The sequence below is a fragment of the Mesorhizobium sp. M7A.F.Ca.US.006.01.1.1 genome (assembly GCF_003997935.1).
Taxonomy (GTDB): domain Bacteria; phylum Pseudomonadota; class Alphaproteobacteria; order Rhizobiales; family Rhizobiaceae; genus Mesorhizobium.
Genome location: NZ_RZQL01000004.1, coordinates 1 through 57671, shown reverse-complemented (window position 1 = coordinate 57671; position 57671 = coordinate 1). Strand labels below are relative to the sequence as shown.

Here is a 57671-nt window from a genome sequence, read left to right as displayed (position 1 = left end):
GAGCCCCTGCGCCCTTGCCGGCGGTGCTCCACTTGTCCCACTGCGCGCTGAGGTCGTAACCGAGCTTGCGATTGGCGGTGCGGCTCCTGTCGTTCTGGTTCTTGAAGTTGGCCCGATCGTTGATCTTGATCTTGACCGTCAGGATGTCGCCCTGGGACAGCGCCCGCGGGTCGGTGAACAGCCGGCTCTGGCGGTCGTCCCACAACGAGAATTTCTTGACCGGCGCGGGCGGCGTTTGCGGATAGCGATAGAGGGAGCCGGTACTGCCGCCATCGATGCCGGAGCCGACCGGGGATAGAGCCGGCTCCCTGCCGACCTCCTTGAGGTTGGTTCCGCAACCCGACAGCACGGTGACCGCGCACAGGACAAGCATTTTCCGGATCATGACGGATCTACCCTTCGGGCTGCGCTGGCCATAATGCCGGTGAGCGTTGCCGCCGCCTTCTGGTCCATTTCGTTGAGGATGACGCTCGCCTTGCGTGAATCGAGCTTCATCAATATGGCCGCAGCCAGATCGGCGTTGACGATGGCCAAACGCTCGGCGGCGGCGTCCGGTTTCATGCCGGCGTAGATCTGGACGACGCCGTCCTCGGCCCGGGCCAAGAAAACCTCGCGCCGCTTCAGCCAGGTCTCGTACTCGGCTTTCTTTGCATCGAGAGCTTTCATGCGCTCGGCAATGCCGGCCTGGAGCTGCTTCAGTTCCTCGGCCTGCAGAACATAGCGGCGATCGCGGGCGGCGTCGGCGATGTTTGAGCAGAAGCGCTCGATCTCGCTTTGGTCCGGCGCCTTTTCCCGTGTCAATTGCTGCGGCACCGCTGCCACCGGTGCTCCCGGCAGGACCTGGCGGACCGTCTCCTCGCCGCGTGCGGTGTCGCCGGCAAAGGGCAGAACCGCGAGAATAGCGGTCGCCAGCAGGATTGCGGCTGGGCGGCGTCTTTCATGGCGTGAGAAGGGGCGTATCATCGGCATCGCCTATTGCAGAACCAGGTCGGCCTGCAGGGCGCCGGCCGACTTGATGCCCTGCAGAATGGCAATGATGCCGTCCGGCTTGACGCCAAGGCGGTTGAGGCCGGAAACGAGGGTCTGGAGATCGGGTCCGTCCAGCACGGCAACGCGGGCGTCGGGCCGGCTGGCGTCGATGGCGGTGAACGGTTCGATGGCGGTCTCGCCCTTGGAGAAGGGCTCGGGCTGGACGACGCGCGGCGCTTCGGTGATGCGTACGGTGAGCGTGCCGTGGCTGATGGCGACCCGCGAGATCTTGACGTCGTTGCCGATGACGATGGTGCCGGTGCGCTCGTCGATGACGACACGGGCCGGCGTGTCGGATTCGACCACCAAATTCTCGATCTCGGCATAGAAGCGGGCGGCTGAAACCCCCTTCGGCCTTCTGATCTGCACGGTGCGCGAATCGCGCTCGGCCGCCACCCGCATGCCGAAGCGCTGGCCGGTGTAGTCGTTGATGGCGTCCGCGATGCGGATAGCGGTCGAGAAATCGGGATTGCGCAGTTGCAGCGTCAGGATCGCCTGATCGTCGAATTCGGCCTGGACGGCACGCTCGACGATGGCGCCGTTCGGTACGCGGCCGGAGGTCGGCACGCCTTGTGTTAGCTGCTCGGCCTGTCCCTGGGCGGTAAAGCCGGACACGATGACCGAGCCCTGGCCGACGGCATAGATCTCGCCGTCCGCCGCCTTCAGCGGCGTCATGATCAGCGTGCCGCCGGAAAGCGAGGTCGCGTCGCCCATCGAGGAGACGTCGATGTCGATGCGGGCGCCCGACTGCACGTATGGCGGCATGTTGGCGGTGACGATGACGGCGGCGACATTCTTGGCGCGCGCGCTGCCGCCTTCGGTGGCGATGCCGAGGTTTTCGAGCATCGCGCGGATCGACTGTTCGGTGAATGGCGAGTTGCGCAGGCTGTCGCCCGATCCGGCAAGGCCGATGACCAGGCCGTAGCCGACGAGCTGATTGTCGCGCGAACTCTGCAACTGGGCGATGTCCTTGATACGCGAGGCGACCTGGCCCGGCGGCAGCGAACTCGGCCCGGTCGAAACCCGGAACATGCGGCTGGTGGTTGCCGGATCATATTCGGGATCATTGTAGACGCCGCCATTCTTGGCGGCGAGCTCACGCTTGGCCTTCGGCGTCAGGCCGTCGGCCAGCGCCGGCTGCAGGCCAAGCACGGCTGCCAGTATCAGGGTAAGCCCGCGCATCATGAAGCGCTGACCTGGACGGTCCCATCCGCCATCACGGTGCCGGACAGGACTTTGCCGCTGTCGATGTTGCGAACCTTGACGAGGTCGCCCGCGGCTCCTGGCTGCAGCGTCACGGCGGTGGCCGAGATCGTCAGCCCGCCGGCGATGAAGAAGATCTGCACGGAAGCACCCTGTTCGACCAGCCAGGCCTCGCGGATGGCGGTGGAGGGAATGTAGCGGCCGGGCAGCAACGTGCGCTTGGCGACCTTGCCATCCAGTTCCTCGGCCCGTGTGGCGACCGCCTCCGGCTTGTGCTTGCCGACGATAAGGGTGACCTGTTTCAGGGCAGCCAGATTGATGGTCTCGCCGGGATAGATAACCCGGCTCGGAATAAGCACCACCTCGCCGCCAGCTTGATTGCTGGCGATCCGGGTGGCCGACTGGTTGGCCGATTCCTGGGCAAAAGCCGGCAGGCCGCCGGTCACCAGCGCAAGGACGAGCGCGGTGCGGCGGAATGCGGACAGGAGGCCGGGCGTCGACATCATGCGTTACCTGATGTTCTTGGAGACCACGGAGGCCATGTCGTCGGCGGCCTGGATGACCTTGGAGTTCATCTCATAAGCGCGCTGCGCCGAGATCAGCTCGGTGATTTCCTTGACCGGGTCGACGTTGGAGGCTTCGAGATAGCCCTGCTGGATGGTGGCAAAGCCGGGATCGCCAGGCACGCCGACATTGGCCGGCCCCGAAGCCGTGGTTTCCTGGAACAGATTGTCGCCGAGCGGCGCCAGGCCGGCCTCGTTGGCGAAATTGGCGATCTGAAGCTGACCGAGGTTCTGCAGGTCGGTCTGGCCGTCGATGCGGGCGAAGACCTGGCCGGTCTTGTTGACGATGACCTCGACGGCATCCACGGGGACATTGATTGCCGGAATGACGGCAGCGCCGTCGACCGTCACCAACTGGCCGGTGGCGTTGGTGTTGAGAGCTCCGGCGCGGCTGTAGAGCGTGCCGCCGTCGGCACCCTCGATCTGAAACCAGCCCCTGCCGGTTAGCGCCAGGTCGAAACTGTTGCCGGTGCTGGTCAGTTCGCCCTGTGTGTGCACGTTGCGCACGGCCGTCGTCTTGACGCCGAGGCCGATCGAGACGCCCTCCGGCACCAGCGAGGCGTTGGAGCGGTTGGGCACGCCCTGCGTGCGGTCGACCTGATAGAGCAGGTCGGAGAATTCGGCACGGGCGCGCTTGTAGCCGGTGGTGTTGATGTTGGCGATGTTGTTGGCGATGACTTCCAGATTTGTCTGCTGGGCATTCATGCCGGTGGCGGCGATGGCGAGTGCTTTCATGGCGGAATTCCTCAGATGCCCATTCGACTGACTTCGAGATACGCGGAAACCACCTTGTCGCGGATGGCGACGGCGGTCTGAAGCGCCTGCTGCGCGCTCATCACGGCGTCGACCACCTGACGGGTGTCGGCGTCGCCCTTGAGCGCCTGCATCGATACCTGCTCGGCATTCTGCATCGTGTCGACGGTCTTGGAGGCTGCCTGGCTCAGCGCCTCAGCAAAGGAGGTGCCGACATTGCCGCCGGCCGAGGGTGTCGCGCCGCCCTGGAGCAGGCTTGTCGCCGTGTCATCGCCGCCGATCGACGGCTTGAACTGAAGGGCTCCGATACCGCTGATCATTACTGGTTCCTCATCAGGTCGATGGTCATGGAGATCAGGTCGCGGGCCTGCTTGACGACCTGAAGGTTGGCCTCGTAGGAGCGGTTGGCCTCGGTCATGTCGGCCATTTCGATCAGCACGTTGACGTTGGGCATCTTGACGTAGCCCTTCTCGTCGGCTGCCTCGTTGCCGGGCTGGAACTCGACTGGAAAGTCGCTGGGGTCTCGATCGATCGAATTCACCGCAACCGTTGAGCTGCCGGAGGCCCGGTCAAGCTCGGAGACGAAGCTGATGGTCTTGCGGCGATAAGGATCGGAGCCGGGCGCGGTGCCGGTCGACTGGGCGTTGGCCAGGTTTTCGGAAACCACGCGCAGGCGCTCCGACTGGGCGCCGAGGCCGGATGCTGCGACTTTGAGGGCTGCGGTCAGTGCGTCCATGGTCAGCTCTTCACCGCCATCATCATCATCGTATGAAACGCCTTGACGATCGCCGTGTTGAGTTCAAAGGAGCGGCGCACCTCGCCGGCTTTCAGCAACTGGTCTTCCAGCACGACGGAGTTCTTGGACGGCATGACGACGCCGTCATCCTCTTGCGGCTTGATGGTGAAGCCGGCATTGGTCGCTGCATTGCCGAGATGGCCGGCCTGAGTGGCCTGCAGCGATACGGCGGCGCGGTCGAGCACCTTTTCGAATGGCTCGACGTCGTTTGCCGTATAGCCTGGCGTGTTGGCATTGGCGATGTTGCCGGCGACTGCCGACTGGCGCACGGCCAGCCATTGCGCTTGCTTGGCGGCGAGGTCGAAAAGGGAAACGGGCTCCATGGGAATCTCCAAGCAGGTACCCAGAGACTAGGCCGCCAGTCTTGCGCGGGCCTTGCGGATGGCCGGAAGCCTGAGATCGTTTATTTGGAGAGTTCGATCACCTGGTCGGCACTGGTGACCATGACCCATTTGCCGTTGCGCTGCTCGATGGAGGATACCTGGCTGGAGTCAGGCAGTATCGAGCCGCGCTGGACGATCCAGAGGCCAGCGTCGTCCTGGATCATGGCACGGCCGTTGGCGACATGAACCATGCGGAATTTCGCCGCGTCGGCCGGAAACGGTTGCTCTTCGGATGCGGCTGCGGGATTGGCATCATCCCGCACCGTCCCCGTGGCAAGAAGATCGAGATTGGCCGCGGGAACGTCCTTTGCCGTCAGCGGCGCGCTGCGTTGCGCGACCACGCCGCCGCCCGCTCGCCCGGAATTGGAGCCTGTGCCGCCGAACTTCATCGCCTGGACGCCAAACTGGTCCTGGTTGAAGAAGATGTACCAGGGAAACAGGGCGCAGATCAGGCCGAGCGTGATGCCGAGCGCGGCAATGACGAAATCGCTGCGTCGGTCAGACTTCTTCTTCAGCCGGGGAAACGGTGCCTTTGGTGGCTGCGGCCATTCGGTGCGCGGGAACAGCCCGTCGATCAGCGAGTCGCGGCTGGCCTGCGTCATCTCGGCAGCCACCACCTGGGGAGCCCTCGGCAGAGCGGGTTCGACGGGCTTGGCCAGATCAGGATCGGCTCTGCCAGCCCGTGGCAGGATTGGCTTGACGGCTCTGGCCAGAACGGCCTCCGCTTTGGCTGCGATGGCACGGGCGGCCTGTGCCTTGGCAGTTCTCGCTTCGTCCGCCTCGGCTTGCTCCGCGGCATTAGCCTCGGCGATCATGTCGCGCAGGATGCGCTCGGTATATTCGCGTTCAGTCTCCGGCATCGGCGTTCAGCTTGCTCTTGAGGTGGCGGGCGAGATCGGAGAAAGGGTCGGCCGACGGGCGATCCTTCGGCGCTTGCGTCAGCGCCTCATAGATCAGCGGCACCTGGCGCACGGCGATGTCGAGTTCGGCATCGACGCCGCCCTGATAGGCCCCGAGCAACCGGATGTCGCGCGTGTCCTCGAAGCGCGAGATCATCGACTTCAGCCTTGTCACCAGCGCGCGCTGTTCGACGCTCCAGGCCTTTCCGGCCAACCGCGATATGGACGACAGCGGGTTGACGGGGGGATAGCGACCCTGTTCGGCGATCGCGCGGTCGAGCACGACATGGCCGTCGAGGATGCCGCGCACGGAATCGGCGACCGGGTCGTTGTGGTCGTCACCGTCGACCAGCACCGAAATGATGGCGGTGATCGATCCCCTACCTTCAACTCCGGGGCCTTCCGTACCCGGCCCGGCGCGTTCGAGCAGCTTCGGCAGTTCGGTGAACACCGAGGCCGGGTAGCCGCGGGCGACCGGCGGCTCGCCGGTACCCGTCGCCACCTCACGCAGGGCGTGAGCGAAGCGGGTGATCGAATCCAGGACCAGCAAAACCCGATGCCCCTGGTCGCGAAAATGCTCGGCGACGCGCATGGCGGTGTCCGGCGCACGCCGACGCATCATGGCGCTTTCGTCGCTGGTGGCGACGACGGCGACGGTCTTGGCCATGCTGTCGCCGATCGTGTCCTCGAGGAATTCACGCACTTCGCGGCCGCGTTCGCCGATGAGCGCCACCACGACGGTATCGAATGCGTCGGCGCCAGCAAGCATGGCAAGCAGCGTCGACTTGCCGACGCCGGAGCCGGCGAAGATACCGAGGCGCTGGCCGAAGCAGAGCGGCGTGAAGATGTCGATGACCTTGACGCCGGTCATGAAGGCAGTGCCGACGCGTTGCCGCGCCATGGCTCCCGGCGTCGTCTGGACGCCGCGCGTCGTGTCGTCTCCCCGGGTGAGCGGCGGGCCGCCATCGATCGCCCTGGTGAGTGCGTCGATGGTGCGGCCGCGCCACGAGGCATGCGGCGCCACCACGAGCGGACCGCGGCGGAATACGGCATCCCCGATGCCGGAATCGGCGCTGCGTTCGAAGGGCGCCACGACGGCCTCGTCGCGGCCGATCTTGACGATCTCGCCGCGGCGCGCACCGGCATGGCCCGGCTGCTCGACGATATCGCCCAGCCTGGCGAAGCCGGAAAGGCCGTGCACCTTGTAGTGGGTGGGCGTGACCTCGATGACGCGGCCGCCGCGCTTGAGCAGCGCCTCGGCGTCGGCGAAACGCCGCCAGACCCGTTCCAGCGCGGCAAGCCGGTCTTCCGGTGCCGGCTGGAGTTGTCTTTCGAGTGCGCGCAGAGATGGCTGGTCGAGCGACATGGATTATTTCGAGCCGAGCGTCTTGATCGCCTCGTCGGTGGACGAGTCGGTCTGCCGCATCAGGGCGGCGGTGTTCTCGAAGGCGCGCTGGACCATGATCAGCCGGGTGATCTCCAGCACCGGATTGACATTGGACTCTTCGAGAAAACCCTGGGCAACGCCGATATCCGAGCGGTCGGTGACAGGCTCCGGGGTGCGTGCCGGAACGATGCCGGAATTGCCGTAGCGGACGAAGTTCGGGCCTGGATCGAAATTGTAGAGACCGATCGAGCCGACAAGCTGATCGTTCTGGCGCAACGAACCATCGGCCCCGGCCTTGGGCGGACCGTTGCGGGGGTCAAGCTGAATCGGCGAGCCGCCCGCATCGAGCACCGGGTGGCCCTCGAGCGACATCAGCTCGCCGTTCTCGTTCATCGAAAAGCGTCCGTCGCGGGTCATGACGGTGCCGACCGGCGTCTCTATGGCGAACCAGGCATCGCCCTGGACGGCGAAATCGAAGGGATTGCCGGTCTCGCTCAAGGCACCGTGGGCGCCGGAAAGGTAGGTCTTGCCCGGAGAGGCGAAGGATACCGATTTCTGCCCGGTGCCGGAGACGACGTCCTCGAACTTCACACCGGTGGCGCGAAAGCCGATCGTCGAGGCGTTGGCGACGTTGTCGGCGATGGTGTCGAGGCGCCGCTCGAGCGCGATCTGCGACGAAAGGGCGACGTACAGGCTGTCCCGCATGATGGTCTCAGAACCTCAATTTCTGCATGGCCATCATCAGGTCGGTGGAGATGCCGACGGTGAGTGGCTGGGCAAACAGCACGCTGACCGAGGTGAGGGCCGATGAAGTCGGGTGGTTGATCTCGTACATGCTGGTGAAGCGCGTCAGGAACTTGCCGAGTTTCTCGGGGTCGGAGAAATCCGAGATGTCGAGTTTTTGCTCGAACAGCTGCGCCTGCTTGTCGACATCGGCGGTGGCGAAGGAATCAGGCAGGCCGAGCACGGTGCGCACGACACTGGCAAGCGCGGTGTCGGCCAGCACGTCGTACCAGCTGGTGATGGTTGGGGCCTTGCGATCGAAATAAAGCGCCAGCCGCACACCCTGGTTGGTCTGACCGGCATCCTCTTCGAGGGTCTGGCGCATGTATTTGTCGACGGTCGGCTGCTGCGCCGGATTGATGGTGGTGGTGTTTTCGCCATAGGCTTCGAAGTTGAAGGCGGAGGCAAGCGCGGCATAGGTCTTGTCCGTCATCTTGTTGGCGACGCTGTCGGGGTCGCGGACGCCGCCCTGCAGCACCCGCTTGATGAGGTCCTTGTCCTCCGTCGCCGAATCGAGGCCGAATGATGCCAGCGCGTATGTGTAAAGCCGGTTGTTCGACATCAGATCGTCGATCGACTTCACCTTGGTGATGTTGGCGAGATAGTATGTCGTCTCGCCCTTCACATAGGCCGAATCCGGATCGAGGCCGGCGATTTTCGCCTGCGTGGCGTAGTTCTTGGTCACCATCTGCTGCGTCTTGTTATAGATGGTCGCATCGGCGCCATTGGCGGCGAAGTTGAAGGCGCTGACGAATTCGGGGTAGCGCTTGTCGGTCAGCTTGTTGGCGAAGCTGTCGGGATCGGAGACGCCTTCCTTGAGTGCCTTGACCATGAACGCCTTGGCATAGTCCATGTCCTCCAGCCCGTAGGCCTTCATGGCATACTTGAACAAACGGTCGTTTTTGACGAAATCGTCGATCGATTTCACCTTGGTGATGTTGGCGAGATAATATTTGGTGTCGCGATCAACCACGGGCTGCTGCTCGATCCTGTCGATCGATTTTGAAATGTCCTTGGTGATGAGCTGGTAGCTGGTAAAGGTATTGAGCAAAGACGTGCCTCCGGCCGAAGCTATGCCGGCACAATACCCCTACTTCCTTGCGCGAAACTGAATCGCTTCCACGTCCTCGATTCAAGCCTCACACAAGGCACGGGGACTATCCCTAGCTCCTGATGTGAAATGCGGAAGGACCTGTCGTGGGCATTCTGATTGGACTGGTGGTAACGCTCGGCTGCGTCCTTGGCGGCTTCATGGCCATGGGCGGCCATCTTCACGTGCTGATCCAGCCGTGGGAGGCCGTGATCATCTGTGGTGCGGCTTTTGGCACCTTCCTCGTTGCCAATCCGATGAAGACGGTCAAGGACACCGGCAAGGGCATTCTCGAAGCCTTCAAGCAGGCAGTGCCGAAGGAACAGGACTATCTCGAAACGCTCGGCGTGCTGCACTCTCTGATGCGCGAGCTGCGCTCGAAATCCCGCAGCGAAGTCGAGGCGCATATCGACAATCCGGAAGAGTCAGCGATTTTCCAGGCGTTCCCAACCGTGCTGCATAACCACGACCTGACGCATTTCATCTGCGATTACTGCCGTATCATCATCATCGGCAATGCCCGCTCGCACGAGATCGAGGCGCTGATGGACGAAGAAATCCAGACCATCAGGTCCGACAAGATGAAGGCCTATCACGCGCTGGTGGCGGTGGGTGACGGCTTGCCGGCGCTAGGCATCGTCGCCGCCGTGCTGGGCGTAGTCAAGGCGATGGGCGCGCTCGACCAGTCGCCGGAAATCCTCGGCGGTTTGATTGGTGCCGCACTTGTCGGAACGTTCCTCGGCATCTTCCTGTCCTATTCGGTGGTCGGGCCGGTCGCCACCAAGATCAAGACAGTGCGCGAGAAGAAGAACCGCCTTTATATCATCGTCAAGCAGACGCTGTTGGCCTACATGAACGGCGCGCTGCCGCAGGTGGCGATCGAGTTCGGCCGCAAGACCATCTCGTCCTATGAACGGCCGACGATCGACGCGGTCGAGCAGAGCACGATGAATACCGGCATTGTCGAAAAGAAGGCCGCCTGAACGATGCGCGACAGATCGGTCCCGGCACTGTCATGACCAGCCTGGGCAGTCCAGCGGAAGCGCGCTCGCTGATCATCGAGCGTCTGGTCGGCGACAGCGGCGAGGCCACGCAGGTCATCGACGCAGGCCGCGCCATGGCCGAACGCGCCGTACCGCTGTTGCAGAAAAGCCTGACCAGCGAGCTTGGCGTTCCGGTCGTCGTCGATCTCAAAGCGATCGAGGTCAGCCGCGTTCCCGAGGCGCGTTCGCGTGCCGGCGACACGTTTGCCATGACCGTGATCGGCTCGTCCGCGTCCTCCGATGCGATGACCCTGGTGATCGATGCTCCGGCGATCGCGATCATGGTCTGCACGCTGTTCGGCGGCGATCCGGATCTGCCGGTCTCGCCGATCGAGCGCGATCTGTCGCAGATCGAAATTGATGTCTCGACCATGGTTTTCCAGCAGGTCGCGCAGGCCCTCAACGGATCGGGAAAGCGTTCGCTCGACCTGCGCCTGCCCGCGCCGCGAGCAATGTCTGGCACCGAGGCGAAGCGGTATGTGCTGCGCGATGGCGCGGCAATCCGCATCGTGCTTGGCATTTCGACGCTGGCCGACAGTGGCACCGTCACGGTGACGATGCCACAGCGCGTCGTGCTGGCCAGCCGCGACGGAGCCGTGCCTGTCGCCGACGACGATCACGGCCCCAGCTGGCGCGCCCGCTTTTCGGAAGAGGTGATGCGTTCCACCGTGGCGCTCGAGGCCACGATGCCGCTGGCGCGGTTGACGCTCGGCGACCTCGCCGGTTTCGAAATCGGCGACGTCATCGAATTCGAGGAAACGGCCCAATCCCAGGCGCGTCTCAGCGCACGGGGCAAGACGCTGTTCGTATGCGAGTTCGGCAAACTGGGACAGAATTACACCGTCCGGATCAGGCATCCTTACGACGCCGGGCAGGACTTTATCGACGGGCTGATGCCGGCTGCCGCCGGACGCGCCTGAGCATTTGGAGACGATCATGGCCAAAACCAAGGCGGAAGCCGACCTCGACCAGCCGGACGAGCAGCTCGACCGTGCCATCGAAGAGTTGCGCGGTGTCCTGCATGAAGAGGAGCAACGCCCCGATGCGGCGTTCAGGGCGGCCTCATCAGCCAATTCGAGCGTGATCATGAACATCCCCGTCGATGTCCAGATCATCCTCGGCAGCACCGAGATGCCGGTCTCCGATCTGATGGCGCTGCAGAAAGGGTCGACCGTGGCGCTCAATCGCCGCATCGGGGAACCTGTCGACGTCGTGGTCAACGGCCGCAAGATCGCGCGTGGCGAGATCACCGTGCTGGAAAGCGATCCGTCGCGTTTCGGCATCAGGCTGACCGAAATCATCGCCGGCACGAAGGGCGCCTAGACATGGTTTGCGGGGCTTGCCGGTGGCAGCGGAGGCGAGTGGCATGACGACGCCGGTGACCTTGACCCGCGCGCAGAAGGCGGCCGCCATACTTGTGGCGATGGGCAAGCCGTCGGCCAGCCGCCTGCTGAAATTCTTCAAGCAGGAAGAACTGAAGGCCCTGGTCGAGGGCGCCCGCCTGCTGCGGACGATTCCGCAAAGCGATCTCGAACGTATCGTTGCCGAGTTCGAGGCCGAGTTCACGGAAGGGGCGGGATTGCTTGATTCCGCCGACAGGATGGACACCATCCTCAACGAATCGCTCTCGCCCGAAGAGATGAGCGCGATCATGGGCGACAAGAAATTCGAGGTCGCACCGGAGGGCCCGCCGCCGATCTGGCCCGAACTCGAAAAGCTCGAACCGGCGCGGCTTGGTGCCTTCCTGGCCGGTGAGCATCCGCAGACGGCGGCCATGGTGTTGTCGAAGCTGGCGCCGCAGGTGGCGGCCAACGTGCTGCTGACACTGACCAAGCCGATGCGTGGAGAAATCATCAAGCGCATGGTGACGATGGCCAATGTTCCCGACGCTGCCGCCAGGATCGTCGAAAACCGGCTGCGCACCAGCGTGCTGGCGGAAACCTCGACCAAGGACACCTCGGCCGGGCAGGCGCGTGTCGCCAGCGTTCTCAACGAACTCGACAAGCCGCTGCTCGAGGAGGTCATGCAGGATCTGGAAGCCGCCGGCACGCCTGATCTCGACGGCGTGAGGGCGCGGCTGTTTGCTTTCGACGACTTGCCGCTGCTCACCCAGAAAGCGCGAGTGCTGCTGTTTGACGGACTGTCGACCGAATTGGTCACGCTGGCCCTGCGCGGCACTTCGGCCGCACTCGCGGAATCGGTGCTGTCGGCCATCGGCGCCCGCTCGCGGCGCATGATTGAAGCCGAACTCGGGCAGGGCTCGGACGGGGTCCCTCTCGCCGACATTACGGCGGCCCGCAAGACGATCGTGACGACAACGATCCGGCTGTCGCGCGAAGGCGCCTTCGAACTACCCTCGACCCAAGACGCCGCCTAAGACCGCGCCATGGCTGACGCGGTCGACAAGGATTCGAAAACCGAAGAGGCGACGGAAAAGAAGATCCGCGACACCATCGAACAGGGCAAACTGCCCCATTCGCGGGAGACAGCGCTCCTTGCCTCGTTCGTTGCCATACTGGTGTTCACCGTCTTCTACGCCAAGGATGCGATCATCGATCTCGGCATGTTCCTGTCGATGTTCCTGGAGAAGCCGGAAGCCTGGCCGATGGACACCGAGACCGACGTCATCGCGCTCTACAAGATCGTCCTCCTCGAGGTTGGCCGCGCCGTCCTGAGCCTGATGGTGCTGCTGACCGTCGCCGGCATCGGCGCCTCGGTGTTCCAGAACATGCCGCAATTCGTAGGCGAGCGGATCCGGCCGCAACTCTCGCGCATCTCGATCGCCAAGGGGTGGAACAGGCTGTTCGGCATCCAGGGTTGGGTCGAGTTCCTGAAGTCACTCGGCAAGGTCGGGTTTGCCATCGTCGTGCTGAGCTTCACGCTATCGGAAGACCACCGAAAGCTGCTCGCCGGGATGATCACCAATCCGGTCGCCTTCGGTCTCGTCATCCGCGGCATCGCCGTCGACATACTGGTGGCGATCGTCTTCGTCATGGGGCTGATCGCGGCAATCGACATCGTCTGGTCGCGCTTCCACTGGAAGCAGGATCTGCGCATGAGCAAGCAGGAGGTCAAGGACGAGTTCAAACAGTCCGAGGGCGACCCGATCGTCAAGTCGCGGCTGCGCTCGCTGGCGCGCGACCGGGCGCGCAAGCGGATGATGACGGCGGTGCCGCGCGCGACGCTGATCATCGCCAACCCAACGCACTTCTCGATCGCGCTGAAATATGTGCGAGACGAGGACTCGGCACCCATGGTGCTGGCCAAGGGCCAGGATCTGGTGGCGCTGAAAATCCGCGAGATCGCGCGGGAACACAACATCCCGGTCTTCGAGGACGTGGCGCTCGCCCGCTCCATGTACAAGCAAGTTTCGGTCGATAGTGTGATCCCGTCACAATTCTACCAGGCCGTCGCCGAACTGGTGCGGATCGTCTACTCGAAAAAGGCTGAGCGCAGACAGATTTCATGAACCGGCAACCGCACGCAAAATCTCGCGAGATCATCGTCGCCAGCGCCATCGAGCAGGTGGTGGGGGAACTCAGGCTGATCGATGTCGCCGACTACATCGCCTTTATCCGGCTGGAGCATTTCGCGTGCCTGTCGGACCTGGTCGATTCAGCGGTCGAGTTGTTCTTCATGCCGGGCACTCTGCGGCTCGGCCATGGTGGTGAGGCGCATGTCGACTGGAGCGGCAGCCCGCGCATCGTGCTCGATCTGGAACTGAGACCGCCCGGCGTCACCGTGTATTTTCAGCTGACGCTGAGCGAGCTCGGCGCTTCGGTGGCGGTCAACTACGTGTCGTTCGAGAAGCCGGGCGAAGACCCGGAGCACAATACGGCGCTGCTCGAGGCGGTGATCGAAGAGGCGCGTATCCGCAAGGTCGAGCCGCTCGCCTATCGCTGACCATCGGTCGCTTTCGAAGCGCTGCCGAATTCCCCTATTCGATCAAGCCCAGCCGCAGCGCCTTGGCAACGGCCTGGTTGCGATTGACGGCGTTGAGCTTCTGGGTCGACTGGGTCAGATACTGGTTGGCGGTGTGCACCGACAGTTTCAGGAGTCGCGCGATCTCCTCGCTGGTGTTGCCGTTGGCGGTCAGCTTCAGGCATTCGAGTTCGCGTTTGGAGATTGCGCGCATGCGGCCGGCATCGCCCGGACGGATGCGGGCGACGGCGGCGAACAGCGAAAAGCAGCGGGCGTGTATTTCGTAGAGCGCATCCTGCTGCAAGGTCATCTCCGAGCCCAGGAACACGACAAGGCCGCATTGGCCGCGGTCGGCGTGCACGGGAAAAGCGATGCCGCTGGTTCCGGGCGCCAGCGCCGCCATCCGCTCGGTCCAGGCGAGATTGCCAAACAGCTCCGCCATGGCGGCGACGCCGTCATCCGTCCACCAGCGCGGTTCGGTCGAGAGGCGGGTGTGGCGCACGATCTCCTCGCCGTTGGCGCCTGAGATGAACTTGGTCGCCACGGCAATGCTGGGATAGTCGGAATCAAAGCATGGCACGAGCCGCGCCCGCTCGGGCGAAGGGCTTACGAAGAAGAGGCCGAAGGCCGAGGCATTCATGTCAACGGCGATCCAGCGGCAGCGGCGCACGGCATCGGGAATGGTGACCGCGTGATGGGTTTCGGAGCCAAGGGTGAAGGCCCCGAACGGGTTGCGTTGCTCGTTGAAAAGGGCTTCGGCCGTTTCCTTGATATCGGCGTGTTTCAAATGATGCCGCTCCTGATCGCCGTGGCGATGGCCATCGCGCGGTTGCTGGCCGCGAATTTCTGGATGGCGTGGGTGATGTAGCTGTTGACGGTGTTGGAGGAGACGCCAAGGATGACGGCGACCTCGTCGGTGGTCTTGCCTTCGGAAACCCAGAACAGGCATTCGCGCTCGCGATCCGACAACGGATCCTGCATGGCGGCGGCGGCAATCAGTTGCGGGATGTGCGAGAGCGCGTAACAGCATTTCAGTTGCGCCCGCATTAACGCCGGCTGGTCGATGCTGCCGGCGGTCGCCGCAGAGAATAGGGCGAACAGGCGCTGGCGACCGACATTAAGGCGCAGCGAATAGATCTCGGCATGGCCGAGCACGTCGAGAAGTCGGGCCTCCTCGCCGGTGACCAATCCGTCTGCTTCTGGTGCCTGAGATGCCACCAGCGGCTGTGGGCGGATGCCTGGCGCGACGGTGAGCGCGCCTTGCGCAAGCCCGGCGATCAGCCGCTTGCCGATCAGTTCGATGGCATCGAAAATCCAGTTGGAGGAGACGATGCGCGCATCGTTGCGGTCCTGGTCGTGGACGATGGCGACCAACATGTAGCTGTCGGCGCCGATCTCGGCGGTCAGTTGCATGAAAAAGCTGGTGAGATCGCCGCGCGACGTCAGGCGCGAGCCCAATGTGTCGGATTGAAGAAGTGCGGCGGGACTGCTCATTCTTGTTGCTTTTGGCCGGAATCGTTTCTGCTGTCCGGATGCTGGAAGCCAGCCGCCGAACCCGAATACGCATTACTTTGACGAAGACACACGCGTGGCGCAGGGCTGCGCCGAACCAAATCCCGAATCCATTCAGGGAACGCGAAGCCGTCCGCGTCTGGTGCCGGAAAAGCTCCGGAACAAGAGACTTTGGGTGGTCGCCGCGCCCCCCAAGGACCGGCTGATTCGGGTCTAATCTACCCGCAGTTGAATCTGACATCAAACGCGATTTGACAAAATCGAATCCGGTGGACTCAGGTGCGACTCAGAGGTCGGTTTTCGCACCCTGGACAGACGACCGGGACGCGAAAGTCTTCGCCGGCCATCTCGGTGGCTGGTCGATTTCGCCAGGCTCGGGAAGCATTGAACAGACGGGCGCGCCGGTTGCTGTGCCGAAGGCTGGTGCCTTGCCCGATAGTGGGAGCCGGGCGATGTTGCCGCCCGGTTACGGTGGTCCTTTGCTTATGCCTATCGTTGTCCCAAAACCGCTGGATGCTCCTGGACGACAGGCATTTACCGATCCTCGAACCCGGTCAGCACGCCGACCGCGTTGATGCCGATCTCCTCGACGGCATAGCCGCCTTCCATGACGAACAGCGTCGGCAGGCCGAGCCTGGCGATGCGGCGGCCGATCTTGGGATAATCAGATCTCTTCAGCTTGAACTGGCTGATCGGGTCCTTTTCGAACGTATCGACACCCAGCGAGACGATGACGACATCCGGTGCATAAGCGGTAAGCCTGGCGCAGGCATCCTCGAGCGAGGCGTTCCATGCATCCCAGTCGGTGCCGAAGGGCATCGGATAGTTGATGTTGAAGCCTTCGCCTTCGCCGGCGCCGCGTTCGTCGGCATGGCCGAGGAAGAACGGGTACTCGACCATCGGATCGCCATGCAGATTGACCACCTGGACGTCGGCACGGTCATAGAAGATCTCCTGCGTGCCGTTGCCGTGGTGATAGTCGACATCGAGGATCGAGATGCGTTTGGCGCCCTGGTCGCGGAACCATTGCGCGGCGACGGCGGCGTTGTTGATGTAGCAATAGCCGCCCATGAAGCCAGCCCCGGCATGGTGGCCGGGCGGACGGCAGAGCGCGAAGGCGGAAGCCGCGCCATCCTTGACCAGGCCGGCGGCGGTCAGCGCCACGTCGTAGGAAGACTTGATCGCCGCCCAGGTACCTTCGACGAAGGTGGCGCCGGCATCGAAGGAATAGTAGCCGAGCAGCGCGTCTATGCGTTTTGGCGGCACGTCGCCGCGCAGGCCGCGCGTCGGCCAGGTGAAGGGCATCGCCGTGCCCGTGAGGCCTGCTTCCAGCCATTGCGGCCAGACCGTCGGGAGAAAGTCGATATAGTCCGATTTGTGGATGCGCTTGGCGGCGGCGAGGTCATGTCCGTGCGGCGCGATGATGGGACCCAGTTTCTCGCTTTCGACCCGTGCCTTGATGAATTCGGCCCTCGAGGGCTTTTCGAAACCCGGCACGATGGCTGATGTGACCAGTTCCATTTGGCCGGCATGGCCGGCGTGCAGGGGGGAGAAAACAGTCTTCATAAATTCCTCTCGAAGTGTGAAATCAGTCAAGATTCAAGATTAAGATAAGGGCTCACCAGAGCGAGCCACATTCTTTCCACATCGTCCTCGATGAGGTCGTATGTCTTGCGGTCCCTTTTCAGCCCCACAAGCCGGCAGGCGTGCCCGACGTCCATCATCAGCACGCCGAGCCGGCTGGCGATCTTGTCTTCAAGCGCCGGGTTCACATGCTGCAGCCATGCGGCGTAGAGGGCGATGATCTGCTCGTCATATTCGTTCTGGATCGGCCTGAGGTCGGCGTTGCCTGAAATGGCCTCGATCACCGGCATCAGGCTGGCGTTTTCGAGGTAGAGTCTGGACGTGTCGATGAAGAGCTTGCGCACTTCGCGCCGAAACTCTTCACGGTTGGTGGGCGGGGCGACCTTGATACGCTTGGCGATCACCTCGGGAAAGGAGGACAGCCAGCGCCGGGCGAGGTCCAGAAGAATGGCTTCCTTGTTGGGGAAGTATTGGTAGATCGAACCAACCGACAAGCCTGCGCGCTGCGCAATGGCGAGCGTCGTCGGCGTCTTGGTTCCTTGCTCGCGCGTCAAGACCAGCGCTGCGTCGAGAATCCGGTCGACCACCTTGCTGGAGCGTTGTTGCCGCGGCTGCTTGCGCGGTTCGAGCGCTATCCTGGTTTTGCGGTCGAGACTGCGCTTCACTGTCCGATGTCCTCGTTCCCCGCCCGGTCTCAACATGGTGGGAGCTTGCTGTCCACAATACGTTCCAGATTCGGCATGTTGACAAACGCGAATAATCAGTCGCATTCTTTATCCACGCTGCCTCTTGGGATGACAAGGGGAATTTCCAAGACAGCGCGCTGGCATTCTTTTTCGTCCCGTGGCGCCGCTCCGGTGGAGTGGCAGGTCGTTGGACAAGAGGTTGTCGGTCTCAGTCAGTCGTCAAAAGCGCGGAGTCGCGATGTCTGTCACAGGTGCGGGTCACAATGCGGATCTGATCGTCATCAATGGTCGTGTACTGACCATCGACGACGACAATCCCACCGCCGAGGCCGTCGCCGTCAAGGACGGCGCAATCATCGCCATCGGCAGCCGCGCCTCCATCGAAGAGTTCAAGGGACCGGCCACCAAGGTAATCGACGCCAAGGGCGGCTCCGTCCTGCCGGGTTTCATCGAAGCCCACATGCATCTGTTTTCGGGCGGGGCTGAGCTTGCCCACCTTCAACTCACCGGTATCCATGGCTTCGAGGCGCTGCAGAAGGCGATCCGCGACTATGCGCCGAGCCGGCCCGACGCCAAGATGCTGGTCGGCCAGGGCGTCGACTACACCGTGCTCGGCAGCGAGCGCGTGACGCGCCACCACCTCGACGCCATTTTGCCCGATCGCCCGTTCTGCATGGCAGCGCCCGACCATCACACCATGTGGGCCAACACCAAGGCGCTGGAAATGGCCGGCATCCTGCAGGGGCGCACGCTTGGACCGGGCAATGAGATCGTCATGGGTGACGACGGACTGGCCGCGGGTGAATTGCGCGAGGGTGAGGCCTTTGGCCCGGTGCTCGACCTTGCCGGCGAAGGCCGGGTGCGGCTGGGGCTGTCGACCGGCGGCGAGCCGGACCCGATGCCGACCTCGGCCGAGCGGGACGCCGACCGCGACATCATGCGGCGCGGGCTCGCCTGGTGCGCCCGCCACGGTATCACCTCGATCCAGAACATGGACGGCAACCTCTATCAGCTTGAGCTGCTGGCCGAGATCGAAGCCGAGGAAGGCTTGCCCTGCCGCGTCAAGATCCCGTTCCACTACAAGAATTTCATGACGCTCGACATGCTCGACAAGGCGTCTGATATGGCCGAACGCTACAACAGCGAATGGCTGTCGTCGGGCATGGTCAAGGTGTTCTACGACGGCGTTCTCGATTCCTGGACAGCTGTCATGGTCGAGCCATACGCCGACCGGCCCGATTGGGTGGGCGAGCCTCTGTTCACGCCGCAACAATTCATCGATTTGGCCGTCGCGGCCGACAGGCGCGGGCTGCAGATCGCCGTGCATTCGATCGGCGACGGCGCCGTGCGCGCGGTGCTCGACGGTTATGAGGCGGCGCAGAAGGCGAACGGCAAGCGCGACAGCCGTCACCGGGTCGAGCACATCGAGGTCACCACCGCTTCGGACGTGCCGCGTTTCGCCGAACTCGGCGTCATTGCCTCCATGCAACCGCCGCATCCGCCCGGCGCCATGGATTTTCCGCTGGAGCCGACGGTGTCGCGCATCGGGCCGGCGCGCTGGCCGCTGAGCTATGCCTGGCGGACCTTGAAGGATGCCGGCGCGCATGTCGTCTTCGCATCCGATTGGCCGGTGTCGCCGATCGATCCGATCCTGGGCATTCAGGCGGCAGTGTTGCGCAAACCGTGGGCAGAAAGCGACCCTGACCAGAGTTTCTCACTGCATGAAGCGATCGCGGGTTACACGATCGAGGGCGCCTACGCCGAGTTCGCCGAGCACCGCAAGGGCACGCTGAAATCAGGCTACATGGCCGATCTGGTGGTTTTATCGATGGATATCGAGAACACCGCCCCGGCCGATCTGCACAAGGTGCGGCCGGTGACGACGATTTGCGGCGGCAAGGTCACCTATCAGGCCTGACTATGGCATGGGGCTTGCAGGCCTCAATGACTGACTGAACTGTGACCCAATGCCGGGCTTGCCAACCCACCGGCCATGTGGTCACATCGAACAGGGGAAGAGCTCCGCCAGCAAGAGCGGGGTCAACAGTGAGGCGTAATCGTGCCGGACAAACCGGATCGGAATGCGATTGAAGTAGTTAACGTCAGCAAAATTTTCGGATCAGGTGAGGGGCAGGTAGCTGCCCTCGACGCGGTCTCTGTATCTATCCGCGAGAACGAATTCTTCACGTTGCTGGGGCCATCCGGCTGCGGCAAGACGACGTTGCTCAGGCTGATCGCCGGCTTCGACTTTCCAACCGCTGGTGAAATCCTGCTCTACGGCCAGGACATTGCGCCGCTCCCACCCTTCAAGCGGCCGGTCAATACCGTTTTCCAGTCCTATGCGCTGTTCCCGCACATGACGGTCGCCGACAATATCGGCTTTGGCCTGGAGATGCTGGGTAAGCCGAAGGCCGAGATCAAGGCGCGCGTCGCCGAGATGCTGAAGCTGGTCAAGATGGAGGCACTCGCTGGTCGTCGCACCAGCCAGATCTCCGGCGGCCAGCAGCAGCGCGTGGCCTTGGCCCGCGCCTTGGCACCGCAGCCGAAGGTGCTTTTGCTCGACGAGCCACTGTCCGCACTCGACTACAAGCTGCGCAAGGAGATGCAGATCGAGTTGAAGCGGCTGCAGCACGAGACCGGTATCACCTTCATCTTCGTCACTCACGACCAGGAAGAAGCGCTGACCATGTCCGACCGCATCGCTGTCATGTCATCGGGCAAGATCCTCCAGGTCGGTTCGCCCTGGGATATCTACGACAAGCCGGCCGAACGCTTCGTCGCCGACTTCATCGGTGAAACCAACTTCCTGACGGCCGCCATCAGCGAGATGGCCAACGGCAAGGCGCGCGCTACGCTCAAGTCCGGTGCGACCATCGAGGCGACCGTGGCCCAGGGTTTCCAGCCCAAACCCAATGCCACGGTCGTGGTTCGGCCTGAACACGCCAAGCTGACTAAGGCCAAGGGCGAACTGTCGGGGAGGGTCGAAAACATCGTCTATTTCGGCACCGATACCCACATCCACGTTCATCTCGACAGTGGCGAACTCTTCACCGTACGCCAGCAGAACACGCGCAGCGCGGGCTGCGGTTTCGAGAAGGGCGACGCGGTCGGCATCCTCATCGGCAGCGATGCCGCCCAGGTCCTGAAGGACTGACGATGGCGACCGCAGAAGAAGTCGCCAAGGCAGCGGAGCGGCGCGATGTCCGTGACCGCTGGCTTTTGTCAGCGCCAGCGCTGCTGGTCATTTTCCTCGCCGCGACCGGTCCCTTGCTGATCGTGCTCGTCTACTCGTTCCTGACGCCAGGCTCCTATGGCGACGTGAAGTGGCAGTTCTCGCCGGAAGCCTGGATAGCGGTGTTTCTGGAACGCGATATCTTCGACGACACGCTTTCGATCGCCGCCGCCCACGTCACCATCTTCCTGCGCTCGATCAAGCTTTCCGTGGTGACGACGATCGCCACCTTGGTGCTTGGTTTCCCGACTGCTTATTTCATGGCGACGCGCAGCGAAAAGACCCGCGATCTCTGGCTGTTCCTGATCACCATTCCGTTCTGGACCAACCTCCTGATCCGCACCTTCGCGGTGCTGCAGATCATCCGCAACGAAGGCATCATCAACACGATGCTGCTCAAGCTCGGCATCATCTCGGCGCCGATCCAGATCCTCTACACCGACACGGCGATCCTGATCGGCATGGCCTATGTCTACCTGCCGCTGATGGTGCTGCCGATCTATGCCAGCATGGAAAAGCTCGATTTCCGGTTGGTCGAGGCGGGATACGACCTTTACGCGTCGCGTTTCCAGGTGCTGCGGCGGATCATCTTTCCGCTCGTCAAGCCGGGCGTCATTGCCGGCTCCATACTGGTCTTCATTCCAGCGCTTGGCGCCTATGTGACGCCGAGCGTTCTTGGCGGCGGCAAGAACATGATGCTGTCCAACCTGATCGAATTGCAGTTCGGGCAGGGCCGCAACTGGCCACTTGGCTCGGCGCTGTCGATCGCCGTCATGATCATCGTCATGGTGGCGCTGCTTGCATATGTGCGCAATGCCGGCAGATCGGGGGTACGTCATGGCTAAGAACTTTTCCATCAAGCACCAGCCAGGATTCACCGCGATCGCCGCGACCTGCTTTATCGTGCTGTATCTGCCGATCATCGTGCTGGTCATCTATGCCTTCAACGCGGCGAGCTCGACCTCCGAATGGGGCGGCTTTTCGCTGAAATGGTTCCAGTCGGCATGGCAGAACACGCAGGTCGTCGATGCCACGCTGCGTTCCTTCCAGATCGGCTCCATCGCGGCGGTGCTCTCCACGATCTTTGCCACCATGGCGGCGCTCGCCACCACCCGCACCGCGCCCTATCCCGGCCTCACCTTCAAATATGCGGCGATCAACCAGCCGCTGATGGTGCCCGAGATCGTCACCGGCGTGGCGCTGCTGATCTTCTTCTCGCGCATCAAGATCTTCACCGGCTATTCCGGCATCGGCTATCTGGTCGCCGCGCACACGGCGTTCTGCATTCCCTTTGCCTATTTGCCGATCCGGGCGCGGCTTGAGAATATGGACCTGACGCTGGAGCGTGCCGCAGCCGACCTCTACGCGACGCCCTGGAAGACCTTCCGGCGCATCACGCTGCCGCTCCTGTGGCCCGGCATCCTGGCCGGGCTGATGCTGGCCTTCGTCATCTCGCTCGACGACGTCGTCATCACCGAGTTCGTCAAATCGGGCGGCCAGGACACGCTGCCCACCTACATGCTCGGCCAGATCCGCCGCGGCATCACACCCGAGATCAACGCGATATCGACCGCCTTCCTGCTGCTTTCGGTCGCGATCGTCACGTTGTTTTTCTTCGTCAGCAGGAAACGAGACTGAACCGAAAAATGGGAGTTAAACCCATGAACTGGAAGACAACAGAAACCGCCATGGGGTTGGCGTTGCTCGCCTCGACGGGCCTCGCCCGCGCGGACGGCGTGCTCAACATCTACAATTGGGGCAACTACACCAGCCCCGACGTGATCAAGAAGTTCGAGGCCAAATACAACGTCAAGGTGACCATCACCGATTACGATTCCAACGACACCGCGCTGGCCAAGGTTCGCCAGGGCGGCACCGGCTTCGACATCGCGGTGCCGTCGCAGACCTACGTGCCGATCTGGATCAAGGAAGGTCTCCTGCTCGAGACCGATCCGGGCAAGATGGAGAATTTCAAGAACGTCGCGCCGGAATGGGCAAATCCCGAATTCGATCCGGGCCGCAAATATTCGGTGCCGTGGGCCTGGGGCACGATCGGCGTCGTCGTCAACACCGATGCCTACAAGGGTCCGGCCGATACGTGGGGCATCGTCTTCAACACGCCAGACGAGTTGAAGGGCAAGGTCAACGTCGTTCCGGAGATGGGAGACGTCATCTTCGCGGCGATCAAATATGTCGGCGGCCAGCAGTGCACCGACGACAAGGCGGTGCTGAAGAAGGTGCGCGACCTGCTGGTGACGGCCAAGCCGAACTGGATCGCGATGGAATACAACACCATCGAGAAGATGGGCGCCGGCGATTTCAAGGCGACCAGCGACTGGAACGGCTCGGCACTGCGCCAGCGGCTGGCCAATCCGGCTATCCACTACAACTATCCGAAAGAAGGCTTCGGCCTGTGGAGCGACAACGTCGTCGTTCTGAAGGAAGCCAAGAACGTCGACAATGCCAAGCTGTTCCAGAACTTCATCATGGATCCGGAAAACGCGGCGGGCCTCTCGGCCTTCCACCGCTATGCCAACGCCATCACCGGCTCGGACAAATACATGCCGGCGGACATGAAGGATGCGCCGGAAGTCGTCATTCCGGCCGATGCCAAGCCGAAAGGCGAATTCCAGAAGATGTGCCCGCCGGAAACGCAGGAACTCTACACCAAGATCTGGACCGAACTGCAGAAGTAACCGCTGCATGACAGACCCGGCGGCACATGTCGCCGGGTCTTTTCTTTTCCGGGAATGGCTTTCATGGACTCCTATCGCAACAGCGATCCGCGGCCGCCGATCATGCAGGGCTCGCCGCCCGCCATGGTGCCGCCGAAGCTCGACTGGGACCGGCCGCCGTGGAACCGCTGGGCGTTCCAGCACATCCGTGAAATTCTGCCGACCGCCGAAGTCTGGCGCGGCAATGGCCATCGCCGCCGTCTCGAACGCGCCGAGGTCGATTTAGACGGGCTGCAGGTCGAGGGCAGCGCGGGCATGCCGACAACGCTCGCCGGGCTGCTCGACGAGACCTATACGGACGGCTTCCTGGTGCTCAAGGACGGCAAGGTTGCCTATGAGCGCTACTTCAACGGCATGGATGAACGCACGCTGCACCTGTCGCAGTCGATGGCGAAGTCCCTTACCGGTTCGGTGTTCGGCATACTGGTTGGGCGCGGCCTGATCGATCCGGCCAGACCGGTAACCGACTACCTACCGGAACTCGGCATTACCGGCTGGGCCGGCGCCAGTGTGCAGCATGTGCTGGACATGACCAGCGGCGTCCGTTTCTCCGAGGAATATACCGACCGCTATTCCGACATCGGTCAGGTCGATGTCGCCACTGGCTGGAAGCCGGTGCCGCCGGACAGCGATCCGGCCTTTCGTTGGCCCTCGCACATGTTCGAGCTGATCCTGGGCCTGAAGGACACGATCCGCCCGCACGGGGCTCAATTCGAATACCGCTCGATCGAAACCGACGTACTCGCCTTCATCATGGAGCGGGTGACAGGCAAAAGGCTGCCGCAACTGGTTTCAGAAGAGCTCTGGCAAAAGCTCGGCGCTGATGAAAGCGCCTGCTTCACCGTCGACAGCGCCGGCTATGCGGTGGCCGATGGCGGCTTCAACGCGACGCTGCGCGACTATGGCCGTTTCGGCCAGATGATCCTCGACAATGGCGGCGGCATCGTACCGGCCGACTGGATCGAGGCGACGCGCAACGGCAGGCACGGCCCGGATTTCTCCGACAGCCTGCCGGAAGGCAGCTATCGCAACCAGTTCTGGATCGAGGATCCACGCTCGCGCGCGCTGATGTGCCGGGGCGTGTTCGGGCAGCTGATCCATATCGACTGGAACACCGGAATGGTCGTGGTGAAGCTTTCGACCTGGCCTGATTTCGCCAATGGTGCCTATTCCATAGCGACGCTGAAAGCCGTGCACGCTATCGCAACGGCACTTCGCTGAGCCCACAAGAAGAAACGACCCGGAAGGAACCGCCATGACCGGCAAGACCGCGTTCGAGACCCGCTATGGCTTTCGCCGCAATGAAGTGCTGCTCGCCAACTGGCGCGAGAATCCATTCAACCGGTGGTCGTTCCAGAATCTCGGCGAACTGGTGCCGACCGCCCGTGTGCCGGCAGCGTCGGGCGTGGTCGAAGCCCCCGTGCGGGACATGGGCGGCTTGCTCGGCGAAAAGATTTCGGTCGGCAGTACGCCGGAGACGGTGGCTGAATTTCTCGCACGTTCGAGCACCGACGCACTGACGGTGATGAAAGGCGGCAAGATCGTCGGCGACTGGTTCGCCCCGCATATGGAATTCGGCGCCCGCCACATCATCTTTTCGATCAGCAAGTCGCTGACCGCCATCATTGCCGGCATACTGGAAGGCGAGGGGGTGTTCGACCCGGAGGCACCAGTGACGGCCTACATCCCTGAAGCAGTCGGCTCGGCCTACGGCGATGCGAGCGTGCGGCACGTGCTCGACATGAGCGTCAGCCTCGATTTCGAGGAAGCCTATCTCGATCCGGAAAGCGCTTTCGCCCGCTACCGCCGCGCCACGCTATGGAATCCGGGCGGCGGCACGGAGAGCCTGCGCGAATTCATCCTGACCTTGCAACGCCTTGCCGAGCCGCATGGCCAGACCTTCCGCTACCGCTCGCCCAATTCCGATCTGCTTGGCCTGCTACTCGAGCGCGCGTCGGGCCAGCGCTTTTCCGACCTGATGCGCGAGAAGCTGTGGCGGCCGCTCGGCGCCGTCAGCGAAGCCTCGATCGGCGTCGACATGGAAGGCACGGCGCGCACGGCCGGCGGTATTTCGGTGACGCCGCGCGACCTGGCGCGTGTCGGCGAGATGATGCGGCAAGGCGGGGTGGCCAATGGCCGCCGCATCGTGCCGGAAGCCTGGGTGCGCGACACGACCAGCACTGGCGGCAGTGCGGACGCCTGGCAGCGCGGCGCGATGCTGCCACTGTTTCCCAAAGGTCGTTACCGGAACAAATGGTACCAGACTGGGCACGAGAACGGCGCCTATTGTGGCATCGGCATTCATGGCCAGTGGCTGTATGTCGATCCCAGGACCGAAGTGGTGATCGCCAAGATGTCGTCGCAGCCCGAGCCGGTCGACGATCCGCTCGATGTCGAGATCGCCGCGTTCTTCGAGGCGCTGAGCCGCATGATCTAAGGTATGCTGATATTCAGGTGATGCCGGCCTGCAAACGGCGGCTTTCTGCGCTTCCCCGTTCTACTGCGTCGCAGTAGAACTGAGCTCACGGACCCGAATGTCCGCTGCGCTCCGATTCTCGGAAGCCACCATTCTCGGCTCGGCCTGACCTGAATCTCAACACACCTTAAGGCCGCGCCGCGATCGCCACATTAGCGCACGGTTTCCTGTGGACCCGCCGGGCTGATCGAAGCGCGGCGGTTGGCGGGCCGGACGTCTGCGCCTATGGTCGCCGCTCTTTTCGATCAGAGTGGGAACGACATGGCATCCGACATCAAGCGCATCGCAGCCATCATCGCGGCCGAGATTAAGGCGCGGCCCGAACAGGCGGCCGCGGCGATCGAACTGCTCGATGAAGGCGCAACAGTGCCGTTTGTGGCGCGCTACCGCAAGGAAGTCACCGGCGGGCTGGACGACACGCAATTGCGCGACCTTGCCGAACGGCTTGCCTATCTGCGCGAGCTCGATGCGCGCCGCGACACCATCCTCGGTTCCATCCGCGAACAGGGCAAGCTGACCGAGGAGCTTGCAGGCAAGATCGTCGCCGCCAGCACCAAGGCGGAACTTGAGGACATCTACCTGCCCTACAAGCCCAAGCGCCGGACCAAGGCCGAGATCGCCAGGGAGCGCGGGCTGGGGCCGCTGGCCGAAGCCATCTTGGCGAACCGCTCATTGGTGCCTGCCGAACTGGCGCTGGCCTATGTCAGCGAAGAGGTGACGGATACCAAGGCGGCGCTCGAAGGGGCGCGCGACATCCTGTCGGAACAGTTCGCCGAGAACGCCGATCTGGTCGGCAAATTGCGCAGCTACATGAAGGAGCGCGCCTTCATGCGCGCCAGGGTGGTCGACGGCAAGCAGGAGGCCGGCGCGAAGTTCTCCGATTATTTCGACCATGTCGAGCGCTGGACAAATGTGCCGAGCCACCGCGCGCTGGCGATGCTGCGCGGCCGCAACGAGGAAGTGCTGTCGCTCGACATCGAGGTCGATGCCGATGACACCTCGCCGGTGAAACCGGTCGAGCGGATGATCGCCAATGCCTATGCCATCGGCGGCAGCCTGCCGGGCGACAGATGGCTGATGGAGGTGGCGGGCTGGACCTGGCGCATAAAACTGTCGCTGCACCTGACACTCGATTTGATGCGCGATTTGCGCGAGCGGGCGGAAGAGGAAGCGATCCACGTCTTTGCCCGCAACCTAAAGGATTTGCTGCTGGCAGCCCCCGCCGGCTCGCGCGCGACGATGGGGCTCGACCCCGGCATCCGCACCGGCGTCAAGGTGGCGGTGGTTGACGGCACCGGCAAGGTGCTGACAACAACGACGGTCTATCCATTTCCGCCCAGGAACGATGTGCGTGGCACGCAGGCGGAACTCGCCAAGCTCATCCGCCTGCACAAGGTCGAGCTGATCTCGGTCGGCAATGGCACCGGCAGCCGCGAGACTGAGAAGCTGGTGGCGGACATGCTGTCCGACATGCCTTGGGATGGCGGGCCGAAGCCCTTGAAAGTGATCGTCAGCGAGGCCGGCGCCTCTGTCTATTCGGCATCGGCAACAGCGGCGGCGGAATTCCCCAACCTCGATGTGTCGTTGCGCGGCGCCGTCTCGATCGCCCGGCGGCTGCAGGATCCGCTGGCCGAACTGGTCAAGATCGAACCCAAATCGATCGGCGTCGGCCAGTACCAGCACGATGTCGACCAGTACCGTCTCGGCCGCTCGCTGGAAGCGGTGGTCGAGGACGCGGTCAACGCCGTCGGCGTCGACCTCAACACCGCCTCGGCGCCGCTTTTGGCGCGCGTTTCGGGTCTGGGTGCGTCGCTGGCCGACGCGATCGTTGCGCATCGCGATGCGACCGGGCCCTTCGCCAGCCGGAAGGATCTGCTCAAGGTGCCGCGGCTCGGACCTCGGGCCTTCGAACAATCCGCCGGCTTCCTGCGCATTGCCAATGGCAGCGAGCCGCTCGATGCCTCGTCGGTGCATCCGGAAGCCTATGGCGTGGCGAAGAAGATCGTCGCCGCCTGCGGGCGCGATGTGCGTTCGCTGATGGGTGACAGTGCCGCGCTGAAGGCGCTCGATCCCCGCGTCTTCGTCGACGAGCGTTTCGGCTTGCCTACGGTGCGTGACATCCTGGCGGAATTGGAAAAGCCCGGCCGCGACCCGCGCCCCGGCTTCAAGACGGCGACCTTCGCCGACGGCATTGACGACATCAAGGATCTGAAGCCCGGCATGCTGCTGGAAGGCACCGTCACCAACGTGGCCGCCTTCGGCGCCTTCGTCGATATCGGAGTGCATCAGGACGGGCTGGTGCATGTCTCGCAACTGGCCGACCGGTTCATCAAGGACGCGCACGAGGTGGTCAAGGCCGGCGACGTGGTCAAGGTGCGCGTCGTCGATGTGGATATCAAGCGCAAGCGCATCGCGCTTTCGATGCGCAAGGATGGCGGCGAGGGTGGCGCACCGCGTGGCGGGCCGCGCGACAATGGTGGCGGCAGGCCGGCACCACGTTCGCCGGCGCCGCAGCAACGCCAGCCGGAGCGGCCGGCGCAGCAAGGGGCGTTCGGCGCGGCATTGGCCGATGCGCTGAAGCGGAAGTAGCTATTCTGCGACTGGCCCTATGAGTGTTCCAGCCCAACGAGACAGGCGGGCGTGGAGTTCAACGGTCATTGAGTGGCTGTCCTCCCTCAAGAACAATTTTTGATAAACTGGCCAAGTCAAATCTGCCGAGTGACCTGGCCCAGCAGCCAGTCGCGAAAACTGGCGACTGGCGGATGGCCGCGCTTGTCGTGTGGGACGACGAGATAGTAGGCGCTGCGGCTTTGCATGGGTTGGCCTGGCGCCGGCACCAGCTGGCCGCGCTGCAATTCGCCTGCAATGAGGATTAGCGGCAGCAGCGCCACGCCGAGCCCCGCCATGCAGGCCTGGGCGGCGGTGCCGAACTGCTCGAACTGCATGCCGGGCCCGGTCGGCGCGCTCAGGCCCTGATGCTCGAACCATTCTGTCCAGGCGCCAGGACGCGTCGCCATGTGCAGCAGCGGCAGACGGCTGATATCGGCCGGTGAGGCGATGGCGCGGCCGGCGAGGAATTCGGGCGACACGACCGGTGCCACGGTTTCGCGCACCAACAGTGTCGAGTCGGCCTCAGGCCAGTCCGGCAGGCCATAGTGGATGGCGGCATCCAGCCTCTCCCTGGCGAAGTCGAAGCGGCCGACGCGGGTGACGAAATTGATGGTGATATCGGGATTGTTTTCGACGAAATCGGGGATCATCGGCATCAGCCAGCGCGTGCCGAAGGTCGGCAAAATGGCAAGGTTCAGGATGCCACTATGCCGATTGCTCATCAATCCAAGGGCTGCGTCACGCAACTGGCCAAGTGCTGAACGCACCGCCTCGGCGTAGATTTCGCCCGATGTCGACAGCCTGACATTGCGGCTGTCGCGTTCGAACAGCCGGCGGCCGAACTGATCTTCCAGAAGCTTGATCTGCCGGCTGACCGCGCCCTGGGTCAGATCGAGCTCCTGGGCGGCGGCGGTGAAACTGCCGAGCCGGGCCACAGCCTCGAAGGCGGCAAGGGCGCTGATGTTGGGCAACAGGCGGCGTTGGACACTCATGATCCATTCCTAACGATCATTGATCGGTGAATCAATTTCGTTTGATTTTTTCGAGGCGCAGACCGATAGAACGGGCCAAGATTTTGCTTCATGCATGTCGTCATTTTGAGCGACACGCATCGGTTCGGGAGAAACGCGATGGCCGCCGACAAGAACGCATTCGTCTGGGAAGATCCGTTCCTGATCGAGGGCCAGCTTTCGGAAGACGAGCGCATGGTGCGCGACGGCGCGGCCGCCTTCGCCGCCGACAGACTGGCGCCGCGGATCGAGGACGCCTACCTCAACGAGACCTTCGACACCGCGATCTTCCGCGAAATGGGCGAGGCTGGCCTGCTCGGCATCAACATCCCCGAGGAATTCGGCGGGCTTGGCGCGAACTATGTGACCTACGGGCTGGTCGCGCGGGAAGTCGAACGTGTTGACTCGGGTTATCGCTCGATGATGTCAGTGCAGTCGTCGCTGGTGATGTATCCGATCTACGCCTATGGCTCGGACGAGCAGCGCAAGAAGTACCTGCCCAAGCTTGCCAGCGGCGAGTGGATCGGCTGTTTCGGCCTGACCGAGCCGGATGCGGGCTCCGACCCGGGCGGCATGAAGACGCGCGCCGAGAAGACCGCCAACGGCTACAAGCTGTCCGGCTCGAAGATGTGGATTTCCAATTCGCCGGTCGCTGATGTGTTCGTCGTCTGGGCGAAGCTGAAGGGCGAGAACGGCAAGGACGAGATCCGTGGCTTCGTGCTGGAAAAGGGCATGAAGGGGCTTTCGGCGCCGAAGATCGGCGGCAAGCTGTCGCTGCGGGCGTCGATCACCGGCGAAGTGGTGATGGAAGGCGTCGAGGTCGGCGAGGACGCGCTGCTGCCCAACGCAAAGGGCCTTGGCGGACCGTTCGGATGCCTCAACCGGGCTCGCTTCGGCATTTCCTGGGGCTCGATGGGCGCCGCGGAAGATTGCTGGCACCGCGCCCGCCAATACGGTCTTGATCGCAAGCAGTTCGGCAAGCCGCTGGCCGGCACGCAACTCTACCAGAAGAAGCTTGCCGACATGCAGACCGAAATTGCGTTGGGATTGCAGGCATCCTTGCGTGTCGGGCGGTTGCTGGATGAAGGCAAGATGGCGCCGGAAATGATCTCGATCTTAAAGCGGAACAATTGCGGCAAGGCGCTCGACATCGCCCGCCAGGCCCGCGACATGCATGGTGGCAACGGCATCCAGATCGGCTACCACGTCATGCGCCACGCGCAGAACCTGGAGACGGTCAACACCTATGAAGGCACGCATGACGTGCATGCGCTGATCCTGGGAAGGGCGCAGACGGGGATACAGGCGTTTTTCTGAGCCGGCAACCGTTGCTTAAATTAGGTGCACCGCAACATCTCTGCTTGGAGAATGGTCGCCAGATGTGTCAGGGTTCAGCGAAATCGTTTGAAACGCTGAATTCCGGGGCCCCATGGCAATTCTGGCAGCCGTCTACCACCTGACCCACTACAAATATGATCGGCCGGTGGTTCTCGGCCCCCAGATCATCAGGCTGCAGCCGGCGCCGCATTCCCGCACCAAGGTGCTGAGTCATTCGCTCAAGGTCGAGCCGGCGAACCATTTCGTCAATCTGCAGCAGGACCCCTATGGCAACTTCCTAGCCCGCTTCGTCTTTCCCGAACCGGTGATGGAACTGAAGATCGAAGTCGACCTCGTCGCCGACATGACGGTCTACAACCCGTTTGATTTCTTCGTCGAGCCGTCGGCCGAGGCGTTTCCGTTCGAGTATCCGGAAGAAATACGCGACGATCTCGCCATCTATCGCACCCCGGAACCGGCGGGACCGCTGCTGTCGGCGCTGCTGAAGACCATCGATCGCAGCGCTGCCAACACCGTCAATTTCCTGGTCGACCTCAATGCGCGGTTGCAGCGCGAGATCGCCTATATCGTGCGCATGGAAACCGGGGTGTTCTCGCCGGAAGAGACCTTGGCCGCGAAAAAGGGATCGTGCCGGGATTCGAGCTGGCTGCTGGTGCAGATCCTGCGCAATCTCGGTATCGCCACACGCTTCGTTTCCGGCTATCTGGTCCAGTTGAAGCCCGATCTGATCGCGCTGGACGGTCCAGCCGGAACCGCCGTCGACTTCACGGATCTGCATGCGTGGTGCGAGGTCTATCTTCCCGGCGCCGGCTGGATCGGCTTCGATCCGACCTCGGGCCTGCTCACCGGCGAGAGCCATGTGCCGCTGGCCGCCACGCCGCATTTCCGCAACGCGGCCCCGATTTCCGGGATGGCGAGCTTCGCCAATGTCGAATTCGGCTTCGAGATGCGGGTCGACCGCATCGCCGAACATCCGCGCATCACCAAGCCATTTTCGGACGAAAGCTGGCAGGCGCTCGACGTTCTGGGCAACAAGGTCGATGCAGCGCTTGCTGCCGGCGACGTGCGGCTGACGATGGGCGGCGAGCCGACTTTCGTGTCGATCGACGATTTCGAGTCGGCCGAGTGGAACACCGCCGCCGTCGGTCCCACCAAGCGCGAAAAGGCGGACGAACTGATCCGTAAACTGCGCGAGCGCTTCGCGCCCGGCGGCTTTCTCCATTACGGCCAGGGCAAATGGTATCCGGGCGAAAGCCTGCCGCGCTGGACTTTTTCGCTCTACTGGCGTGCCGACGGCCAACCGGTGTGGAGCGATCCGTCGCTGATCGCACGCGAAAAGAGCGAGGCCAATATCGGGCCGAAGCAGGCCGAAAGCCTGCTCACCGCGATTGCTGGTGAACTCGGCATCGACAAGGCCATGGTCAGCGAAGCCTATGAGGATCCGGCCGAATGGCTGCTCAAGGAAGGCAAGCTGCCCGACAATGTCGATCCGTCCAACTCCAGGCTGGAGGATCCGGAAGAACGCAGCCGCATGGCGAAAGTGTTCGAACGCGGGCTGACCAAACCGTCCGGCTATGTGCTCCCCGTCCAGCGTTGGAACAGCCAGGCATCGGATCCGCGCTGGCGCTCGGAAAAATGGAAGACGCGGCGTGGCCGGCTGTTCCTGGTGCCAGGCGATTCACCGGTCGGCTACCGGCTGCCGCTCGGCACGTTGCCCTACGTGCCGCCGGAGCAATTCCCCTATATCGTGCCGGTCGATCCGTCACTGCCGCGTGGACCGCTGCCCGCGCGTGAAGCCATACTGGCCGGACCGGCTCCAGCCGAACTGGAAGGCGCTGACGAGATGGCGCGCCGCCAGCAAGCGGCATCGTTCACCGCTGCGACCGGCCAGCAGGAGCGGGTCGAGCAGGAGATCACCGAGATCGGCGGCGCGGTGCGCACCGCACTTTCGGTCGAGCCGCGCGACGGGCGGCTGTGCGTGTTCATGCCGCCGGTCGAGGCACTGGAAGACTATCTCGAACTGGTCGCGGCGGCCGAGAACGCGGCAAAGACGATCGGCCTTCCCGTGCATATCGAAGGCTATGGCCCACCGCACGATCCGCGCCTCAACGTCATCCGCGTCGCGCCTGACCCGGGCGTCATAGAGGTCAACATTCATCCGGCCTCCAACTGGCAGGATTGCGTGGCGACGACGACGGCGATCTATGAGGAAGCGCGGCAGACACGGCTTGGCGCCGACAAGTTCATGATTGACGGCCGCCACACCGGCACCGGCGGCGGCAACCATGTCGTGGTCGGCGGTGCGACACCCAATGACAGCCCGTTCCTGCGAAGGCCGGACCTGCTGAAGAGCCTGGTGCTGCAATGGCAGCGCCGCCCCTCGCTGTCCTATCTGTTCTCCGGTCTGTTCATCGGGCCGACCAGCCAGGCCCCGCGCTTCGACGAAGCGCGCCACGATTCGCTCTACGAGCTTGAGATCGCGATGGCGCAGGTGCCGCATCCGGACCAGGGCGCGGCGCCCTTGCCGTGGCTGGTCGACCGGCTGTTCCGCAATTTGTTGACCGACGTCACCGGCAATACACATCGTTCGGAAATCTGCATCGACAAGCTGTTCTCGCCCGACGGACCGACCGGCCGGCTGGGACTGGTCGAGTTCCGCGGCTTCGAGATGCCGCCCAATGCGCGCATGTCGCTGGCGCAGCAACTTTTGGTGCGCGCCATCATCGCACGTGCGTGGAAGAACCCGCTCGATGGCCGCTTCGTGCGATGGGGCACGTCGCTGCATGACCGCTTCATGCTGCCGCACTATGTCTGGGCCGATTTTCTCGACGTGCTCGACGACCTAAAGCTCAACGGTTTCGAATTCAGGCCCGAATGGTTCGACGCCCAGCTCGAATTCCGGTTCCCGTTCTGCGGCGAGGTTCAGCATGCCGGCATAAAGCTCGAACTGCGGCAGGCGCTCGAACCCTGGCATGTCATGGGCGAACAGGGCGCGATCGGTGGCACTGTGCGCTTCGTCGATTCCTCGGTCGAACGGCTACAGGTCAAGACCGAAGGGCTGAACCCGGAGCGTCACGCAGTTGTCTGCAACGGCCGCATCGTGCCAATGAAGGTCACTGACAATCGCGAAGTGGCGGTGGCGGGCGTCCGCTTCAAGGCCTGGCAGCCGGCATCGGGCCTGCATCCGGCGCTGCCGGTCAACACGCCGCTGGTCTTCGACATCTATGACCGCTGGTCGGGCCGTGCGGTCGGCGGCTGCGTCTACCACGTCGCCCATCCCGGCGGGCGCAATTACGACACCTTTCCGGTCAATGGCAACGAGGCGGAAGCTCGGCGGCTCGCCCGCTTCGAACCGCGCGGCCATACGCCATCCGCCTATGTGATCCGTGAAGAACAACCGGCGGAAGATTTCCCGATGACCCTTGACCTTCGGCGGCCGGCAAGACTCTGATCAGCGATGGCAAAGGGGAATCACAAGAGGGGACGCGGCAAGCCGCAGGCCCACAGCCTGCTGGAGCACTACCAGCCGATCGACGGCGTCGTCGACGAGATGGTCGATGCATCGGGCAATCCTCGCCCGGCCTGGAAGCATTTTGTCGAGGCGCTCGAGGAACTCGGTGCTGAAAAGCTCGGCCAGCGCTTTGCCCGCGCCGACCAGTATCTGCGCGATGCCGGCGTCTATTACCGCGTCTACGACAAGGCCGGTGCCAATGAGCGCGAATGGCCGCTGGCGCATGTCCCGGTTCTCATCGAGGAGAGCGAGTGGGCGGCGATCAGCGCCGGCCTCGTGCAGCGTGCCGAACTGTTCGAGGAAACCATCGCCGATATCTACGGGCCGAACCGGCTGGTCGAAAAAGGCATCCTGCCGGCGGGATTGATCGCCGCCAGCCCCGAATATTTGCGGCCTGTCGTCGGCACCAGGCCGGCCGGCGGCCACTTCCTGCATTTCTGCGCCTTCGAGCTCGGCCGTGGACCTGACGGCCAGTGGTGGGTGCTGGGCGATCGCACCCAGGCGCCGTCCGGCGCCGGTTTCGCACTGGAAAACCGAGTCGCCACCACGCGCGCGCTCTCCGACATCTACGGCGAGATGCATGTGCACCGCCTTGCCGGCTTTTTCCGCCGTTTTCGCGACGCGCTGATCGGCATGGCCAAGGAGACCGACGGCCGCGTCGCCATCCTGACGCCGGGGCCGCTTAACGAAACCTACTACGAACACGCCTATATCGCCCGCTACCTCGGCATCATGCTGCTCGAAGGCGAGGATTTGACCGTCTCCGGCGGCCGGCTGATGGTGCGCACGGTTTCCGGCCTGATGCCGATCAGCGTGTTGTGGCGGCGGCTCGATGCCGCCTTCGCTGATCCGCTCGAACTGCGCCCGGATTCGCAAATCGGCACGCCGGGCCTGGTCGAGGCGATCCGCCAGGGCGCGGTTGCTACCGTCAATGCGCTTGGCTCCGGCCTGATGGAGACACGTGCGCTGCTCGCCTTCCTGCCCAAGATTTCACGGGCCTTGCGGGGCGAGGAATTGCTGCTGCCAAGCGTCGCGACATGGTGGTGCGGGCAAGCAACCGAACGCGCGCATGTGCTGGCCAACATCGATCGCATGGTGATCGGGCCGGCGCTGTCGACGAGACTTGCCTTCGAGGATGACGATTCAACGAAACTCGGCTCGGCCCTGTCGGCCGGAGAGCGGGCGGAGCTGGTGGCGCGCATCGAACGCGATGGCGGCGATTTCGTCGGCCAGGAAGCGGTGACGCTTTCGACGACGCCCGTTTATGTCGGCGGCTGGCTGGAGCCGCGGCCAGCGAGCCTGCGCGTCTACCTGGCGCGAACGCCGGAGGGCTGGACGGTGATGCCGGGCGGTTTTGCCCGCATCGGCCTGTCGCTCGACCCGACGGCGATCGCCATGCAGCGTGGCGGCCAGGCAGCGGATGTCTGGGTTGTCAGCGACAAACCGGTGGAGCGCGAGACGCTGCTGCCGCAGGAAGGCGACAGTTTCAGCCGCACCAGGCCTGGCAGCCTGCCCAGTCGCGCGGCGGAGAATCTGACCTGGCTCGGCCGCTATATCGAGCGCTCGGAAGACACGGTGCGCATCCTGCGCGCCTATCATGTGCGGCTCGCCGAAACTTCCGACCCGGATATGCCGCTGCTCGCCGACATCAGGGATTATCTCGAACCTTTCGGCATCGATGTGGAGACGGCGATCCCGTCAGGGCTGATCGGCACGCTGGATAGCGCGGTCTACAGCGCCGGGCAGATCCGCGACCGCTTCTCGCCCGATGGCTGGCTGGCGCTGAAGGACCTGTCGAAAACCATCCATCAGTTCGCAACGACGGTCGCGCCCGGCGACGACGCGACCCGGGCGATGACAGTCATCCTGCGTAAGCTCGCCGGCTTTTCCGGCCTGCTGCACGAGAACATGTACCGCTTCGCCGGTTGGCGCTTCCTTGAGATCGGCCGCCGGCTGGAGCGCGGCATCCAGATCTCCCGCACGCTGTCGCGGTTGACCAGCGCCAAGGCGCCGGACGGCGCGCTCGACATGATGCTGGAGATCGGCGACAGCGTGATGACCCATCGCCGCCAATATCCGGTGCAGGCCGGTCGGCGCACGGTGATCGACCTGCTGGCGCTCGATCCGCTTAACCCGCGCTCCATCCTGTTCCAACTCGAAAGGCTGAAGGCCGAAATTGGCCTGTTGCCGTCGCTCGGCGGGGAGGGGCAAATGTCGCCGGCGGCGAAGGAAATCCTGCAGCTCAACACCCAGATCGCCATCAAGGAGCCTTCGGATATGACGGCAAAGGCGCTGGACGAGCTCGCCTACGAAATCGGCGGCCTCTACAACAGCCTCGCCAAAGCCTATTTCGGCTAAGCAGGTTCCGCAAAAGTGTCGCACGGTTTTGCGACAAGAACCTGCGCAAAGACAGAAAAATAGATCATGCTCTACGATATCAGGCTTCATCTCCACTATGATTACGCTTCCGCTGCCGGCGGCGGTCGTCATCAGGTGCGCGTACTGCCGTCGACGATATCAGGCGTGCAGCGCGTCATCGCCGCATCACTGTCCTTTGCGCCGGCGCCCAACGAGCGTTCCGACTTTTCCGATTTCTTCGGCAACAACGTCACCTCGATCGCCTTTCGCGACGCGCATGATGCGCTCGATATCAGGATGAGCGCCCGCGTGTCGGTGTCTCGGCCCGAGCCCGGGCTCGACGTGTCGCCCGATATCGCCAGGCTCAGGCAGGAGCTCGCCGCGGTGAGGTCTCTGACACCTGATGCACCTCACCATTTCCTGACGGCCAGCACTCATGCCGGCATCGACGATGCGATCACCGCCTACGCACGAGACAGCATCGCCGGTTCCGCCGCCAGCACGGCCATGAACCTGTGCCATCGCATTCATCGTGATTTCACCTATGACGGCGAGGCAACCACGGTGCGAACCCGGGCCAGTGATGCTTTCAGGCTGAAGCGCGGTGTCTGCCAGGACTTTTCGCATATCATGATCGCCGGCCTGCGCGGACTCGGCATTCCCGCTGGCTATGTCAGCGGCTTTCTGCGCACCATCCCGCCGAAGGGCAAGCCCCGGCTGGAAGGCGCCGATGCCATGCATGCCTGGGTCAAGGTCTGGTGCGGGCGCGACGCAGGCTGGCAGGAATTCGACCCGACCAACGGCATGCGGGCCAGCAACGACCATATCACCGTCGGCTACGGCCGCGACTATTCGGACGTGGCGCCGATCGTCGGCGTGCTCAAGATCACGGGGGGACAGGTCGGCGAGCAAGCTGTCGACGTCATTCCGGTCGTGCTCGAAAGAGCCTGAAAGCAGGTCCTGCGCGCAGCGGTATTTCGGCTGCAATTCCGGATGGACAAGACTGCTTCTCAAATACCGATGTGGCCGCTAGTCTATATCCGTTTCGGGGTGACGGTAATTGTATCCTCAAGCGCATGGCGCGAGGTTTGTAATTGAGAGCAATCAGCGTCGTCATTCCTGCCTGTAACGCGGCGGTGACCATTGCTGCAACGCTGGCGTCGCTACGCAGCGAGGTCGAGATCATCGGCGAGATCTTGCTGGTCGACGATGCGTCGACCGACGGCACGGCAACCATCGCGCGGGAGGCCGCGGCGCAACTGTCGTTGCCGCTGCGCGTGCTGCCGGCCAATTGCCGCGATGCCGGCTGTGCCCGCAACGTGGCGCTGGCCGAAGCGGTCCATCCCTGGGTCTACCTGATCGATGCCGACGACCTGCATCTGCGGGGTGGATTGCGCGCATTGCTCGGGAAGACCCAGGAGCAGCCCGAGGCCGACATGATCGTGGGTGCATACCGGCGACGGGTGAACGGCCAGGATCGGCAGATCAAGGTGCCGAACGGCTACCGGGCCGCGTGCCTGGCAAATGCCTCGGCCTATGTGAAAGGCGACATACGTTCGGTCGCCGTGGGCAGCGTCCTGGCATCCCGAGCCCTGATCGGCGAGACGAGGTTCCCGGTCGGATTGGCCTATGATGAGGACACGCTGTTCTGGGCGCGGCTGATGAGCAAGGCATCGCTCGCGATGGTTTCGCAACCCGTCATGGTCTATGAGGTTTCGCCGGTGCGTTCCGATGACCGCTATGCGATCAACTCTGTACGGCGCTTCCTGGATTGGCGCCGGGAACTGCGCACACTCACTGACTGCAACATTCCGATGTCGGCGCTCAAGGCCAGGGAAGGGCTTGTCGCCCTCAAGATCGCCCGGGTCCACTATGCGCGCGGCGATCTGGATACTGCAGCACGCTTCCTGGCGGTGGCCGCGGCAGCCCCCAAGCGACGCTCGGAAGCCTGGCGCTGTCTGCGCTACAAGTTCAAGCTCGCGGCCCGGCGGCGTTTGTCCGCGTCGTCGATCGAGCTGCAAGACGCTTTGTAGACGCCAGCCAACACGATATCGGCGCCAAGAGCTTTTCGGACGGCGCGTGGAACCAGCGGTCGGCCAGTGGCTTATCTACGGAATTCGCGTGGAGCCGACATGTTGCAGAAACCCGGATTGTCGCCCGGCCGACCGGCTGGCGAGGACGCTGTATCGCCAGATGGTGTGCCCAAAAACGGCGCAGAGAGCTCGGCCGACCACGCGTCGCTTAGCTATGTGAGCGATGCCGAGCCCGGTATCCGGCGGCTGAAAACAGGCAAGGGGTTTTCCTACAAGGGACCGGACGGCCGGACAGTTTCAGACGCCACCAAAGCGCGCATCGAGGCAATCGTCATTCCGCCGGCCTGGACGGATGTGTGGATTTCGCCGGACGCGGACGGCCATATCCAGGCAACCGGCAGGGATCAGCGCGGACGCAAGCAATATCGCTATCATCCGCAATGGGCCGAAGAGCGCGATGGTGCCAAATATTCGAGCCTTGTCGCTTTCGCCGAGAGCCTGCCGGACCTGCGGCACAGGATCGACAGCGATCTGCGCCGTCGTGGCTTGCCGTTCGAGCGTGTCGTCGCCGCGGTTGTCTGGCTGCTCGACAACACGATGATCCGCGTCGGCAATGCCGCCTACGCCCGCGACAACAAGAGTTTCGGGTTGACCACGTTGCGCGACCGGCATGTGGATATTGTCGGTTCAAGCCTGCGCTTTGCCTTCAAGGGCAAGTCGGGCAAGGAGTGGAGGCTGAAGCTGGTCGACCGCCGCATCGCCAGGATTGTGCGTGGCGCGCAGGACCTGCCAGGCCAGAAGCTGTTCCAGTATCTCGATGAGGACGGCAACAGGCGGCCGGTCCGCTCCGAGGACGTCAACAGCTATATCCGTGAGGCGGTCGGTAACGCCTTCAGTTCGAAGCATTTCCGCACCTGGGGCGGCACCATTCACGCCGCGTCGCTGTTCGCGCAAACGGAACTGCCGCAAAGCCAGGCGCAGCGAAACAGGGCGATGAACAGCGTCATCGACAAGGTTGCCGAGCGACTGGGCAATACGCGTGCCGTCTGCCGCAAATGCTATATCCATCCGCTGGTCTTCGAAGCGTGGTCGCAGGGGCGGTTGCTGGATGAAATGGCGCAAGCCAACAAACGCAAGCGCTCCATCGATGGTCTCGATGACGAGGAAGCTCTCGTGCTCCGATGGCTGAAACTGCGCGAAAGCTGACCGGCGCGGCCGGCCGTGCCCAAATCCGTGACATCTGGATTTTTTTATCGACGTCATGTCGGGATCGGTCTTACTGTTTCGTCCTTTGACAGAGAAAAGGACCAGCCATGCTCTACGCAATCCTCTGCTATGCCTCCGAAGATGTCGTCTGCTCCTGGAGCAAGGCACAGGACGACGAGGTCATGGCCAATCTCCTCGACGTTCAAGACAAGTACGCCAAGGCTGGTCGGCTCGGCCCGGTGGCACGGCTTCTGCCGACGACCGCCGCGACGACCCTGAGAAAGGTCAAGGGCGAATCGGTCGTCATCGACGGGCCGTTCGCCGAGACCAAGGAACAGTTTCTCGGCTTCTACACGCTCGAATGCGCCGATCTCGACGAGGCCGTGGAGTTCGCTCGCGAGCTTTCCGAAGTCAACCCGAGCGGCGGCTCCTATGAGATCCGGCCGGTCTCGATCTTCAATCCCGCCAAGGTTTCCGCATGACCGAAATGGCCTGGATCAGCTCGGCGATCAGCGCCGCCCGCCCGCAGGCGATGGGTGCCCTGCTGCGTTATTTCCGCGATCTCGATACGGCGGAGGAAGCTTTCCAGGATGCGTGCCTCAGGGCCATCAAGAACTGGCCGCAGAACGGGCCGCCGCGCGACCCGGCGGCCTGGCTGATCTTCGTCGGCCGCAACAGCGGCATCGATGCGGTGCGCAAGCGCGCCAAGCAGGCGCCGATGCCGGAGGAAGACCAGGTTTCCGATCTGGAGGACGCCGAGAGCGATATCGCCGAGCGGCTGGACGGGGCGCACTACCGCGACGACATATTGCGGCTGCTGTTCATCTGCTGCCATCCCGACCTGCCGGCAACACAGCAGATCGCGGTGGCGCTGCGCATCGTCTCCGGTCTCACGGTGAAGCAGATCGCGCGCGCCTTCCTGGTTGGCGAAAGCGCCATGGAGCAGCGCATTACTCGTGCCAAGGCGCGCATTGCGGACGCCGGGGTGCCGTTCGAGACGCCGGGCGCGGTCGAGCGGTCGGAACGGCTCGCCGCCGTCGCCGCCATGGTCTACCTGGTCTTCAACGAGGGCTATTCGACCAACAGCGGCGAGGCGCCGGCCCGCGCGCCGCTGTGCGAGGAGGCGATCCGGCTGGCACGGCTGTTGCTGCGGCTGTTCCAGACCGAGCCGGAGATCATGGGGCTGACGGCGCTGCTGCTTCTGCAGCATGCGCGCGCACCGGCTCGTTTCGACGAAGACGGCGAGATCGTGCTGCTCGAAGACCAGGATCGCAGCCTGTGGAGCCGCAAGATGATCGATGAGGGGCTGGCACTGGTCGACAAGGCGCTGCGCCATCGCAAGCCCGGCCCTTACCAGGTGCAAGCGGCGATTGCCGCGCTGCATGCGCGGGCCGAAAAGGCCGAGGATACCGACTGGAACGAGATCGACCTGCTCTATCGCTTGCTGGAGCAGATGCAGCCGTCGCCGGTGGTCACGCTCAACCGGGCCGTCGCGGTCTCGAAGGTGCGTGGACCGGCAGAGGCGCTGGCCATGATCGAGCCGCTGGAAGAACGGCTTTCCGGCTATTTCCATTTTTTCGGCCTCAAGGGCGGCCTCTTGATGCAGCTCGACCGGGGCGACGATGCGCGTGTCGCGTTCGACCGCGCCATAGCGCTTGCGAACACGGCGGCGGAAGCTGCCCATATCCGCATGCATATCGACCGGCTGATCAAGGACGGTGCGGTGCGCCCACCGGCCAAGAAGGCAAACTGAGCACCATCTGCCCGATCTGGCTCAATCGTGCAGTTTGGGCTTAGACCATGCCGGGGTGGTGATTTTCCCTTGAAACGAGTAATGCCACGCGATGATCGTGCCTGAGGTGCCTTTGTGCACGCGGGCAGCATGGCGCCAGGCTTTGACCGGCGTTGCCTTTTTGTGCATGTCGTTGTCCCAAAAACCGCTGGGCACTTTTGGGCGACATGCATTATGAGCGACGGATCTGAAAGGGACAAGAATGACGATAGGCAAGGAAACGACCGAACTGCTGGCGAAACTGGGTGTGGCCAAGGAGGCGCTCGTCGGCGGCGACCTGATCGTGCGCAGCCCGGTGACGGGCGAGCAGATCGCGGCGCTGAAGACGATCTCACCGGCTGACGCGGTCAAGGTGATCGATGCCGCGCACAAGGCCTTCCAGGCCTGGCGCATGGTGCCGGGCCCGCGGCGTGGCGAACTGGTGCGGCTGCTCGGCGAGGAGCTGCGCGCGCACAAGGCCGAGCTTGGCCGGCTGGTTTCGATCGAGGTCGGCAAGATCCCGTCCGAGGGGCTCGGCGAAGTGCAGGAGATGATCGACATCTGCGATTTCGCCGTAGGCCTCTCCCGGCAATTGTACGGCCTGACCATCGCCACCGAGCGCCCGGGCCATCGGATGATGGAAACCTGGCATCCGCTCGGCGTCGTCGGCGTCATTTCCGCCTTCAATTTCCCGGTGGCTGTGTGGTCGTGGAATGCCGCCCTGGCGCTGGTCTGCGGCGACGCGGTGGTGTGGAAGCCGTCGGAAAAGACGCCGCTGACCGCACTTGCCTGCGAGGCCATCTTCAAGCGTGCGGTCAAGCGCTTCGGCGCGGACGCACCTGATGGCCTGGCGCCGGTGCTGATCGGCGACCGCGCCGTCGGCGAGATCCTGGTCGATCATCCCAAAGTGCCGCTGGTTTCGGCGACGGGCTCGACCCGCATGGGCCGCGACGTCGGCCCGCGGCTGGCCAAGCGCTTTGCACGCGCGGTGCTGGAGCTCGGCGGCAACAATGCCGGCATCGTCTGCCCGAGCGCCGATCTTGACATGGCGCTGCGCGCGATTGCCTTTGGAGCGATGGGCACGGCCGGCCAGCGCTGCACGACGCTGCGGCGCCTGTTCGTGCATGACAGCGTCTACGACGCCTTGGTTCCACGCCTCAAGAAGGCCTACGAGAGTGTGTCTGTCGGCAATCCGCTGGAGACCTCCTCGCTGGTCGGGCCACTGATCGACAAGGCGGCCTTCGACGCCATGCAAAAGGCGCTGAAAGAAGCCGCCGCCCATGGCGGCAAGGTGACCGGCGGCACGCGGGTCGAGAACGGCCATCCGGATGCGTACTACGTGCACCCGGCGCTGGTCGAAATGCCAAGCCAGGTTTCCCCGGTGACGGAAGAGACCTTCGCACCGATCCTCTATGTGATGAAATATTCGGATTTCGACGCCGTGCTCGACGAGCACAATGCCGTGGGCGCGGGCCTGTCGTCGTCCATCTTCACCCGAGACCTGCAGGAATCCGAGCGTTTCCTGGGTGTCGACGGATCGGATTGCGGCATTGCCAATGTCAACATCGGAACCTCGGGCGCCGAGATCGGCGGTGCCTTTGGCGGCGAAAAGGAAACCGGCGGCGGCCGCGAGAGCGGCTCCGACGCATGGAAGGCCTATATGCGGCGCGCCACCAACACGGTGAACTATTCCAAGGCGCTGCCGCTCGCCCAGGGCGTGTCGTTCGACATCGACTGAAGGGCTCGCCGGCTTGGGCGTCCCCGCAGTGGGATGCCCACCGGTCAGCTGCCTGCTGGCGAGTCAAAGGCCTCGACGAAGGCTGCATCGATGATAGCCAGCTTGACGGCCTGGGCGGTCATGTACTCCCGGTAGAAATCACCCGACACCCACATCACCGAATTGCCGCGCTGGCCAAGCCAGCCAACGCTGCCGAGGTCTTCTGCATCCCGCAGTTTGCGTGCCAGGTGGGTTCGCGACAGCTTGAGCCATTTGGCGAAATCGCCGATCGAGACGACGCCGGTCGGTATTGCAGCGAGGCCGGCATGGTCGGGATCGACGCCCGATATCAGCCAGTCCATGACGACGCCGCCATTGTTGAGCCAGGTGAACAGCGAAAAGGTCTGCTTGGGCTCGCGCACGGGACTGGAGGAGATCAGGCCGTCAGCCACCAGCGGTTGCATCCTGGCGAGCGCATCAGGCTGCTCCAGAAACGTCGCCAGACGGTTCGCGCCGTCGAGACTGTCCAGTGTGTGCAGATGAGCCATCATCCAGCCGGCGAGCGTGTCCAGCGTGTTCACTGTGGGCTGTATAGGGCGGATGCGGCCATCCTGAGCTGCCGAGAGATGCTCGATGAAATTGTAGTGCAGCATCTCCTTGAGGAAGGCGTCGGCGGTGTTGCGGCTGGCGACGGAATTCTCCCGGATGACGTCGATGAAACGCGCCGCCGTCAACTGCTTGCGGTAGTCATCGGGCTCCCGTCTGAAATGCAGGGCAAGGCCGATATGCGCCATCAGCCAACGCTGCTGGGTGGCAAATATCGAGGCAAGCCTCGGGTTCGTCTCGTAGGTCTGGATAAGCGCCTGCGCCTGGGCACGGACACAGCGATGCAATGCCGGGTGACCGGCAATATGGTCCAAGGTCAGCGCCATTCTCCCCCCGTGCGTCAAGCCCCCCAACGCGAAGACGCAGATCACATTTTCAGCCTTCACGGCCCGTGTCCAGACGCGCCCCGTCTATAACAGGTTATGATCGCCAGTAGACAATCTTCACGGCCCGGGCAGATATCGATCGCGCCGATCCTTCAGCGGTCTTCCGGGGCTGGAAAACAGGCGTCGAAGGCCGCATCGACAATGGCCAGTTTGGCGGCCTGGACGGTCATGTACTCCTGGTAGAAGGTGTTCGATACCCACATCACCGAATGGCCGCGCTGGCCGAGCCAGCCGATGCTGCCGAGATTCTCGGCAGCGCGCAGCTTGCGGGCAAGGTGGGTCCGCGAGAGCTTGAGCCACTTGGCGAAATCTCCGATCGACACCACGCTGGTCGGAATCCGGTCCAGGCCGGCATGATCGGGATCGATGCCCGACATCAGCCAGTCCATGACGATGCCGCCATTGTTGAGCCAGATGAACAGGGAAAAGGTCTGGTTGGGCTCGCGCACCGGCTTGGAGGCAAGCAGGCCGTCCGCCACCAGAGGCTGCAGCCCGGCAACCATGTCGGGCCTCTCCAGGAACCTGGCCAGCCGGTTGCCATCGTCGAGATGATCCAGCGTCTGCAGATGGGCAAGGACCCAGCCGGTGAAAGTCTGCACGGTTGCCGCCGTTGGCTGCAAGGGGTGCGTGCGCCCGTCGCCACCCGAAACGTACTCGGCGACATGATAGTGCAGCATCTCCTTGATGAAAGCGTCCGCCGTGTTGCGGCTGGCTACCGCGTGCTGGTGTACGAACTCGATGAAACGCGACACCGTCAGCTCCTTGCGGCGGTCGTGCGGATCGCGCCTGAAATGCATGGCAAGGCCGACATGACCCATCAGCCAACGCTGCTGCGTGGCGAAAATGGAAGCCAGTCGCGGGCTCGTTTCATAGATGTTGATCAGCGCCAACGACTGTGCCTGAACACAGCGATGCAGGGCCGGATGGCCGGCAATGTCTTCCAGATTCAGCGCCGTCCTCCTCATGTTCCGAGTTAACTCCAACAGCGGAGTCGCGTCCACATTTTCCAGCCTTCGATAGCTGTGTCCAGAGGCACCAAGTGCGAAGAGCAAGCCCAACCCAGAACATGGGGCCGGCCACGACCGGTTCATGGGATCCGCTAACCGATTGCTATGGCTTGGAAAACCCCTCCCAATAATAGTCAGTCGGAGGGCCGCCCGTTGAATTGACGTTCACCAGAGCCCGGCATAGTTTCCGCGACATCCGAGCGGCGGGGGCACGCCTTCCCGGAAGTGATTCGAAAGCAGAAGCTAATTAACGAGCGATGAAATCTCGCGCGGTGGCGAAGCTTTTCCGAGTTCTACCTCGAAGGGCGAGTGATTGAGTGAAGTATACAAGCAAGATCGCGGTTGGCAGGGATAAGGACTTTCACCCAGTTTTCGGTGGGCTGGCAGTCCGTGAGGGATGGTTGATCCTGTTTGCCGTCTCGGCGTGCCTCTGGCTTCAAGCCGGCGCGTTTGCGCAGACAGCCAGCCAGATCACGCCGCCCAGCTTTCGGCCGCCGCCGGCGGCCAACACGGCAGGCGTTTCCATTCCCGAAGGTGTGGGCCTCGAGGCGCCGGCGGGTGCCGAGAAGCTCAAGGTCAAGCTCACGGATGTCAGCGTCGAAGGCGGCTTGCCCGACATGGCTGACGCAACACGCAAGATCGTTGCCGGGCTTGCGCACCGCACGGTCACGGCGGCGGAAATCTTTGCCGCGGCGCGAAAACTCGAAACCGAATATGGACGGGCCGGCTATGCGCTGGTGCGGGTGGTGCTGCCGGCGCAGAAGCTCAACGACGGCGCAGGGCTCCGGCTGGTCGTCGTCGACGGCTTTCTCCAACGGATCGACACCAGCAATCTGCCCGAGCGCATACGCGGGCGGGTCGAGGCAACGCTGGCGCCGCTCGTTGGACAAAAGAGCATCAAGCTGTCGGCGATCGAACGCAAGCTGCTGCTGGCTGGCGATACGCCCGGCGCCCGGCTGCGCTCAACCTTGCAGGCCGGAACAGCCAAAGGCGCCAGTGTGCTTGTCATCGACGGCAAATATCGCCCGATCGGTGGCCAAGCGACCGTGGACAACTCGCTATCGCCGTCGTTGCAGCGCTGGTCTACGGGCATCGGCGTCGATTTCAACTCATTGCTTGGCCTCGGCGAACTCGTCTATGTCAGGGCAGGCGGCTACCCCGATGGCGGCGAGAGTGGCCTGTTCACGGATGGCCCACGCAATCGCAACTATGCCGCCGGCATCGTCGTGCCGATCGGCTATGATGGGCTGACGCTCAATCTGGAAGCCAGCCGCACGCGGGCCAATCCGACAGCCGAGCCCGGCACGCTCGGCTTCGGCAGCGCCTTCGAGCGTTATTCGGCGCGGCTTCGCTATCCCTGGATCCGCAGCCGCGCGCTTACCATCAGCACCGAACTGTCCTTCGACGTGCAGAACGACACGCTCGACGCGGTGACGCCGATTTCGCTGCCGATCGCCGAGGACCGGCTGCGCATTGCGCGACTCGGTCTCGACGGCACCTGGTTCACACCGCTTGGCGGCGTCTTCATCGGCAATGTCGTGGCCTCGTTCGGCATTGACGGGCTCGGCGCGCGCTCGGCCGCCGATGCGACGCCGCTGCTGCCGCTGTCGCGCCAGGGTGCCGACGCGGCGTTCCAGAAACTGGAGGTCTCGGCCAGCTACAGCCAGCCGCTGGCCACCCATCTCGGCCTCGATCTCTACGCCCGCGCGCAGACCTCATTTGGCAAGCCGCTGCTGCAGTCCGAACAGATCGGGCTGGTCGGCGCGAACGGTCTGTCGAGCTTCGACGCCGGCGCGCTGCAGGGCGATTCCGGCTATGTGCTGCGCGGCGAGCTGTCCTCACCCTGGTACGTGCCGTTCACCGGCGGCATCGTTTCGTTGTCGCCCTACGTGTTCGGCGCTGTCGGCCAGGTCCATCTCGAAATGCCGACCGCGCTCGAGACGGCCAACATCATTGGTGCGTCATACGGGCTTGGCCTGAAGGTCGGCACCGCGCTGGCGAGCGACGCGACCAACGCCAGCCTGACGCTGGAATGGGGCCGCCAGCATCGCGACGATCATCTGCCGACAAGCGATCGCTTTTCGCTCAGCGGCGCCGTCCAGTTCTAGAGAGATGACCATGCAGCGCAAAACCCACCTCTCACAGCGGCACCTCAACCGCACCGGCGCGCCGTTGATGGCGCTGCTTTTGACGTCGACGGCGCTTGTCGGCTTCACCTCCGCGCGGGCACAGGAACTGCCGACCGGCGGCAGCGTGGCGTCGGGAGGCGTCACAATTGCCAATCCGTCGTCGTCGCAACTGAACATCAGGCAGTCGACCAGTTCAGCCATCGTCAACTGGCAGAGTTTTTCCATCGGTGCCGGCGCGACAGTCAACATCGACCAGCCATCATCCTCGGCAACGATGCTGAACCGCGTCACCGGCGGCACCAAATCGACCATTGCAGGCCAGCTCAACGCCAATGGCCAGGTGTTCCTGGTCAACCCCAACGGCATTGCCATCTCCAAGACCGGCAAGGTCAGTGCCGCCGGCTTCGTCGCCTCCTCGCTCGGTATCAGCGACGAGGATTTTGAGGCCGGAAAGCTGGAATTCGAGGGCGAGGGAGCTTCAGCCGCCGTCTCCAACCAGGGTTCCATCAGCATCGGCCGTGGCGGCTATGCCGCATTGATCGGCGGCAGCGTCGACAATGCCGGCTCGATCACCGTGCCGCTCGGCAAGGTCGGGCTCGGCTCGGGCGAGAAGGCAACGCTTGATTTGTCCGGCGACGGCTTCTTGCAGGTTTCTCTGCCGACCAGGGCTGACGGCAGCAATGCGCTGGTCAGCAATTCCGGCCGTATCAGTGCCGATGGCGGGCTGGTCGAGCTCAAGGCGGCTGCGGTGCGCGATGCAGCACGCCAGGCCGTCAACATGTCCGGTGTCATCGAGGCACGCACCGTCTCCGGTCAATCCGGCGCCATCGTGCTCGGCGGCGATGAAGGCTCGGTCGAAATCACCGGCACGCTCGATGCCTCGGCCCAGACCGGCGGCAAGGGCGGCAAGGTCACGGTCACCGGCCGCAAACTGAAGCTCAGGGCGGCCAAGGTCGATGCCTCGGGCAAGGATGGTGGCGGCACCGTCAGGATCGGCGGCAACAAGCAGGGCAAGGGCACGCTGCAGACCGCCGCGACAACCGACATCGACAAGGACACGACAATCACCGCCGATGCCACCGGCACAGGCAATGGCGGCTCGGTGGTCGTCTGGTCGGACGAGCAGACAAAGTTCGCTGGCAAGATTTCCGCACGCGGCGGCGAAAACGGCGGCAATGGCGGCTTCACCGAAGTCTCCGGCAAGCAACGCCTCGACTTCACCGGTGAGGTCGATCTGCGCGCCCGCTTCGGCGACACGGGTGATCTGCTGCTCGATCCCTACAACGTCACCATCTCAAACGCTGCCGGCAACACCGGCGGCAGCATGTCCGCCAACACCAATGACAGCGTCATCAACGTCACCACGCTGCAGAACCTTCTTGCAACGGCAAACGTCACCATCTCGACCGGCAGTGGCGGTTCCCAGGCCGGCGACATCACCATTGCGGCACCGATCAGCTGGAACACCAACACGCTGACGCTCAATGCCTATCGTTCGATCGTCTTCAATGCCGGCGCCACGATCGGCGGCGTCGGCGGCCTGTCGCTGGTCACCAACAATGGCGGCACCGGGGGCACGATCTCCTATGCCTTGGGCGCATCGGCGACCTTCACCGGCACGCCCGGTGCGCAGGCGCTGTCGGTCAACGGCCACAGTTATACGCTGATCTACGATGTCAACGGCCTGCAGGCGATCAACAGCGGGCTCACCGGCAGCTATGCGCTGGCCAAGAATATCGATGCCAGCACCACGTCCAGCTGGAATGGCGGTCTCGGCTTCATATCACTGGGCACCGACGGCAACAGCAACATCCAGAACGGCGGCAATGGCTTCACCGGCTCGTTCGACGGGCTCGGCCACACCGTCGACAGCCTGTCGGTGACGCAGTCCGCTGCCCAGTATGTCGGCCTATTCGGCTATATCGGCGCGGGTGGCCTTGTGCAGAATGTCGGCGTCACCAATGTGACGGTCCGGGGGTTCAGGACCCTCGGCGGGATCGCCGGGTTCAATGCCGGCACGGTGGCCCAGAGTTATTCGACTGGTCAGCTGTTCACCACACAATACGGGTCCACCTCAGGCGGCCTGATCGGCGAGAACGATGGCGCACTCTCCGACAGCTTCTCGACAGTGGTCATCAACGCACGCGACACAAATGCCGCGGGCGGCGCGGTGGGCTTCAACAATTTCGGCACCATCGGTCGCGTCTATGCCATGGGCGCTGTCGACATCGGCAGCGGCGGCGCGGCCGTCGGCGGCCTCGTCGGATCGAATTATGGCTACTCGGGGGTCGGCGAGGGCGGCAGGATAACCGACAGCTATTCGACCGGCGCGGTCAGCGGCGGATGGAACGTCGGCGCGTTCATCGGCAACAACCTTTACGACGGCGTGATCACGGGCGCGTACGACACGTCGACATCCGGCCCCTACAACACCTCATCCAGCGCCAAGCCTGCGATCGGCGGTGGCACCACCGGCCCCAATGTCAATGTCGTCGGCCTTTCGACCTCCAGCTTCCAGAATGGCGGCGCAAGCGGCCTCAGCGCCGCCTATGGCGGCGGCACCGGGGGCCTCTATCCCTACCTCAAGGCATTCTACCCCAATGGCGTCCAGGCGATCTCCGGAATTGCCTACAAGGATGCCGGCAACACGCCGCTGATTTCCGGTACGGGCCAGCCCTATTACACAAAGAATCCCGGGCTGGTGTCCGTCGTCTCCGGCGGCGTGAACCTTGGCACGGTCTCGACCGGCGTCAACGGCTACTACTATCTCGCTCTGCCGACGGGCGCGGTCTCGAACTCGGTGCTCGCTTACACGGTTGCCGACGCGGACTCGGGCGCCATGAACAGTGCGACCTTCCGGACCGGCCTGCCTGGCGGCAATATCTCGAACCTCAACGTCTATGGCGACTGGCGTGTCGATGAGGCGGATGGCTCGATCGCTTCGCTGTCGGCGTTGAACAGCGCTTATGCCTCCGCGATCGGCTCGACCTCTGTCGGCAGCCTGTCCTTCGCCAACCGCCAGATCGAAACAGCGGCCACTACTTTCGCCCTCAACCAGGCGCTGTCGGTCGGCACCGGCACGCTGGCGCTGTCTTCGAACGGCACGGTTACGCAAGGGGCGACCGGTAACGCCATCACAGCCGGTTCCCTATGGCTCGGCGGCACCGGCTCGTTCGCGCTCAATGGCGCCGGCAACCAGATCGATAACGTCGCCGGCAATGCCGGTTCCGTCGATCTGAGCGATGGTGCAAGCCTGACGATCGCCAGTGCTTCCAGCGCCCGTGGGGTTATGGCGACCGGGGTGAACACCACCGGTTCGGTGAAGCTTCAGACGACGGGCAATCTGACCATCGCGGCCGGTGCGACGATCAGCGGAACGGATCCGGTGCTCTCCGCCGCAGGACAATTCATCAACAATCGCGGCAGCGATGCCGTCACTGCCACCAGCGGCCGCTGGCTGGTCTATGCGGCAAGTCCGACCGGCAACACATTCGGCAATCTCGACAGCGGCAACACGGCCATCTGGAATACGGCGGCCGGCGGGGCGGTGAGCGCGACGGGCAATCGCTATGCCTTCGCCTATCAGCCGACACTGACGTTTACGTCCAACAGCGCGATGAAGACCTATGGCGACACCGCCCTGCCGGCACTGACCTATTCGGTGGCGGGCTACCAGGCGGGCGCGGTCGGTGCGTATCTAAGCGACAGCGCCACCACGACCTTCAACGGCAGCCCAGCGCTGACCTCCGCCACCCTGCCGGCCAACGCACCGGCCGGAACCGGGCCCTATGCCATCACCGTCAGCGCCGGCAACCTCGCCGCCTTGAACGGTTATGCCTTTGCCTTCGACAGCGCGGGCCTGCTCACCATCGGCAAGCGCGCGGTAACGGTGACGGTGACGCCGGGCCAGAGCAAGATCTATGGCGATGCCAATCCGTCATCCTATGCGTACACCGTTTCGGATCTCGGAACCGGTGCGGCTTTGGTCGGCACTCTTAGCCGCGCGACCGGGAACAGTGCCGGGACCTACGTCATCAACCAGAACAGCATCACCAACGCCAACAATTCGAACTACAACATCACCTATATCGGCTCCAATTTCACCGTCGCCAAACGCGCGATCACGGTCACGGCCGATGCCAAGAGCCGTATCTATGGCAACGGCAATCCGACGCTGACCTACCAGTTGACATCAGGCAGCCTCGTCGGCGGTGACAATTTGAGCGGTTCGTTGACGACATCGGCGACGACGACATCCAGTATCGGCAGCTACGGCATCACGCAAGGCAACCTCGTCAACAGCAACTATGCGATCAGCTATGTCGGCGCCAATCTGTCGGTGACGCCGCGCGCGATCACGGTGACGGCGAACGCCAAGAACCGTGCCTATGGCGACGCCAATCCGGCGCTGACCTATCAGCTGACATCAGGCAATTTCGTCAACGGCGACAGCCTGAGCGGCGCACTGGCAACAACGGCGACGACGGCATCCAGTGTCGGCAGCTACGGCATCACGCAGGGAACACTCGCCAACGGCAACTATGCGATCAGCTATGTCGGCGCCAATCTGTCGGTGGCGAAGCGTGCCATCACGGTGACAGCCGATGCCAAGAGCCGCATCTATGGCGATGCCAACCGGCGCTGACCTATCAGCTGACCACGGGCAATTTCGTCAATGGCGACAGCCTGAGCGGCGCGCTCGCAACAGCGGCGACGACAGCATCCGGTGTCGGCAGTTACGGCATCACGCAAGGCACACTCGCCAACGGCAACTATGCGATCACCTATGCCGGCGCCAATCTGTCGGTGACGAAACGGGCGATCACGGTGACGGCCGATGCCAAGAGCCGCATCTATGGCGATGTCAACCCGGCGCTGACCTATCAGCTGACATCAGGCAATTTCGTCAATGGCGACAGCCTTGCCGGTGGGCTCGCAACCACAGCGACGACAGCATCTGGTGTCGGCAGCTACGGCATCACGCAAGGCACGCTCGCCAACAGCAATTATGCGATCAGCTATGTCGGCGGCAATCTCGCGGTGACCCCGCGCGCGATCACGGTGACGGCCGATGCCAAGAGCCGCATCTACGGCGATGCCAATCCGGCGCTGACCTATCAGCTGACATCAGGCAATTTCGTCAATGGCGACAGCCTGAACGGTGCGCTGGCGACTTCGGCAACGACAGCATCCGATGTCGGCAGCTACGGCATCACGCAGGGCACGCTCGCCAACAGCAACTACGCGATCAGCTATATCGGCGGAAACCTGTCAGTGGCGCAGCGCGCGATTACGGTGACGGCCGATGCCAAGAGCCGTGTCTATGGCGATGACAATCCAACGCTGACCTATCAACTGACCTCGGGCGATTTCGTCAATGGCGACGGCCTGAGCGGTGCGCTGGCAACGACCGCCGCGGCATCATCCGATGTCGGCGGCTATAGCATCACCCAAGGAACGCTTGCGAACGGCAATTACGCCATCAGCTATGTCGGCGCGGACCTTTCGGTGACGCAGCGCGCCATCACGGTCACGGCCGATGCGGGCCGGAGCAAGATCTATGGGGACAGTGATCCGCTGTCCTACGGCTATGCGGTTTCCGATCTTGGCGGCGGGACGGCGCTGGTCGGCTCGCTCGATCGCGCCGAGGGTGAGAATGTCGGGACCTATGCCATTGGCCGCGGCAGCCTCAGCGATGCTGCCAACGGCAATTACGACATCACCTATGTCGGTGCCGGTTTCAGCATCGGCAAGCGCGCGGTAACGGTCACGGCCACCGGTGGCCAGGGCAAGACCTATGGCGATGCCGATCCGCTGTCCTATGGCTACAGCGTTTCCGATCTCGGCAGCGGCGCCAGCCTTGTCGGTTCCCTGGACCGTGCGGTGGGCGAGGATGTCGGGGCCTACGCGATCGGGCAAGGCACGCTCACCAGTGCCGACAATTCGAACTACGATATCAGCTATGTCGGCGCCGGCTTCAGCATCGGCAAGCGGTCGGTGACGGTCACAGCCGACGCCGGCCAGAGCAAGACATATGGCAACGCCGACCCGTTGTCCTATGGCTACAGCGTTTCCGATCTCGGCAGCGGCGTTGATCTGGTTGGTTCTCTCGACCGTGCGGTTGGCGAGGATGTCGGGACTTATGCGATCGGCCAGGGCACGCTGACCAACGCTTTGAATTCGAACTACGACGTCAGCTATGTCGGTGCCGATTTCAGCATCGGCAAACGCGCCGTCACGGTCACGGCCAACTCCGGCCAGGGCAAGACCTATGGCGACAGCGATCCGCTGTCCTATGGTTATGCCGTTTCCGATCTGGGCAGCGGCGTTGATCTGGTTGGTTCTCTCGACCGCGCGGCCGGCGAGAACGCCGGAACCTATGCCATAGGGCAAGGCAGTCTCGAGACCTCGAACGCCAACTACGACATCACCTATGTCGGTGCCGACTTCACCATCGGCAAACGTGCCGTCACGGTCACGGCGGTCGCTAACCAGGGCAAGACCTATGGCGACAACGATCCCCTGTCCTATGGCTACACCTATTCTGGCCTCGGCAACGGTGTTGCCCTGGTCGGGGCGCTTGACCGCGCGGCCGGCGACAATGTCGGCAGCTACGCGATCGGGCAAGGCACGCTCACCAACACCCACAATTCGAACTACGAGATCAGCTATGCCGGTGCCGATTTCAGCATCGGCAAGCGATCCGTGACCGTCACTGCCAGCTCGGGCCAGGGCAAGACCTACGGCAATGCCGATCCGTCGTCATATGGCTACACCTTCACCGATCTAGGCAATGGTGCGGCGCTGGTTGGCGTTCTCGACCGCACGACCGGCGAAGATGTCGGCACCTATCAGATCGGGCACGGCACACTCGCCAACGCGGCCAACTCGAACTACGACATCAGCTATGTCAGCGCCGATTTCAGCATCGGAAAGCGATCTGTGACAGTCACGGCCAGTTCGGGCCAGGGCAAGATTTACGGCGATGCCGACCCGTCCTCCTATGGCTACACCAGCACCGATCTCGGCAGTGGTGTGGCGTTGGTCGGCGCTCTCGATCGCGCCTTGGGAGAGAACGCCGGAGCCTACGCGATCGGCCAGGGCACGCTCACCGACAGCGCCAATGCGAACTACGAGATCAGCTATGCCGGTGCCGACTTCAGCATCGGCAAGCGGGCGATCACCGTCGTGGCGGATGCGCAGAGCCGGCCGCAAGGCATGCCCAATCCGCCGCTCACCTATTCGATCGGCGGTCTTGGATTGGTCAACGGGGATACATTCCTTGGCGCGCTCTCGACTGAAGCGACCCCCGTTAGCGATCCTGGCAACTATGCCATCGAACAGGGGAGCCTGGCCCTCTCGGCCAACTATGAGCTGACCTATGTCGGTGCCGATCTGGTGGTCTCGCCGCCCAACACGGTGCCGGCACCGAATGCGGCCAGCACGGTCGCGTACAACGCCGATGCGCATGGCGCTGGTCAGCCGGCCCCTGTCTTCTTCACGGGCCAGCCTTCCGATGGCGAGACGCAGACGCTGGTCGAGGATCCGCGCCTGGACGGTCCCGCCCTCTGCGAGGGCGTCGGAGACATAGCGTCCGTCTGTGCCGTAGCGTCGGTCCAGTAGGCGTTTGCCCTCTATCTCCCATCGGAAAAACCGGCGTTCCGAAAATCGCCGGAGGCGCCGGGCGATCATTGTCGGCCTGCGTCAGCCATTGGGATAATAACCGCCATCGGACCCGTCGCCGATATAGAAGCCGCCACCTGAATCATCTTGCAGTTGCTGATCCAGCTTCTCGATCTGGCTGAGCAGGCCTTGGTATGTGCCACCGTCGCTGGCCGAGCGAAGGATGCTGTCGGCCTGCACCATCAGATCGTGCTCCTGCTCAGGGGTTATCGCCTTGGCATCCCTTGCCTCGACGATCCCCTGCTTGACGCCCTGCAACTGGTCCAGGACCGCTCTTGCCTCGACGGACATGGCCTGCGGTTCGACCCTGTGGCGGTGTACTGCGTAAGCACTCGATAATGGCACCGCCGCCAGCAGCGATGCGATTGCTATGATCCTTGGTGTGAAACTGCGCATGGTCGCGCCTCCCTTCAACGGGAAAAGCGGTGTGTATATCGCTTTCCGAACACGGGCCGTCCGCTCCGTCGCGTTGCGATGGTCCTGTCATCGTCGGCGGTTCGTGGCCCGCACCATCCATGTAGGGGTGTTCCAATCCGTTAGACGGCAAGGAACGGAAAGTTGACAGATTGTGATCGCACAAAGAGCCGGCATGCCGTGCCGCCACAGCTTGGCAGCGGGCGTGCCGGCTACATGCGCATCAGCAGGCCGCCGTCGACGGCGAGTTCGATGCCGGTGATGTAGCTTGCCGCGTCGGAGAGCAGGAACAGGGCCGCGTTGGCCATGTCCTGCGGCGTGCCGATGCGGCCGAGCGGCGCGTAGCTCGCCACGGCCGAGCGCTTCTCCTCGGTGTCCCAGCGCGCCTGCAGCGGGGTCAGCGCCATGCCGGGGCAGATGGCGTTGGAGCGGATACGCTCGCCGGCCAGTTGCATGGCGAGCGATTTGGACAGCGCGCAGACGCCGGCCTTGGATGCCTGGTAGGCGTCCTGCGGGTTGGCGTCGCCGCGATACCACTGGATGGTCGAGAAATGCACCATGGCGCCGCCACGTCCGCCCGAGCGCATATGGGGGACGACCGAGCGCGCCGTGTGTACGAAGGATTTCAAATTGATGTTGAACACCTCGTCCCAGACGTCGAGATCCATCTCGAGGGCCGATTTGTCGCGGCCGAACCACAGCACGCCGGCGACATTGGCGAGATAGTCGATGCCACCGCGCTCGCGGCCCGCCGTGCCGATCGTCTGTTCGACAAAGGCGGCGTCGGTGAGATCGCCCTGCGCGAAGGTGAGCCTGTCGTCGTAGGAAGCCAGGGAGGCCGGCCGGGCCTTGACGTCGATGGCAGTGACGGAGGCACCGGCATCGAGCAGCGCCAGCGTGATCGCCTCGCCCATGCCGCCGCCTGCGCCGGCCACGACCGCATGCCTGCCGGTGAAATCGTAAGCGATCATCTGAACCCCTCGTCTGTTCCTGCCAAAATGCAGATCGAAGGGACAATAGGGGCGGACCAAAATTCCATCAAGCGGTATTAGAAAAAATTTGCCAAAATGGAAAATCACGATATCGTACCCAAAATGACCTCTCAGCTCGGATGGATCTCAACAGCATGAACCTGCATTCCAGCGCGCGGACCTTTTCCGTGACTTCTCCCATCGACGGCTCGACCTATACGACGCGCTCCTATGCCGACGGTTCCACCATCGAGGCAGCGCTGACCCGGGCGCGTGCCGCCCTGCCGTCCTGGCGGCGGACGCCGCTGGCCGACAGACTGGCGATCCTGCTGCGCTTCGGCGAGGAGATGAAGGCGCGGGCAACGCCGCTGGCCGAGATGGTGGCCTGGCAGATCGGCCGGCCGCTGTGGCAGGCCGACGAGACGCCGCGCCTGGCGCTGGTCGGACAACTGCTTGCCGACGTCGCACCGGAAACGCTGGCCGATGTGCCGTATCCTTCGGATGACAACATCCGCCGCTATGCCAAGCCGGTGGCGGGCGGCCTGCATCTGTCGATCTGCGCCTGGAACTATCCCACCGCCATGCTCGGCTATCTCGTGACCGCGCCGCTCGCAGCCGGCAATGTGGTGATCTTCAAGCATTCGCCGCAGACGCCGCTGATTGCCGAACTGGCGGAAGAGGCCTTCCGTGCCGCCGGCGGCCCCGAGGGCGTGTTCCAGAGCCTGCATCTCGACCATACCGATGCCGAGCGTTTGATCTCGTCAGGCGCCTTCAACGCGGTGAACTTCATCGGTTCGGTCAATGGTGGAAGGCGCGTCCATGCCGCCGCCGCCGGCACGTTCACAC

The 57671-nt window shown here is 63.5% G+C and carries 49 protein-coding genes and 1 pseudogene (1 of these 50 running past the window's edge); 28 read left to right on the top strand and 22 right to left on the bottom strand.

Going from position 1 to position 57671, the window contains the following annotated elements; translation table 11 throughout:
* The 12 genes from flgH to EN943_RS01610 all read right to left on the bottom strand — a co-directional run.
* Positions 1-385, bottom strand: partial view of a flagellar basal body L-ring protein FlgH gene (flgH, locus tag EN943_RS01665; protein WP_127290408.1) — the 5' portion only. It extends 323 nt beyond the left edge of the window; the window shows 385 of its 708 coding nt (coding positions 1-385); its start codon is at positions 383-385; the stop codon falls past the left edge of the window.
* Positions 382-969 carry a MotE family protein gene (locus EN943_RS01660; RefSeq protein ID WP_164778039.1) on the bottom strand — a complete coding sequence of 196 codons (588 nt, stop codon included), beginning with the start codon at positions 967-969 and terminating at the stop codon, positions 382-384. The genes flgH and EN943_RS01660 overlap by 4 nt, the downstream gene beginning before the upstream one ends.
* Before the next feature lie 3 nt (positions 970-972).
* Positions 973-2214, bottom strand: coding sequence for a flagellar basal body P-ring protein FlgI (locus tag EN943_RS01655; RefSeq protein ID WP_023810004.1), 1242 nt, complete (start codon positions 2212-2214; stop codon positions 973-975).
* Entirely contained in the window at positions 2211-2738 is a 528-nt protein-coding gene (gene flgA / locus EN943_RS01650; protein ID WP_127411257.1) for a flagellar basal body P-ring formation chaperone FlgA, read from the bottom strand. Before flgA ends, EN943_RS01655 begins: the two co-directional genes overlap by 4 nt.
* A gap of 3 nt (positions 2739-2741) precedes the next feature.
* Positions 2742-3530: a flagellar basal-body rod protein FlgG gene (flgG, locus tag EN943_RS01645; protein WP_013529795.1), complete on the bottom strand. Its 789-nt coding sequence runs from the start codon at positions 3528-3530 to the stop codon at positions 2742-2744.
* An 11-nt stretch (positions 3531-3541) separates the two neighbouring features.
* Positions 3542-3868 carry a flagellar hook-basal body complex protein FliE gene (locus EN943_RS01640; protein WP_023810002.1) on the bottom strand — a complete coding sequence of 109 codons (327 nt, stop codon included), beginning with the start codon at positions 3866-3868 and terminating at the stop codon, positions 3542-3544.
* Positions 3868-4284 (bottom strand): flagellar basal body rod protein FlgC, encoded by a 417-nt coding sequence (flgC, locus tag EN943_RS01635; protein ID WP_013529797.1) that lies wholly within the window; start codon positions 4282-4284, stop codon positions 3868-3870. The genes EN943_RS01640 and flgC overlap by 1 nt, the downstream gene beginning before the upstream one ends.
* A 2-nt stretch (positions 4285-4286) precedes the next feature.
* Positions 4287-4667 carry a flagellar basal body rod protein FlgB gene (flgB, locus tag EN943_RS01630; RefSeq protein WP_127257833.1) on the bottom strand — a complete coding sequence of 127 codons (381 nt, stop codon included), beginning with the start codon at positions 4665-4667 and terminating at the stop codon, positions 4287-4289.
* Between the two features lie 80 nt (positions 4668-4747).
* Positions 4748-5587: a hypothetical protein gene (locus tag EN943_RS01625; protein WP_127411256.1), complete on the bottom strand. Its 840-nt coding sequence runs from the start codon at positions 5585-5587 to the stop codon at positions 4748-4750.
* A complete protein-coding gene (gene fliI / locus EN943_RS01620; protein ID WP_127411255.1) occupies positions 5574-6992 on the bottom strand; it encodes a flagellar protein export ATPase FliI in 1419 nt (472 codons plus the stop codon). The genes EN943_RS01625 and fliI overlap by 14 nt, the downstream gene beginning before the upstream one ends.
* A gap of 3 nt (positions 6993-6995) precedes the next feature.
* The gene (gene flgF / locus EN943_RS01615; protein ID WP_127411254.1) at positions 6996-7718 is read right to left on the bottom strand and encodes a flagellar basal-body rod protein FlgF; all 723 of its coding nucleotides are present in this window, start codon (positions 7716-7718) and stop codon (positions 6996-6998) included.
* Positions 7719-7725: 7 nt separating this feature from the next.
* Entirely contained in the window at positions 7726-8847 is a 1122-nt protein-coding gene (locus tag EN943_RS01610; protein WP_127411253.1) for a DUF1217 domain-containing protein, read from the bottom strand.
* A gap of 146 nt (positions 8848-8993) precedes the next feature.
* Between EN943_RS01610 and motA the strand changes: the two genes are divergently transcribed.
* The 6 genes from motA to EN943_RS01580 are packed head-to-tail and all read left to right on the top strand — an operon-like array spanning position 8994 to position 13832.
* On the top strand, positions 8994-9869 hold the full coding sequence (motA, locus tag EN943_RS01605) for a flagellar motor stator protein MotA (protein WP_127411252.1): 876 nt from the start codon (positions 8994-8996) through the stop codon (positions 9867-9869).
* Between the two features lie 32 nt (positions 9870-9901).
* A complete protein-coding gene (locus EN943_RS01600; RefSeq protein ID WP_127411251.1) occupies positions 9902-10849 on the top strand; it encodes a FliM/FliN family flagellar motor switch protein in 948 nt (315 codons plus the stop codon).
* A gap of 16 nt (positions 10850-10865) precedes the next feature.
* Complete coding sequence (gene fliN, locus EN943_RS01595) at positions 10866-11252, top strand: flagellar motor switch protein FliN (protein ID WP_023809994.1); 387 nt, start codon at positions 10866-10868, stop codon at positions 11250-11252.
* 43 nt (positions 11253-11295) lie between these two features.
* Complete coding sequence (locus EN943_RS01590; protein WP_127411250.1) at positions 11296-12306, top strand: flagellar motor switch protein FliG; 1011 nt, start codon at positions 11296-11298, stop codon at positions 12304-12306.
* A 9-nt stretch (positions 12307-12315) separates the two neighbouring features.
* Complete coding sequence (flhB, locus tag EN943_RS01585; RefSeq protein WP_127320968.1) at positions 12316-13398, top strand: flagellar biosynthesis protein FlhB; 1083 nt, start codon at positions 12316-12318, stop codon at positions 13396-13398.
* Positions 13395-13832: a hypothetical protein gene (locus EN943_RS01580; RefSeq protein WP_023809991.1), complete on the top strand. Its 438-nt coding sequence runs from the start codon at positions 13395-13397 to the stop codon at positions 13830-13832. Before flhB ends, EN943_RS01580 begins: the two co-directional genes overlap by 4 nt.
* Positions 13833-13866: 34 nt before the next feature.
* Here EN943_RS01580 and EN943_RS01575 read toward each other — a convergent pair whose 3' ends face one another.
* The 4 genes from EN943_RS01575 to EN943_RS01560 form a co-directional block, all read right to left on the bottom strand.
* A complete protein-coding gene (locus tag EN943_RS01575) occupies positions 13867-14637 on the bottom strand; it encodes a helix-turn-helix transcriptional regulator (RefSeq protein ID WP_127411249.1) in 771 nt (256 codons plus the stop codon).
* On the bottom strand, positions 14634-15344 hold the full coding sequence (locus EN943_RS01570) for a helix-turn-helix transcriptional regulator (RefSeq protein WP_127411248.1): 711 nt from the start codon (positions 15342-15344) through the stop codon (positions 14634-14636). Before EN943_RS01570 ends, EN943_RS01575 begins: the two co-directional genes overlap by 4 nt.
* A gap of 552 nt (positions 15345-15896) precedes the next feature.
* The gene (locus EN943_RS01565; protein WP_127411247.1) at positions 15897-16928 is read right to left on the bottom strand and encodes a histone deacetylase family protein; all 1032 of its coding nucleotides are present in this window, start codon (positions 16926-16928) and stop codon (positions 15897-15899) included.
* A 26-nt stretch (positions 16929-16954) separates the two neighbouring features.
* Positions 16955-17716, bottom strand: coding sequence for a TetR/AcrR family transcriptional regulator (locus EN943_RS01560; RefSeq protein WP_245475560.1), 762 nt, complete (start codon positions 17714-17716; stop codon positions 16955-16957).
* 154 nt (positions 17717-17870) lie between these two features.
* On the opposite strand from EN943_RS01560, the gene EN943_RS01555 reads away from it, so the two are divergent.
* The 8 genes from EN943_RS01555 to EN943_RS01520 all read left to right on the top strand — a co-directional run bounded on the left by EN943_RS01555 (position 17871) and on the right by EN943_RS01520 (position 28664).
* A complete protein-coding gene (locus EN943_RS01555) occupies positions 17871-19550 on the top strand; it encodes an amidohydrolase (protein ID WP_127411246.1) in 1680 nt (559 codons plus the stop codon).
* Positions 19551-19691: 141 nt separating this feature from the next.
* Complete coding sequence (locus tag EN943_RS01550; protein WP_127411245.1) at positions 19692-20786, top strand: ABC transporter ATP-binding protein; 1095 nt, start codon at positions 19692-19694, stop codon at positions 20784-20786.
* A gap of 2 nt (positions 20787-20788) precedes the next feature.
* Positions 20789-21709, top strand: a complete 921-nt coding sequence (locus EN943_RS01545; protein WP_127411244.1) for an ABC transporter permease — start codon at positions 20789-20791, stop codon at positions 21707-21709.
* Complete coding sequence (locus tag EN943_RS01540; protein ID WP_126070300.1) at positions 21702-22502, top strand: ABC transporter permease; 801 nt, start codon at positions 21702-21704, stop codon at positions 22500-22502. Before EN943_RS01545 ends, EN943_RS01540 begins: the two co-directional genes overlap by 8 nt.
* 23 nt (positions 22503-22525) lie before the next feature.
* Positions 22526-23560, top strand: coding sequence for an extracellular solute-binding protein (locus EN943_RS01535; RefSeq protein ID WP_127411243.1), 1035 nt, complete (start codon positions 22526-22528; stop codon positions 23558-23560).
* A 63-nt stretch (positions 23561-23623) separates the two neighbouring features.
* Positions 23624-24820, top strand: a complete 1197-nt coding sequence (locus tag EN943_RS01530) for a serine hydrolase (protein WP_127411242.1) — start codon at positions 23624-23626, stop codon at positions 24818-24820.
* A 34-nt stretch (positions 24821-24854) separates the two neighbouring features.
* Entirely contained in the window at positions 24855-26036 is a 1182-nt protein-coding gene (locus EN943_RS01525; RefSeq protein WP_127411241.1) for a serine hydrolase, read from the top strand.
* Positions 26037-26336: 300 nt separating this feature from the next.
* Positions 26337-28664, top strand: coding sequence for a Tex family protein (locus EN943_RS01520; protein WP_127411240.1), 2328 nt, complete (start codon positions 26337-26339; stop codon positions 28662-28664).
* Between the two features lie 116 nt (positions 28665-28780).
* Here EN943_RS01520 and EN943_RS01515 read toward each other — a convergent pair whose 3' ends face one another.
* Positions 28781-29677: a LysR family transcriptional regulator gene (locus EN943_RS01515; protein ID WP_127411239.1), complete on the bottom strand. Its 897-nt coding sequence runs from the start codon at positions 29675-29677 to the stop codon at positions 28781-28783.
* A gap of 138 nt (positions 29678-29815) precedes the next feature.
* On the opposite strand from EN943_RS01515, the gene EN943_RS01510 reads away from it, so the two are divergent.
* The 8 genes from EN943_RS01510 (at position 29816) to EN943_RS01475 (ending at position 41894) form a co-directional block, all read left to right on the top strand.
* The gene (locus EN943_RS01510; protein ID WP_127411238.1) at positions 29816-31012 is read left to right on the top strand and encodes an acyl-CoA dehydrogenase; all 1197 of its coding nucleotides are present in this window, start codon (positions 29816-29818) and stop codon (positions 31010-31012) included.
* Positions 31013-31124: 112 nt separating this feature from the next.
* Entirely contained in the window at positions 31125-34484 is a 3360-nt protein-coding gene (locus EN943_RS01505; RefSeq protein ID WP_127411237.1) for a transglutaminase family protein, read from the top strand.
* 6 nt (positions 34485-34490) lie between these two features.
* A complete protein-coding gene (locus tag EN943_RS01500) occupies positions 34491-36902 on the top strand; it encodes a circularly permuted type 2 ATP-grasp protein (RefSeq protein ID WP_127411236.1) in 2412 nt (803 codons plus the stop codon).
* Between the two features lie 66 nt (positions 36903-36968).
* Positions 36969-37853: a transglutaminase family protein gene (locus EN943_RS01495; protein ID WP_127411235.1), complete on the top strand. Its 885-nt coding sequence runs from the start codon at positions 36969-36971 to the stop codon at positions 37851-37853.
* Positions 37854-37996: 143 nt separating this feature from the next.
* Positions 37997-38935 carry a glycosyltransferase family 2 protein gene (locus EN943_RS01490; protein WP_127411234.1) on the top strand — a complete coding sequence of 313 codons (939 nt, stop codon included), beginning with the start codon at positions 37997-37999 and terminating at the stop codon, positions 38933-38935.
* Positions 38936-39034: 99 nt separating this feature from the next.
* Positions 39035-40141, top strand: a complete 1107-nt coding sequence (locus EN943_RS01485; protein ID WP_127411233.1) for a DNA topoisomerase IB — start codon at positions 39035-39037, stop codon at positions 40139-40141.
* A gap of 107 nt (positions 40142-40248) precedes the next feature.
* On the top strand, positions 40249-40623 hold the full coding sequence (locus EN943_RS01480; RefSeq protein ID WP_127270092.1) for a YciI family protein: 375 nt from the start codon (positions 40249-40251) through the stop codon (positions 40621-40623).
* Positions 40620-41894, top strand: a complete 1275-nt coding sequence (locus tag EN943_RS01475; RefSeq protein ID WP_127411232.1) for an RNA polymerase sigma factor — start codon at positions 40620-40622, stop codon at positions 41892-41894. The genes EN943_RS01480 and EN943_RS01475 overlap by 4 nt, the downstream gene beginning before the upstream one ends.
* 21 nt (positions 41895-41915) lie before the next feature.
* On the opposite strand, the gene EN943_RS37530 is transcribed toward EN943_RS01475, so the two are convergent.
* Positions 41916-42062, bottom strand: a complete 147-nt coding sequence (locus tag EN943_RS37530; RefSeq protein ID WP_164778038.1) for a hypothetical protein — start codon at positions 42060-42062, stop codon at positions 41916-41918.
* 73 nt (positions 42063-42135) lie between these two features.
* On the opposite strand from EN943_RS37530, the gene EN943_RS01470 reads away from it, so the two are divergent.
* Positions 42136-43650 carry an aldehyde dehydrogenase family protein gene (locus EN943_RS01470; protein ID WP_127411231.1) on the top strand — a complete coding sequence of 505 codons (1515 nt, stop codon included), beginning with the start codon at positions 42136-42138 and terminating at the stop codon, positions 43648-43650.
* 44 nt (positions 43651-43694) lie between these two features.
* Here EN943_RS01470 and EN943_RS01465 read toward each other — a convergent pair whose 3' ends face one another.
* A complete protein-coding gene (locus tag EN943_RS01465) occupies positions 43695-44561 on the bottom strand; it encodes a hypothetical protein (RefSeq protein WP_127411230.1) in 867 nt (288 codons plus the stop codon).
* A 152-nt stretch (positions 44562-44713) separates the two neighbouring features.
* Entirely contained in the window at positions 44714-45586 is an 873-nt protein-coding gene (locus EN943_RS01460) for a hypothetical protein (protein ID WP_127411229.1), read from the bottom strand.
* A 359-nt stretch (positions 45587-45945) separates the two neighbouring features.
* On the opposite strand from EN943_RS01460, the gene EN943_RS01455 reads away from it, so the two are divergent.
* The 4 genes and pseudogenes from EN943_RS01455 to EN943_RS01445 all read left to right on the top strand — a co-directional run bounded on the left by EN943_RS01455 (position 45946) and on the right by EN943_RS01445 (position 55380).
* The gene (locus EN943_RS01455; protein WP_245475559.1) at positions 45946-47736 is read left to right on the top strand and encodes a ShlB/FhaC/HecB family hemolysin secretion/activation protein; all 1791 of its coding nucleotides are present in this window, start codon (positions 45946-45948) and stop codon (positions 47734-47736) included.
* Positions 47737-47746: 10 nt separating this feature from the next.
* Positions 47747-52402 (top strand): MBG domain-containing protein, encoded by a 4656-nt coding sequence (locus EN943_RS01450; protein ID WP_164778037.1) that lies wholly within the window; start codon positions 47747-47749, stop codon positions 52400-52402.
* Positions 52399-52503, top strand: a pseudogene (locus EN943_RS38950) (hypothetical protein); the annotation flags it as partial. The gene EN943_RS01450 and the pseudogene EN943_RS38950, both read left to right, overlap by 4 nt.
* A gap of 60 nt (positions 52504-52563) precedes the next feature.
* On the top strand, positions 52564-55380 hold the full coding sequence (locus EN943_RS01445; protein WP_127411227.1) for an MBG domain-containing protein: 2817 nt from the start codon (positions 52564-52566) through the stop codon (positions 55378-55380).
* A gap of 81 nt (positions 55381-55461) precedes the next feature.
* Here EN943_RS01445 and EN943_RS01440 read toward each other — a convergent pair whose 3' ends face one another.
* Positions 55462-55836 carry a hypothetical protein gene (locus EN943_RS01440; RefSeq protein ID WP_127411226.1) on the bottom strand — a complete coding sequence of 125 codons (375 nt, stop codon included), beginning with the start codon at positions 55834-55836 and terminating at the stop codon, positions 55462-55464.
* 230 nt (positions 55837-56066) lie between these two features.
* On the bottom strand, positions 56067-56825 hold the full coding sequence (locus EN943_RS01435; RefSeq protein ID WP_127411225.1) for an SDR family oxidoreductase: 759 nt from the start codon (positions 56823-56825) through the stop codon (positions 56067-56069).
* A 155-nt stretch (positions 56826-56980) separates the two neighbouring features.
* Here EN943_RS01435 and EN943_RS01430 point away from each other — a divergent pair.
* Positions 56981-57671: aldehyde dehydrogenase family protein (locus EN943_RS01430; protein ID WP_127411224.1), on the top strand; the 691-nt coding region annotated here is incomplete at its 3' end.

Bases quoted from the DNA above. Each gene is read 5' to 3' on its own strand.
- EN943_RS01660 (WP_164778039.1), bottom strand. From the start codon at position 969: ATGCCGATGATACGCCCCTTCTCACGCCATGAAAGACGCCGCCCAGCC.
- EN943_RS01655 (WP_023810004.1), bottom strand. From the start codon at position 2,214: ATGATGCGCGGGCTTACCCTGATACTGGCAGCCGTGCTTGGCCTGCAG.
- flgA (WP_127411257.1), bottom strand. From the start codon at position 2,738: ATGATGTCGACGCCCGGCCTCCTGTCCGCATTCCGCCGCACCGCGCTC.
- flgG (WP_013529795.1), bottom strand. From the start codon at position 3,530: ATGAAAGCACTCGCCATCGCCGCCACCGGCATGAATGCCCAGCAGACA.
- EN943_RS01640 (WP_023810002.1), bottom strand. From the start codon at position 3,868: ATGATCAGCGGTATCGGAGCCCTTCAGTTCAAGCCGTCGATCGGCGGC.
- flgC (WP_013529797.1), bottom strand. From the start codon at position 4,284: ATGGACGCACTGACCGCAGCCCTCAAAGTCGCAGCATCCGGCCTCGGC.
- flgB (WP_127257833.1), bottom strand. From the start codon at position 4,667: ATGGAGCCCGTTTCCCTTTTCGACCTCGCCGCCAAGCAAGCGCAATGG.
- EN943_RS01625 (WP_127411256.1), bottom strand. From the start codon at position 5,587: ATGCCGGAGACTGAACGCGAATATACCGAGCGCATCCTGCGCGACATG.
- fliI (WP_127411255.1), bottom strand. From the start codon at position 6,992: ATGTCGCTCGACCAGCCATCTCTGCGCGCACTCGAAAGACAACTCCAG.
- flgF (WP_127411254.1), bottom strand. From the start codon at position 7,718: ATGCGGGACAGCCTGTACGTCGCCCTTTCGTCGCAGATCGCGCTCGAG.
- EN943_RS01600 (WP_127411251.1), top strand. From the start codon at position 9,902: ATGACCAGCCTGGGCAGTCCAGCGGAAGCGCGCTCGCTGATCATCGAG.
- fliN (WP_023809994.1), top strand. From the start codon at position 10,866: ATGGCCAAAACCAAGGCGGAAGCCGACCTCGACCAGCCGGACGAGCAG.
- EN943_RS01590 (WP_127411250.1), top strand. From the start codon at position 11,296: ATGACGACGCCGGTGACCTTGACCCGCGCGCAGAAGGCGGCCGCCATA.
- flhB (WP_127320968.1), top strand. From the start codon at position 12,316: ATGGCTGACGCGGTCGACAAGGATTCGAAAACCGAAGAGGCGACGGAA.
- EN943_RS01580 (WP_023809991.1), top strand. From the start codon at position 13,395: ATGAACCGGCAACCGCACGCAAAATCTCGCGAGATCATCGTCGCCAGC.
- EN943_RS01570 (WP_127411248.1), bottom strand. From the start codon at position 15,344: ATGAGCAGTCCCGCCGCACTTCTTCAATCCGACACATTGGGCTCGCGC.
- EN943_RS01565 (WP_127411247.1), bottom strand. From the start codon at position 16,928: ATGAAGACTGTTTTCTCCCCCCTGCACGCCGGCCATGCCGGCCAAATG.
- EN943_RS01560 (WP_245475560.1), bottom strand. From the start codon at position 17,716: ATGCGACTGATTATTCGCGTTTGTCAACATGCCGAATCTGGAACGTAT.
- EN943_RS01555 (WP_127411246.1), top strand. From the start codon at position 17,871: ATGTCTGTCACAGGTGCGGGTCACAATGCGGATCTGATCGTCATCAAT.
- EN943_RS01545 (WP_127411244.1), top strand. From the start codon at position 20,789: ATGGCGACCGCAGAAGAAGTCGCCAAGGCAGCGGAGCGGCGCGATGTC.
- EN943_RS01540 (WP_126070300.1), top strand. From the start codon at position 21,702: ATGGCTAAGAACTTTTCCATCAAGCACCAGCCAGGATTCACCGCGATC.
- EN943_RS01535 (WP_127411243.1), top strand. From the start codon at position 22,526: ATGAACTGGAAGACAACAGAAACCGCCATGGGGTTGGCGTTGCTCGCC.
- EN943_RS01530 (WP_127411242.1), top strand. From the start codon at position 23,624: ATGGACTCCTATCGCAACAGCGATCCGCGGCCGCCGATCATGCAGGGC.
- EN943_RS01525 (WP_127411241.1), top strand. From the start codon at position 24,855: ATGACCGGCAAGACCGCGTTCGAGACCCGCTATGGCTTTCGCCGCAAT.
- EN943_RS01520 (WP_127411240.1), top strand. From the start codon at position 26,337: ATGGCATCCGACATCAAGCGCATCGCAGCCATCATCGCGGCCGAGATT.
- EN943_RS01515 (WP_127411239.1), bottom strand. From the start codon at position 29,677: ATGAGTGTCCAACGCCGCCTGTTGCCCAACATCAGCGCCCTTGCCGCC.
- EN943_RS01510 (WP_127411238.1), top strand. From the start codon at position 29,816: ATGGCCGCCGACAAGAACGCATTCGTCTGGGAAGATCCGTTCCTGATC.
- EN943_RS01505 (WP_127411237.1), top strand. From the start codon at position 31,125: ATGGCAATTCTGGCAGCCGTCTACCACCTGACCCACTACAAATATGAT.
- EN943_RS01500 (WP_127411236.1), top strand. From the start codon at position 34,491: ATGGCAAAGGGGAATCACAAGAGGGGACGCGGCAAGCCGCAGGCCCAC.
- EN943_RS01495 (WP_127411235.1), top strand. From the start codon at position 36,969: ATGCTCTACGATATCAGGCTTCATCTCCACTATGATTACGCTTCCGCT.
- EN943_RS01485 (WP_127411233.1), top strand. From the start codon at position 39,035: ATGTTGCAGAAACCCGGATTGTCGCCCGGCCGACCGGCTGGCGAGGAC.
- EN943_RS01480 (WP_127270092.1), top strand. From the start codon at position 40,249: ATGCTCTACGCAATCCTCTGCTATGCCTCCGAAGATGTCGTCTGCTCC.
- EN943_RS01475 (WP_127411232.1), top strand. From the start codon at position 40,620: ATGACCGAAATGGCCTGGATCAGCTCGGCGATCAGCGCCGCCCGCCCG.
- EN943_RS37530 (WP_164778038.1), bottom strand. From the start codon at position 42,062: ATGCACAAAAAGGCAACGCCGGTCAAAGCCTGGCGCCATGCTGCCCGC.
- EN943_RS01470 (WP_127411231.1), top strand. From the start codon at position 42,136: ATGACGATAGGCAAGGAAACGACCGAACTGCTGGCGAAACTGGGTGTG.
- EN943_RS01465 (WP_127411230.1), bottom strand. From the start codon at position 44,561: ATGGCGCTGACCTTGGACCATATTGCCGGTCACCCGGCATTGCATCGC.
- EN943_RS01460 (WP_127411229.1), bottom strand. From the start codon at position 45,586: ATGAGGAGGACGGCGCTGAATCTGGAAGACATTGCCGGCCATCCGGCC.
- EN943_RS01450 (WP_164778037.1), top strand. From the start codon at position 47,747: ATGCAGCGCAAAACCCACCTCTCACAGCGGCACCTCAACCGCACCGGC.
- EN943_RS01440 (WP_127411226.1), bottom strand. From the start codon at position 55,836: ATGCGCAGTTTCACACCAAGGATCATAGCAATCGCATCGCTGCTGGCG.
- EN943_RS01435 (WP_127411225.1), bottom strand. From the start codon at position 56,825: ATGATCGCTTACGATTTCACCGGCAGGCATGCGGTCGTGGCCGGCGCA.